A 57,671-nucleotide genomic window follows, 5' to 3' on the forward strand; every position below is an offset into this window, starting at 1 on the left:
GAACATCAACCTGCCCTTTAATCGCGGAAATATCAGACAATCCTTGGCATCTAATGCCAACAGCACCACCTTCTACAGCAGCCATTGCCATTTGTGCCATTGTTTCTGGGTGTCTTAGCGGCTCTCCAGGATAAGCTTGGCAGCTAACAACTAAGCCACCTTTAATTTTTTCAATTACAGGATTCATATAGATTCCTCCTTTTTAAAATGATTAAAAATGGTTCAAAAATAACTTAAAAATGGTTCAAACTTAAATGAACAGCCCAAGCAGCACCAATCAAAGGAGCAGATCCTCCAAGTTGACCCTTTAAAATTGGGGTGTTCTTAATCAATGTCAAAGCAGAATCTTCAAATCCACTTCGCATAGCATTCCACCAAATATCACCAGCTTCTACAACAGACCCAGAAAGCACAATCACATCTGGATCTATAAGATTAGCCATTCCAGCTACGCACTCACCCAAAGCCTTACCGCTTCTAGCAAGAATTTCTTTTGCATATTCTTCACCAGAATTTGCTCTTACGCAAACATCATAACCATTTTGTGCTTCTTGAGTACCAGCTGGAAGATTTCGATTGTAAAGAGTCGCAAGACCTGTTCCAGAAGCAACTGGCTCAATATGTCCAGCATTTGCTCCGCAAGAACAATCAAAACCTACTCCCAAATCACTAACAACGTGACCAGCATGACCAGCAACTCCGTGCGCTCCTGTAAACAGCTTGCCGTTTATAATAATCGCACCACCAATTCCAGTGCCTATTCCAACAGAAAATACAATTGATTTTCCGCGACCTGCGCCGTAAATGGCTTCGCCTAAACCATGTCCACCAACATCGCCAATCATATAAACTGGCAAGTCAGTTACGTTCTTAAATGCGTCATAAATTCGCTGTCCTCGCCAACCTGGCAGAATGTCTGTAGCAGCTACAATTTCGCCAGTTTTGCTATTTGGCACTCCTGCAGCTGCTATTCCAATTCCGCTAATAGTTTTGCCATTTTTCTGCGCTTCTTCTATGATTTGCGACGCTTTTTCTACTAAGCGATTCTTTATACTTTCTCCACCTTTTGCAGCTTCTGTTGGCATTGAACCATGCTCTTGCACTGTTGGAGATACGTAATCTGCATTTTCTTGGCGAATATTAGAATCTGGCAAAGTCACCAATCCATAGGCGATTTTTGTTCCGCCTATGTCAAAAGCAAGATATGTAGGGCGAGAATCTTTTGTTTCATTCATAAGTAGTTTCCGTTTTCTTTCTTGCGTTTGCGACTTTGCCTATTTACTCGCCCTGCGCAGCGCTCACAGCGTCATGAATACGCGATAAGTACCCCAAGCGCTCTTCAACGCTCGCGTCTTGCGGAACGCACACTTTTGCACCCAAATAGTCGATTGCATAATCGTCTTTTAGCGCCTCTAGAGTAGTTTCTTGAATTTCTTTAGACGTCATTAATGACGTTGGTTCATCTGGGTTCATTGGCAAATGACCATCAATCCACTCATATCCGTATTGCGTTGCTTCTGGTCCAGCTCCCGAAAACATTAAACCTTGTAATACTCCTGCGCGTCTTGCTTCGTGCACATGTCCTATAGCAGCTTGAGCCTTTCGCTCTTCTACAACGCTTCTTCCCCAGTTGATTGTGATTCCAATACCAGAATTTTTAGCAATTTGAATCTCTTCTTCTAGAGGTAGGAATCCTTTTTCTGGATTCTGTCCTTCGATATATCTGTCGCAGTGTTCTATAACCAGTTTTGCTCCACACCAATCTAATTGTGCTAGTTCTTCCAACGACTTTTTCATTGCGTCTGCTTGTGCTATTCGAGTTGGCGCTGTGTGTATTTCCACGTGCGATATATCACAACTGTCTCGTTTATCTGCAACATCAGCTATGGCTTCGCGAATATCCTTAAAGAATGCGAGCGCACGATGTCTGCCATCTTCGCTTGGGCTTGCAAGTCCAAATTCTGGATCTGGGTCAAAGTTTATGTGCCTCATTGTCCCAGGTATTGCGGTTATGGTGTTAGCATGCCAATGTGCTGGTATTGCAGATGCTAGCCACGTGCGATTTTGTGGATCTGCTAAATCTCCTGGGTACGGAATCTCCGTTCCAGCAATCCAGTTTTGCTTGCCTAACAAATCGTAGTATTTTTCTTGATCTTCGCGAGTTTTTGGCAACGATGCATATGCACCTACAACAAACTTAGCTTTCAGCATGATATCCTCCTTGAAATCGTAGCTGATTTGTCTTTTGACTTATCTTTAGACTTGTATTTCGACTCGTCTTTTGATTCGTCTTTTGATTTGTAGATTACACCAATATCACTACAATTCGTCAGACGTCTGATAAATCTTTGTACTTGCGACTAAATTGTTTTCAAACTAAAGCAGCTTAATGTCATAAAGTCATAATGTCATTAACGCAACAATTTTCACTTATTTTATGCTAATTAATAATGTATTTAATTGATTAATGCTGTAGCATGGTCATAGAATCTACACCAATACAAGCGTAGATTTGTGCACATCAAGTGCGGACTTGAGCATATAAGAATACTTGGAAGAATCTAGGATTTTCTTAATCAAACTCATATCGTCAAAGTTGATTGCAGAGAGTTATTGAAGAAAATTAAGCATTACTGTAATTGTAATTAAGCGAAGGTGCAGTTTACATAACTTGCTATTTGTAGCTTTTAAGCGTAAAACGCGCTAACAAGATAGTAAAAAAAAAACAAAAGATTAATTCCGGATTAATTCCCAAAACGAGTTAATTCGTGTTAATTCCCAAAATAAATGACAAAAGTAGGAGGAATCATGAAGAAAAGCTTCAAACTAATAGGCTTATCTGCAAGCCTGTGTCTTATGCTAAGCATGTTAAGTATCACTACACCAGCGATGGCATATACTCAAAACGAGCAGCTTACAGAAAGACACACTCCTCTTACAGAAAAAACAGCTAAACAGATTTCAAATGGAGATATAAAGCTGGAGCTTCCCGGAGCTTTAGACATGGCTTTGTATCACAAAAAGCCTCTAGACCCAAATGCTGATTTAGATGGCGACGGCTTAACTAATAGACAAGAAATTTACACTTATGCTAAAAACGGTAAAACTTATTATGGGTACAATTCTCACCCTATGATGAATGACACCGATGGCGATGGTATTCCAGATAATCAAGACAGCAATCCTCGCAGATGGGATATAAGCCCACGAGATATGACGCTATTTTCTGAACTTTCTTATCGCGATGATAGTTATATAAACAAGGTTCTTGATTACACTAAACCACTTCATGACATTTATAAGAACCGCAATGAATATCGTCTTATGCACAATGAGATAGCCCCGTTCTGGAAAGTTAAAGAAACCTACCACAATAGGGGTGGTTTTGACGCTGTCTTGTTTGAAAATGTAAGTCCTTATCCGTTCTTAGAGCAAGGAACTGTTCAAGTTCTTGCAATTCGTGGAACTTCTCAATTCAACGATTATGACGATGATCTCGCAATAGCTGTAGGTCGCAATCCAGATCAGGCTTACGATGTTGAACAACTTATTGAGCGTTATGGCAGAGAACATACTGTAAATAATCTATATATTACTGGTCATTCTCTTGGAGGATATTTGGCACAACGAGCTTTGATTCGCGCAGACGGTAAAGGATATTCTTGGCTTAAGAAAATCTACACTTTCAATGCTCCTCAAATTTGGGGAAATATCTTCAACCGTTGGCTTCGCACTGCAGCAAATGCAGGGAATCGTCTGACTCGCGAAGGTTATGCTGTTCATTACAAAGTAGACAACGACAGAGTTATTCGTTCTGTCGGTAATTTCGCAGGAGCTATAAGTGTTGGCAATTCTGCAGAAGGGCATGGCTCTCGAAGCTACTTTGAACCACGAATGAACAATTTCCCAGGGTTTACCGTAGGAACTAGAGGAGATATATCAGGTACCGGACGTTGGATGGAAGAGCTTAATAATTTCTACAATGTTCGCACGTTCTAATTTATCGACTATTGTTAATTAGCAACTTGTAATTAGCAATAGGCAACTAGTTCATGTAATTTACTAACAATAAACTAAGCGCTGACTTACTGTATTAATGCATAAATAAGTTAGCGCTTTTTATATTGATTAATCCAACTATCCTCTATTAGTGGTGCACTCCTAAAGATTTTATCTAACACGAGAACATCCTAGTGAAGAAAGAAGATCAGCCCACACCGAGAAGACTCGGGCGAGCTGAACTATTGTCTAGTATTCCAGCATCCAGATAAGACCAGACTAAAACATTCTCCAAATGAAACTTATGCAATATTCACTCAAACGCATTGCGTTACAACCGCGTGCTTATGAGAACTTGTATACACAAAAACGTATTTTTTGTACATTCAATGTACAATTTTTTATACACCCAATGTACAAAAAATACGATTTATGCATCTTTTGTCTAAATATCACACACAAAATTCAGACTGAAATCAACAAATCACAATCAAACCAAACACAACATATGACAAACATAGCCTTCTGAATCTTAATTAAATTCAGAAGGCTATTATTATTGGGTAAACTGTTTAATCTAGTTATTTTACATAGCTATTTTTTTACTCTTAAAAAGAGTTATAGCAGCAATACTTACAACAAGAACAGCAAGAACAATCAATGGCGCTGTGAAATAATTTGTGTAGAACTCACGCACATCAATGTCTACAGAATTGATAGTCGCAGCATAAGATATATACGACAATACGCCTAATACAACATCAATAATTGCATATGCATATGCGTTTTTATACAATTCTTTAACTGACTTGCTGCTTTTAACCCAAAGCATTACAGACAAAACCAAGCCTATTAGCATTGATATAACAGCAACAAGTGCAAACAACATATCTAACATAAAACCCTCCTGACCAATTAAATCCTCTACCATAGCGGATTCAATACAATTTTAATTTAACTAAGATTTTCGCGTCAAGATTAAAAAAAAAACCCACAGAATTTTACACATTATTTTCACATTTAGCGTACTTCTAAGCCATAATAACAAGCGAAAAACGTTGATATATCAACATTTTCTACATGGAGCGGACAACGGGAATCGAACCCGCCTCTGAAGCTTGGGAAGCTTCCATTCTACCGATGAACTATGTCCGCATGTTCGGTTGCTGGCGACTAATCCTCTCAAATAATTTGCCTATAAACTAGCAAACAAACTTGACGAATCAATCTAGACAACAAACCATATAAGGATATCATGCTCCGCTTACGGCTACAACTCCACCAGGAAATCTTCTTCCATATCGGATGTTGAATACAGATTCAGACTTATCAAATTCATCTGATCTTGCAGCAGCTTCATTTTCATGAGACATTTCAGCATACCCAGAATACTCAGCATTATCCTCTTGCGACTTAGCCATTAGTCTCAGGAAGTTAACTCGCTCTTTGATAGCTGACTGATGAGAAAACATCTTCAATAATTTTGACTTATCTTCTTCAAATGGATTTACAATCATCAGCGAAGACATTGCCTGCAATCCAGCGACTCTACTAATCTCATGTATTTTTGCACCGTAAGAAATTTTATTTAGGGCAGAAGCCAAAGCTGCAGGATCTCCCGTAAGCATTCCAGCGCTTTTATCTGCGTCAAATTCGCGGCTTCTAGAAACCACAAGCTTAATTATTAATGATCCAACTGGCACAAAAATCACATTTAAAACTTGACCAATAATTCTTAACGCTGGGCAACGGCTTTTAGAAGATTCGGATCTAACAGCAAACTCACTATCAGAAGCATGCTTCTTCTTGGAATACGTAAGAACATAGCCGGCATAAGTCATAATTGTCGCAATAGCTGAAGCAATCGTGGAATTCAAAATGTCATGATTATAAATATGAATTAGCTCATGACTTACAACACCACGCAACTCACGCTCGTTCAAAATGTTTAAGAGTCCACGCGTACAACAAATAACAGAATGTCTTTCACTGCGACCAATTGCAAAAACATTAGGACTATCCATTGGAGCAACGTAAAGATGCGGCATCGGTCTTTCGATTCTCGCAGAAATCTCACGAACAATACCATACAAGATTGGCTCTTCATCTTCGCTTACTTCTATAGCATTCACCATGCGAATTGCAAGCTTGTCAGAAAGCCAATACACGCACACACTGAGAATTATTCCTAAAATTACAAACCAAATCAGCATAGACAAGCGCAATCCACAGGCAGCCCAAATTAAGGCAAGAATCAACCAGATTACTGAGAACAGTGCTGCTGTTTTCAGATAATTGCGGCATCGCATTCCTATATTGCTGAACATGTTTACGATTCTAATAATCGGAACTGTAATTTTGCTGAATGAAAACTGTATATTTATAATTAATATGTTTAAGATTAATGCTAGTTAATGTATTTACTAGTTAGTGTATTTAAGATTTATAATCTGTTAACAAGTGGTCGCTTACGTTTTGCAAATATGCAGAACATAAGCGACCACTAAAAAATTAACAAACTATTGTTGATGATTTGCTATATCTATAAGCATTTGTTTAGATACAACCTTTTTGCGAGCGCGATTTTCTGCCATACCAGATTCGACTTCGAATGCATCAACTCTTTTCCAACCATCAAAATCAACTACATCCACACCTCTGGAAGCGAGAAGCTTTTCGATAGATTTAGGCTCTCTATCTTCAGCAAATCTTCCTCTCAGAGAATTGGATTTAGAATTATCACCATCGGAATTATCACCATCGCCTGCAGCTAAATCTTCCAACATATTTGCCACTATTTGCAAAGCGTCTGACTTTGTGGAACCAATTAATCCAACAGGTCCTCGCTTAGCCCAGCCAGTTGCATACAATCGTGGACGCACAACATCACCATCTGGATCAGTTACTATACGACCATCTTTATTGGCAAGAAGAGTTTTGCTCTCATCGTAAGCAACGCCAGAAACCTTAGCAGGCTTATATCCAATCGCGTGGTAAACCGCTTGAACAGGGTATTCTTCAAACTCTCCAGTACGAGTCATTTTTCCGTCCGCGCTTGTAACTGTGCGCTCTACTCGAATAGCACGCACTCGCCCATCTTCTCCCAGAATCTCAACTGGATCAGAGTTAAAATGAATAATATAACGTCGATTTGCAGGATTCCCCTCAAAATCAACGTTTCCACCATCTTCCATATCTTCACTCAAATCGCGTATAGCAAAAAGCTCTTCTACCATTTGACGAGTCAATTTGTCTTTTCCAGCAACATCAATAGTTTCATCGTCCAAGTCAAAATCGTTTTCGTTTACAACTACTTGCACGCCAGAAAGCTTTTCCATCTCGCGCAATTCTTGCACAGAGAATTTAGCTTGAGCAACGCCTCGTCTAATAAACAAGTGCAATGTTTTAGCCTGGTTTTTAAGCAAACCATCGTAAACATCGTCAGAAATATCTGTGTGCTCGCGAAGATAATCCGCATCTCGCAAAAGCTCGCGCGCAACATCCATAGCAACGTTTCCACCGCCAATAACCGCCACTTGGCTGGCATCAAGCGGCCACGTACGGTCGCTTGTAGGATAACTATCGTACCATTCCACAAACTTTGCAGCACCATATACGCCACACAGTGAAGAGCCTGGAATATTAAGCGGCCTGTCTTCTACAGCGCCAGTAGCAAACAACACCGCATCATATCTTGGCAACAAGTCGTCTAGTGTAATATCCTTGCCAAATTCAACATTCGCATACAGGTGAATGTCTGGATTATCAAGTGTTTTAGCCAAAGCATCTGCAATGAATTTTATGCTCGGGTGGTCTGGCGCAACTCCATATCTAACTAATCCGAACGGGACTGGTAGTTTTTCGAATAAATCGATTCTAGCGCGCGTACCTAATCCCATTTCGTCGCCCAATTTTTTAAGTTGACGAAGGAAAATATCTGACGAGTAAATTCCAGCAGGACCTGCTCCAATAACTGCGATTCGCAATTCGCTTGCATCCGCATTGTAATTTGTTTCCATAAAATTTCCCCATATTGAGTATTTCAAGCATTCTTAAGCATTTTTGAACTCTTTTTGTAAACTATTTTATAAGTCGCTGTCTTGAATGCTTCAATAAATAGATTATCGCCTTGATTGGTTTGAGAAAAGACTCAAGTGAATATTGTCACTAAATAAAATATTGTCACTAAAGCTGCTAATACGCTCACTAACGCAGACTATTAAGGTTTTACTAGAATTATTTAGAATTATCTAACATTATCTAGCATTGGCTCAAATCATCTCGCATTAATTTTAGCTATTACCAAACTAGCTTGTTTACTTAGATCTCAATGCAGTAAGCGCCCATAAAATAGACACAACATCAATCATCTCTTGCATCATAGCCCCAAGAACCGCAGGAATTAGACCAAAAGCCGCCGCAATCATGCTTATAACAGCTAAACCGATTCCCAACATAACAGCCTGAACCATAACACGCTTTGTGCGTTTGGCTACACTCACTGCGTTTGCTACAGCATAAATATTGTTGTTCATAATCACAACTTGCGCACATTCTGATGCAGCCGTGTCTGTACCATCTGTCAAAGCCACTCCGATGCTTGCTGCAGCCAAAACTGGTGCATCGTTTACTCCATCTCCAACCATCATCGTTATGCTACGTTTTTGTGTTTTTCCGCCAGAAAAGTCGAAAGCTTCCGCACCTAGCAACCCTGTGCTATCTTCCGAATACTTATTATCCGCATTAACACTATCCGTATTCTTATAGTGCTGTTTTACGCACTCAAGCTTGTCTTCTGGAAGCAAATTCGCTTTCACATTCTCAATTCCAACGCTTTTTGCTATTGTTTGAGCCGCTTGCAGACCATCTCCAGTAAGCATGCTTATTGAACGAACACCAAGTTCTCTGAGTTTTTGAATCGTAGATTTTGCATTTTCTCGCGGAACGTCTTTTAGAACAATTCGCCCAACAAGTTTGCCATTAAAAGAAACGTATGTCGCCATTTCGTCGGCAGAAAGCTCTTCAAAATTGTTTTCTATATTTTCTATATTTGTACGTTTTACTTTATCTTCGGTTGCTGGCGACTTATCCTCGGGATTGCCAGCTGACGCCTGCAAAACGTATTTTTTGCGACCTACTCTAACGTTTATTCCATCCACAACTCCGCGTATGCCCTGACCTGCTGTTTCTTTGACATTCTGCACAACAGGATATTCTCTCACGCTTGGAAGCTGCGGAACGGCAGATGGATGCGTGTTTTTCCAAAGATCCGATCCTGCTTTTGCAATTCCTCCTGCAAGAATGTGTTGTGAGTATGTTTCTAGAACACCAGCAAACATTAGTATTCTATTTTGCAACCCACCATTTTCATGATTTTCATGATTTTCGCTATCTTGATGATTCGCTAAATCCACTCTAACAACCTGAGGTTGCTTTATTGTAAGCGTACCCGTTTTGTCAAAGAACACATCTGTTACTCGGCTTAGCTGCTCTAAAACATCTTGGCTTTTTACCACAATACCAAGTTTTGCGAGTCTTCCTGTTCCTGCCATAAACGCCACTGGAACAGCGATCAAGAGCGGGCAAGGAGTAGCCAATACCAAAACTTGCGCAAATCTTAAAGCTTGCCCAGACACTGCCCAGGCAACGCCTGCAATCACAAATGAAAGCACAGTAAAAGGCACAGAAAGCATATCCGCAAATCGCACTACTGCAGCTTTAGAAGATCTTGCAGATTCCACCAGCTTCATGATTTTTTGGTATTGTGAATTTTCTGACAATTTAGTTACGCGCATAATCAGCACAACACCGCCATTTACACAGCCAGATAATATATGTGCTCCTGCAAAAACTTCTCGCGGAAGAGACTCTCCGTTTATTGCGCTTGTGTCAAGAACAGCAGAACCGCTTAAAAGTTGTCCGTCTACTGGAACTGTTTCTCCTGGAAGAACAAGTATTACGTTTCCTATTTTTAAATCCTCAACTGGAACTGTTTTAAATCTTTGTAATTGTTCAGAGGATTTGGTTGATTGCAATATTGGGCACTTTTGAGAATGATTATGACATTTTTCACATAATTCATGATTGTTGGAATCTAATTCAATCTCTGGTGCAGAATCCTCGCTTACTCTTCTAAAATGGTTATGTTCAAGTAGAGCACACTCATTGCAGGATTCGCATCCCGATTCTTCGCTCAATTCTTCGCTCAATCCACAGCATCCAATTCCAGGAAGCGTCATTAAATGTGCTGTTTGAGGTGATGCGCTCACTAAAAGAGACAGATTTTTTTGCGCCGCATTTTGTGCAAAGTCTTCTATTGCCTCACCCGTAAACACCATTACAACAATCAAATAACTTGCCCAAAATTCGCCTATGCAAAGCGTGGAAAGCAATGCAACAAACGCCAGCAGGTCAATTCCAAGCGTGCCATGCGTTAAGTCATCAACCATACTTAAAAGCGACTTAACACATGTGTATAGAACTAAACATGTTATTATACTTTGCCCAACTGTAAGGCTTATTTGCGCATTAAAATCAACTTTTATTAACGAAAGCAGGCAATTTAACGCTTTGCTTATAACTTTGCAAAAATCGAGTATAAAAGTCAGATTACTAGAATAAAACACTGCAATAAACGGTAATGAAACTAAAGCAGCTACTAATTGCGGAGCACGACGGCAATACGATAAAAATCTACGCATACACTTTCCTTACGCTGATCAGGTTAACCGCGTATAAACGTTGTTAACACACGATTTCACGCCTTGTTAACCCATTGAGCATCCACTTAAGCATGCGCAATACACGGCGTAAAGATATCTATATTCACTTATTGGTGTTCAGTTTAGCAAAACACCTTGATGAGAAACATTCTCATATAACAATATGCGCGCAAGAACAAGGAACACACGCGAGAAAACAGCAGTGCGAACGCATGAAAAAAGGGCTTCTAGCGATTGGCTAGAAACCCTATTTGTGGAGCTAAGGAGACTCGAACTCCTGACCCTCTGCTTGCAAAGCAGATGCGCTACCAGCTGCGCCATAGCCCCATTGAAAGAATGATGTTCATTCTATCGTGGGCCCGGGAGGACTTGAACCTCCGACCTCATCCTTATCAGGGATGCGCTCTAACCACCTGAGCTACGGGCCCAACTTGTATGTTGAAAACATACAAGTAGTTAGATTAGCACATGAAATAAAAATGTCAAATAGCAAATCTAAGCGTGTCGCAAAATTATTCTAAATGACTGCGCATAAACCACTGGAACTTTTCAAGCTGCTGAACATGATCTTGAATAATATTAGAGCTAACAATATCAAGATCATCAAGCTGAGAAATCGCCTTACGATCATCTGCAATCATATCGTTGTAATACTCAATTAATGCTTGCAAATACTCTTTGGTAGACTTTCTACCACTAAGAGCAAAACGCTTCCAAGTGCGCGAAGCTACAACATCGTCTGCACGACCAAGTGGGGATCCACCAAGCGTTGCAATTCGCTCAGCTGTTTCATCTGCTTGAGCTAAAACTTCTGCAACCTGAGGATCAAGCATTTCATGAACTGCAATAAAGTCTGGACCCGTAACATTCCAATGTGCATGCTTTAAAATTAAAGCAGCTTCCTGCTCGTGACTTAAGCGATTCTGCAAAATATCGATTGCTTTCTCGCTAGACGATTCATCAAGACCTGGCACAATATGAGTTAAAGCCATATTGATATCCTCCATTTTTTGTTTATTTTTGTTTAATTTATTCAAATATTTAATTTACTTCGGTTTTTCTGACTTCAATCGTAGCTATTCTACGCCCATCAACCTCCGTAACTGTCATATCGTAGCCATCCGCATCGTGCAAAATAGCTCCAACTTTGCCCATTGAGCCAGTATGAGCAAGGAAATAGCCTGCAACCGTTTCATAAGGTCCATCCTCTAGCTCAATTCCAGTCACATCTGCAAAATCTTCTATAGTCATTCCACCGTCAACCGTAGCAACCCCGTTTACAAACACAGTAGCTTTACTATCACGCTTCAAATCTGACTCGTCTGGCAAATCGTATTCATCTCTAATATCTCCAACCAATTCCTCGGTCATGTCTTCAAGAGTTACGATGCCATCCGTTCCGCCATACTCGTCAATAACAACAGCAAGATGTATTCCACGTTTTCTGAGCAGCTCCAAGCTTGGAAGCAATTTAGACGTTCCAGGAAGACTTATTCCTTCTCGAGTTACATCTGCAACTGTTTTAGCATTAGGATCTCTAACATCTAACAAATCGCGTACATGCACAAATCCAATAACATCGTCAAAATCTTTGCCTGTTACAGGATATCTAGAATATGGCAATTCTCTAATTTTTGCAGCAGCTTCTTCAAGACTTAAAGATCCGTCCAAAAACTCAACGTCTGCACGAGGACGCATAACTTCGGCAACAATCGTTTCAGAAGCATCAAAAACATCGTCTAAAATTGTGCGCTCATCTTGGCTAAGCTTTTTATTCGAGTTAACTAAAACACGTAGCTCTTCGTCGGAAACTTCACTTTCCTTTTCGTTTGGATCGAATCCAAGAAGTCGCACAAAACCGTTGGTATTCTTAGCAATCAACCATATTAGCGGCTTGCATATTTTGGAGAATATATCTACTGCTGGAACAACTGCTCGAGCGATTTGCTCAGAGCGCTGCATTGCTATTCTCTTTGGCACAAGTTCAGAAATTACTATTGAAAAATACGATATTATAAGCGTTAAAACAAGAGTCGTTAATGGTCCTGCAATGTGATTTGGAACTCCCCAAGACTTTACAATTGGCACAATATGAGGTGCGATTGCAGATTCGCCAAAAGACGCCGAAAGAAATCCCGAAAGCGTAACACCAATTTGAAGAGTGGAAAGAAAAGTGTTTGGATCTCGGGCTATTTTTGCAACTCTTTTCCCACGAGCATCCTGCGTTTCCATACGGTCTAATTGCGATGTTCGCAAATTAACAAGCGCAAGTTCAGTGGCAGCAAAAATGGAGCCGAATAGCAGGAAAATCACAATAAGTGCAATGTTAAAACCCAACGACATACTTGCTATCTTAGTTGAATTTAACATATATAAAAAGCTTTGTGCTTAATATCGAAATAATATACACAATCAGGTTCTATAAAAATAACCGGATGGGGCTTTACTTATCTCTTTAATAGACTCAACTTTAAGAACCACACCTTTGTGCGAATATCCACTAACGCCAATATTACCTAGTGAAATATTAGCTTTTACAATCACCCATTGGTGATTTTTAAATCGTAAGTTTTTAGAAAAATCTGCAACAAACCCAAATGGAGACATATCTAGAATGCAGCAAGACATGAATTGTCTAGATATGCGAACCTGATTTTTAGAAAGCGTGTTTTCTCGACTTATAAAACCTTTTACCACAATTTCATATCCCTGATATTTTTCTAAATTATGGTCAATTTCATCATACCAATTTCCAAAATCATCGTCTGAAATAATAATTTTTTTATTATCTACATCTAATCCGCTTAAAGTTTTTTTATTATTTTTACGATTAGACGCGATTGCTATTGCGCGCCCAGAAGCGTACTCGTCAAAACCTGCAGACTTTGTAAAACCTTGATCTAATGCCGATTTTGACATTTGAAGTGGAATTAAAATCACGAGCATTGGAATTATTAGAGAAACAAGCAAGCGTTTGGAATCTTTTGCAAAAACTGGAATAATACCAAAAAGCGAGCAAATGCTTAAACAAACCATTAAAATCGCAGCAAAAATAAGGTATACGAATGCGCGCGGAGTGGTAAGAATTGTGTAGCATCCACTTAACGCGCTCCACATTAGTGTGGCTGAAAAGCAAAGAAAACACAACGATTGCACAATCTGAGCAAAAGTAATTTTATGCTTAGTTTTCTTACAATCCACATTATTACAATCAGCATTGCATACAACATTTACACTACTCATAGCATCACACCCCATGCAAGGTGCACAAGAAGCGCTGCGAGTAAGCAAATAACAGCAATAGTTGCTGTTAGACGTATCACAAATTTTCCTTTGCAATCCTCAACAAGCATAAGAGTATTTTTAATATCTAGCATTGGTCCAAAAAGTAGAAAAACGATTACTGAACTCATTGGAAGAGAAGCGGCCAAAGAGCGCGCAATTACTGCGTCGGAGCTTGAGCATAAGGAGCTTGCGTATGCTATTAGCATCATTGCTGGAATCGCCACAAAAACTGTTGTTGTGTTTATTTTTGATGCAGGATCTGATCCAAGCCAAACGCGAATAATCGAAGCTACAGTTGTTCCAAACAATATTATTGGCATTAATCGCATAAAATCCGAATAGATGTGATGAGCATAAACTTTTAAATGATCTTTAAAACTTATTAAAGGTCCATCATTATTGTCAGAATCACAAGAATCACAAGAATCACAAGTTGAGTCACATGATTTTATAAAAAATTTTTCTCTTAAAACAAGTGATTTTACTGGAAAAATCACAAAGCTAATCCCCACTAAAAGAGCCACACCAACACCCAAAGCCACTCGAGTTACAGCAACTGCTGGAACATCCGCAAATGCGTACCAAGTTGCCCAAATAGAAACAGGGTTCACTACTGGCACAGCGCACAAAAACGTTACAGCACAAGGCAATGGCAATTTTCGCGCCACAAGACGAGAAAACGTTGGAACAACAACACAATCACATACTGGCACACAGACTCCAGCAAGAATTGCTGCTAAAAACCCATTTGCAATAGACTTTGGAGCGTGTTTTTCAATAAAATCTGCTGTAATCCACGTTTCTACAGCAGCAGAAACAAGCACGCCAATTAGCGTAAAAGGAACAGCTTGCAAAAGCAGACCAGCAACACCTCTAATAATAGTGTTTACAGGCATCCAAGGGTAGCGCAATTGCAACGCAGGGACCATGGCAATAATAAGAGCTGCAAAAGGCACTCCTGCAATCAAAAAAAGATAGTTTGCAGAATTTGCTTGTTTTGCTTTACTTGCTTTACTTGCTTTTTCTACTTGGCTCGCTGTTTTTGCTTCGGTTTCTGTTTTTAGCATGACAACACTTCCACCAAGCCGTCACTCATTCGATACCTTGCTCCAACAAGCATCAAAGCGTCTTTGAAAACAGCTTCGCGAATTATTTGTGATTTTTCGCAAATTTCAGCCAAAATATTAGACACGTGAATACGTTCAATATCATCTGTATCTAAATTTTCCTCAACACCTGCGAGCGCAGCAGGCCCCAAAGAACGCAGCAATATTGACTCGCTCGACTCAATTATTTCGCTTGTTTTATCTTCGCCGTATTCAGAAACCAGCTTTTGCACGTTCGGCAAAACAGCCTTTACGGCGCCGCAATGCTCATGCCCAAGCACAACCAACACTTTTACTCCCAAATCACTTACAGCGTATTCTAGCGAAGCTATTACGGCATCATCCAACACTTCTCCAGCTGTGCGAACAGAAAAAATATCGCCCAAACCGGCATCGAATATAAATTCTGGAGCAACTCGCGAATCTGCGCACGAAAGCACAACAGCTCCCGGATGCTGACCGTCAATAAGTTTCATGCGCGACTCTGAATTTACGCCTGCATGCACTGAATTGCCGTCTGCAAATTTGCGATTCCCCGCAAGCATTGCGCTTAATACCGATGTAGCTAAAATTGACTCTTCATTAGCAAAATCTTCGCTGACTTCTTCTTGCATTATTACCTCCTACACTGGCATTGGCAATATTTTCAGTTGCTTAAAGTTTAAAATTTTTGACTTAGAATATATTGTATCTTTCGTAGTAAATAAGAATTTTGTTTAAGAATATAAGCCTATTATCAAAAAGCTCCCGTATTGCAATTCGCAAATACGAGAGCCTTCTTGATTCAGTAATTTATTAAAATCATCCAGTGTTTTGCAAGCCTGCAGCAACACCAGAAACAGTGCAGAGAATCAGGTAGATGAACTCTGCCTGCTGGCTTTCGCTCAATTCTTCCTTATCTACCTTGTTGCGAAGCTTATGCAGAGCAAGTGACTGAATTACAGACAGAGCATCAACATAAGGCGAGCGCACACGAATCGCTTGACCAAGCACATGGCGATGCTGCAACGGCCACTTGTCGTCAACAATTTGCAAAACCCACTTGCGCGTAAGCTGCATCTCCGAAAGCACCTTATTGCTCAAATCTTCACGATCTCCAAGGCTTAAATACATGCGAGCAATTCGCTCATCTGTTTTAGCCAAAGACATCTCAATATTGTCAATAAAAGTACTAAACAGCGGCCACTCTTCGTAAGCTCTGCGCAAAGTTTCCAAGTCGCCAAACTTTTCGCAAGCAGTACCCAAGCCATACCACGCTGCCAAGTTGATTCGAGCTTGTGCCCAAGAGAACACCCATGGAATCGTGCGCAAATCGTCCAAAGACTTTGCTCCTAAACCACGCTTTGCAGGGCGAGAGCCGATTGGAAGCAAACCAATCTCACTAAGCGGAGTAACAGTTGAGAACCAAGGCGTAAAGTCATCTGTTTGAAGCAAATCAATAAAACGATTATGCGCTGCAACATCAAGCTTTTGAGCCATATCCGCATACTTATGCGTCATCTCTGTATTTGTTTTCTCAACACTTGGAGCAGACTGAAGCAAAGTTGCTGCAGCCACTGATTCCAAGTGACGAATGGCAAGAATTGGGTTTCCGTAGCGAGCGAAAATAACCTCACCCTGTTCAGTAAGCTTAAATCGGCAATTTACTGATCCAACTGGCTGAGCCAAAACAGCACGGTTTGCAGGACCACCGCCTCGTCCAACAGCTCCTCCTCTACCGTGGAACAGTGTCAAATCAATGTCATTATCCTTAGCCCACTGTGCAATACGTTCTTGAGCAGAATGTAATGCAAGTGTTGCAGAAGTAGGGCCTGCGTCTTTGGAAGAATCGGAGTATCCGAGCATAACTTCCATCTTTCTGCCAGTAGCCTTTAAGCGAGCTTGGACTTCTGGAATCTTAATGATTTCTTCCAGAACATTAACCGAATTCTGCAAATCTTCTAGCTGCTCAAAAAGTGGTATTACGTCAATTGTTGGAGCATCCTGTGGATGCGCGAACGCAAGGCGATTAAGCTCAAATACATCGCGAACATGCTGAGCAGACTTTGCGAAGGAAATAATGTAACGGCGAGCCGCTCTCATTCCGTTTCGCTTTTGAATTGCTCCCAAAGCACGGAAAGTGTCAAGAACTTCACGAGTCATCGGTTGCAGAGGACCACGCTCCCCGTGTAAGCCGTGCTCACGAATATCTTCCAATGCGCGCGAATGTACGAGCGAATGCTGACGGAACTCCATCTCCACCATGTGGAATCCAAATGTTTGAGCCTGCCAAATCAGATCCTGCAATGGACCATATGCTGCTCTAGCATCTCCAGCTTCCGCAAGCGAACGTTGTACTATCTGCAAATCTTCAATGAACTCTTCGCAAGAATGATACATCAAGTCTGTATTGCGGCTAATCGTGTGGTGTAGTCGGTCTGCCATCACAAGCATAACAGCTCTATGCGGCTCGCTGTTAGATACGTCGGACGCGTTTTCAGTCAGCTGCTCGCTCATTTCCCTCTGGCGGTTCCAAAGCTCCAGCAGCTCAACGCTTGGAGGCGTTGTGCGTGTTTCCATAGTCAAGCATTTGCCCACTTCGCGCGTGCGTTCTTCCAGCGCTTTCAAAACGTGGTTGCTAAACTTGCTTGCAACCTGCCTACTTACCTTTGCTGTAACGTTTGGATTTCCGTCTCTATCGGATCCAATCCAGCTTCCTGGGTGGAAGAATGCTGGGCAACGCGGTGGCACTAATCCAGCTTTTTTGCCCAAAAGCCAATCGTCAAATCTGCGATAAACCAACGGAATTGTGTTGAATAAGGTTGCGTCGAATATATCGAGTATTGTGTCCGCTTCTTCAACTGGTGTTGGCTTTTTAAGAGCAATAGGCGAGGTGCGGAGCAATGCGTCTATCTCGTTGTATAGACGCCTGTAATTTTCGCGCTTGTCTGATCCTCCTAGCCTATTGTGTTTGCTCAGAAGCTTTGATATTCTGCGGATTTTACCAGCTACAGCTTTTCGTCTTGCTTCGGTTGGATGCGCTGTAAAAACTGGGTGGAATTCAAGCTTATTTAGCAGTTCCTTAGCTTGCGCAGGGCTCATTTCCGTAAGCAACTTGTGGTATGCGCATGTTAGCTCATTAACTGGGTCTACGGGATTAGATTCTTCTACTTCGCATTCGCGTTGGTGCAGCACGGAGACCCTGTAGTTTTCTTCGCACAGGTTTGCTAAGTGGAAGTATGTTGCGAATGCGCGTGCTAGAAGCTGCATGTCTGGAAGGTCCATGCCGTTGATTTTTTCTACAGCCTTGCTTAAGCCATCGTCTTCTGTTTCTTGCGCATCAAGCATTTGCGCAAAGTGAGCTGCGCTTGCGTCTACTGCGTTTAATCGCACTTCGTCGAATACGGTTAACAGTTTTTCATCAAATTCGCCTAATACATCGCGCAGAATATGTAAGCATAAATCCATGTCTTGCTTAAGCGATGCTGGCAGTTCGCGCTCTTCAGGTCCTTTTCGTCCTAGTCCAGACGTAACTATTGTTGCGTCTGCTGGAGTTACCTGTTGATTTTGAGTTGTCATCAGACCTCCTTGTGCTAGTCATAAGGTTGCTTGGTCGTTTGACTTCCACGGCTCCTCCGCGGTTATTTAGGTCAAAAGTTGCAAGCCCACAGCCTTTGTTTCCAGCGAGATTCCAAAATAATTGTGAACCGACCTTAGGACTGATTTTTTCTATAAATTTCTTATAGGCTACGCGCTGCGTATACTAAAAATTGTGAGCATAGAAGAGAACAACGCTGATAGTAATTCAAACAGTAGTAATTCAAACAGTAATGACAACACTCCACAAATACTTCCGACCGGTCATATAGTAGGAAAACCTTCTGGAAGATTCCAAACGCACGCGATTCCTTTGGATATGGATGATGTTGAGCGCGATTGGGATAAGCCAGTTACGGAAGCTGGGATAGCAGCGAAATCCAGTATTATTATTCGCGTTGGTGCTCTTGGTTTGGGCGCTGGTACTGGAAGCTACCGAGTCCGTGAGCTTATGCATAGGATTGGCGAACCTATGGGTGTTAATGTGCGCGCAGACGTTAATTTAACAGACATTGAGGCTACTTGCACAGATAAACATGAGCGCATTACAGAAGTTGTTGACCTTCCTACTACGGGCGTAAATACGGAAAGAATCTGGCTGCTCGAACATTTTGCAGACTGGTTTAACGTTAAACTTGGAAACGATTCCTTATACCATTCAAAGGCAGCTGTTTCTAAGGAGTTGGTGGACACTCTTCAGGCTGGTAGCAACGAGAACGCTATTGTTCAAACCGCTAAACAGTCGGAGGCGCATGCTGCAAAAGTCGAAGAGAAAATTGCTCTTCAAGAGGCGATTCGCAAAGAAAAACCTCGCGGGATTTTTGCGCTTCAGCCAGAAAAAACTTATGCAGAACATTTTGCTCATGTTCAAAATGTTCAAAATGTTCAGAATAATTACAACAATCAAAATCAAAATAGTAAAAATGATTTAAATTCAGAGCTTAAAAACAATTCGCATAATTCTAATAATCCAAATAATGCTGGCGACTTTTCCGCGCCGCTAACTGTTCGTCAAGTTCACGACCGACTTGATTTAATTAAAAATCGTAAGCCTCTTTATAAGCCTTGGTTTGCGGGTCTTGCATCTGCTGTGGCGTGCGCGTCCTTCGCATTTTTGCTCGGCGGCGGCGCTTACGATATGCTTGGTGCTTTTATTGGAGCTGGCATTGGCCATTATGTTAGAAGACGCATGTTTATGCATCATCTAAACCAATTTGTTGTAACGTTTATTGCTGTTGCTGTTGGCGCTTTAAGTTGTATTGCTTCTCTTCGTCTTGTTGGATGTTTTGATCCTGCTGCTTTGCATCACAATACGGCTTATATTGGTTCTGTTTTGTTTGTAATTCCAGGTTTTCCTCTTATTACAGGCGGATTAGATATTGCTAAGATTGATTTTCCTTCTGGCATTCAACGACTTTGCTACACGATGGCGATTATTCTAATGGGCACTCTTGCAGGCTGGATGGTAGCAAGCCTTGTTCAACTTAATCCTCAAGGCTTTACTCCACTGGGCTTAAATCCTTGGCTTAATGCTGTTCTTAGAATGATTACAGCGTTTGCAGGCGTGTGGGGATTCTCTGTTTTGTTTAATTCTCCTCAAAGAATGTGTTTTGTTGCCGGAATAATTGGCGCAATTACCGATACTTTGCGCTTGACTATGGCTGATTTTGGTGTTGCTGCAGAAATCGCAGCGTTTACTGGCGCTTTACTTGCTGGTCTTTTGGCTTCTGCTTGGAGAGCTGTGGTTCATAGGGGTTGGGCGCCTCAATATTTGGGTTATCCGCGTATTGGTCTTACTGTTCCATCTATTGTGATTATGGTTCCTGGACTTTATATGTATCGTGCAATGTTTTATCTTGGGCAGTTTAATACTCTTCCTGCTTTAGATTGGACTTTCCGCGCTTTTATGGTGATTATTTGCTTGCCATTAGGTCTTGCTGTTGCGCGAGTTATAACAGATAGAAGCTGGCGATACGACATTTAGCCATATCGCTAATAAACATAAGCAAAATAGTGTAGACCTAAACAAAAACGCCCAGTAATCGCTGGGCGTTTTATTTATGCGCATTTTATTTATATGCAATCAAAAAAGAATTAATCAGTACTTCATGTTCATTGCTTCGCGTACTTGCTCAAGTGTTTCTTGTGCAATCGCAGCAGCTCTTGCATTTCCATCGTGCAAAATATCTCGCACAGAATCCATATCTTTTGCTAATTCCGCACGACGCTCGCGGTGTGGAGCAAGGAAGTTGTTTACAGATTCAATAACATACGCTTTTAGTGCTCCTGCACCTGCGTCACCAATTTCTTGCGCAATATCTTTTGGATCTCTGCCAGTAACCAATCCAGCGGTAGTCAAAAGAGCAGAAACCTGTGGGCGAGCTACTGGGTCGAATGTAATTCTACGCTCAGAATCAGTCGGGCTTTTCTTAATCAGCTTCGCTGTTTCTTCTGCTGTTGCGCCCAACATAATCGAGTTTCCGTAAGACTTACTCATTTTGCGTCCGTCTAATCCTGGGATTTCTGGAGTATCCGAAAGAATCGCAGCTGGCTCTGGGAAAACAGGATTCTTTTTTGCATATCGCTCATTAAATCTGCGTGCAATTGTGCGAGTAATTTCAATGTGTGGCAAATTATCTTTTCCAATTGGCACAACATTTGCTTTGCAGAACAAAATGTCGCAAGCCTGATGCACTGGGTATGTAAGCAAAAGTCCTGTTAAAGCGTGACCCGAAGCCTCCATTTCGGCTTTGACAGTAGGATTTCTATGCAATTCGGCTTCTGTAACTAAAGACAAGAATGGCAGCATAAGCTGATTTTCTGCAGGAACAGCGGAGTGTGTAAAAATCATGGTTTTCTTAGGATCAATTCCAGCAGCCATATAATCAAGAACAAGATTTAGTACATTATCTTCTACGTGTTCAACAGTGTCTCTATCTGTAATCACCTGATAATCTGCAATAATCACGTTTGTGTTTACGCCAAGATTTTGCATTGCGACACGCTCACGTATCGAACCGAAGTAGTGTCCTAAATGAAGTCTTCCTGTTGGCCTGTCTCCTGTGAGCATAGTAAAGGAGCTAGGATTTGCTTTTAGCTTCTCAAGCGTTGCGTCTGAACGTTTTTGGGCTGCTACAAAGCTTGCACTTATTTCATTTCCAGCCGCCGTAACTTGTGCTTCTTCTGACATTTCTAACTCCTTATGCATGCGATTTTTCTTGCGATTTTTAAGCCTAAAAATATGGCTTATATCGTAAAAGTCCACTCAGACAATATACTCGGTTGCGGCACAGTGGTACGCTCTTGTGTGATGAATTGATTGTTTCGGTAAATTAGAGGGGGTCAGATGGGCCGCGGACGACAGAAGGCAAAGCAACAGAAAATTGCCCGTAAGCTCAAATACCTGACGACCGATACGGATTATGACGAGCTTGCTAAGGAGCTTAATACTCACGAGCCTGGTCAAGGATCCTTCGATCCGTTTGAATCTGATAGTTATGATGAATCTGAAGATTATCTTGATAAGGAAGAAGATTCGTCTGATTTTGCTGATGATAGCGATTCTAAAAACGCTAATGAAGAGCAAGACTCGGGCGATTCTGTTCCTTGCAACGATGACGATTTAGACGATTATGCTAAGTGGGCTGCTGAAGCAGCTGCGTCTGCAGCCAATAAAGATAAATCGTCTGGCAATTCTGGCACGGTTCACCACCATATTCCTATGCCTATGCCGAATTTCATGCATAAGAAGTAATTTAAAAAAATAATAAACAAGTAAAACAAGTAATTGTTGAATTAAATTATTGAATTAAATTATTCTCATGCAAGAGATTTTGTGAGTTCGGGCAGCAGATTGCTTAGGTTATCTCGCTCTCCAATTGCACTTATATTGCCAATTTGCTGCTCGTAATCCCATTTTGTTATTCCGCATGAAAGCCGCAACCAAACATCTGGGTCTAGTTCTATAACATCAGGCGGCGTTAGATTGTGTGGATCTGATTGTGGACCTTCTAGTATTTTTACAGCTCCCCAGGGTGCTACTCTTACTTCTACAGCAAATCCAGGCGCTATTGATTCCAAGACATAAAGAGAATATCTAACAGCCATTGCTTCATCATCTTTACTAACTTCAAGAGTTTTGCTGTTAATACACGTGAAATTTTCCTTATTTTGCAAAGATTTCACATACACCTTAGCCTTATTTTCCCATAATTTAAATGATTCTTTAGCGCGATTTATATCTTTTTCTCTTATAACCGTCATATTTGAATTATCTCATGAATTACATGACTATTATCTGTATTTTTAGTAGCGTTTTATCAAAGTCTGATAAAAGTTTAGTAAAAGTCATATTGTGAATAATTCTTAATAAGTGTTTGGGGTTGTGATATCATCAACAATGAAAACGTGTGCATTGTCACGAACCTTCTTGTGCACAACACAATTTGGCGTGACTCCAACCAAAACAATCAAGGGTTGAGATTCGCACATTTCAGTAAATATAACAAACGGCACAAGGAGTCAAATATGACTAAACACGTCGCGCCGAAAGCCAAGACAACTGCGGCGACATTTGCCAAAGAACTTCAAGAACATCTGAAGTACACTCAAGGTGTCACGCCAGAACAGGCCACTACGGCTGATGTGTATGTTGCCGCTGCTACCGCTGTCCGTCGCCACTTGATGGACTCTTGGATGCAGACCCAGCATGACATGATTAACGGCAACACCAAGGCTGTGGGCTATTTGAGCGCAGAGTTCTTGATGGGCAAGCAGCTTGAGAACGCTTTGCTTAACGCTGGTCTTACCGACCAGTTCAACAAGGCTGTAACTAAGCTTGGTTTCGATCCAAAAGCTGTTATCGATGCTGAGTATGAGCCAGGTTTAGGTAACGGCGGTTTGGGTCGTCTCGCAGCCTGCTTCATCGATTCGCTCGCCTCTATCGGCGTGCCAGCATTTGGCTACGGCATCCAGTATCGTTACGGAATTTTTAAGCAGCGCTTCGACGAAGATGGTAAGCAGGTAGAAACCCCTGATTACTGGCTTAGCAACGAAGAGCCATGGGGTCACATCGATTACGGTCGAGATCAGCGCGTTAACTTCGGCGGCGAAGTTGTTGAAGAAAACGGTAAGCGCGTTTGGAAACCAGCTTGGTCTGTTCGCGCTGTACCAGTTGACTACATGGTTCCAGGCTACAACTCTGGTCGCGTAAACACTCTTCGCTTGTGGACTTCTAAGTCTTACGACGAATTTGATTTGATCACATTCAACAAGTCTGAGTACTTGGATGCTGTGAAGCCACAGGTTGCTGCAGAAAACATTTCTAAGATTCTTTACCCAGAAGATTCCACTCCAGAAGGTAAGGCTTTGCGTCTTGAGCAGCAGTACTTCTTCGTAGCTGCTTCTATTCATGATGCTATCCGCGTGTTCTATCCAGGTCAGGATAAGCCGGATCTCACCACCTTCCCAAGCAAGATCAACTTCCAGTTGAACGATACTCACCCAGTTATCGGTATTCCAGAGCTTATGCGCGTTCTTATGGACGAGTACGGCTACGATTGGAACACCGCTTGGGGTATCACCACCAAGACCTTCAACTACACTTGCCACACCTTGCTTCCAGAAGCTTTGGAAGTTTGGCCAGCAAAGCTTATCGGCGAACTTTTGCCACGCCACCTTGAGATTATTCAGGGTATCAGCGAGCAGTTCCGCAATGAGCTTCGCGGTAAGGGCGTTGCTGAAGATCAGGTTGAGCGCATGCGTATCGCTACCGACGCTGACAAAAATGGCGAAGGTGCTGTAGTTCGCATGGCTTACTTGGCTACCTACGGTGGTTCCTACGTTAACGGTGTTGCTGAGCTTCACTCTGAGTTGTTGAAGGATGTCACTTTGAAGGACTTCTCCAGCGTTTACCCAGATAAGTTCAAGAACGTCACCAACGGCGTAACTCCTCGTCGATTCGTGCGCTTAAGCAACCCACGCATGTCTGCTCTTATTACTGAGGGCTTGGGTACTGACGCATGGCAGGGTGATTTGGAGCTTCTTGAAGGTTTGAAGCCATTGGCTGACGACAAGGCATTCGTTAAGAAGTTTGCTGAAGTTAAGAAGCAGAACAAGCTTGCCTTTGTTGATTTTGCAAAGCAGAAGTATGGCTTTGAAATCAACCCAGACACTATGTTCAACACCATTGTTAAGCGTTTGCACGAGTACAAGCGCCAGTCCATGAAGATCCTCCAGGTTATCTCCACATACGCTGGAATCAAGAATGGCACAATCGACGTTGACAAGATGCTTCCACGCACCGTGTTCTTCGGCGCTAAGTCCGCTCCAGGCTATGCTATGGCAAAGCTTACGATTCAGCTCATCAACAATGTTGCTCGCGTTGTGAACAACGATCCAGCATGCAAGGGCAAGCTCGCAGTATTCTTCCCAGAGAACTACAACATTGAACTTGCTATGAACTTGATTCCTGCCACCGATTTGGATGAGCAGATTTCTCAAGCCGGTAAGGAAGCGTCTGGCACTGGTAACATGAAGTTCGCTTTGAACGGTGCTTTGACTGTTGGTACTCTCGATGGTGCAAACGTTGAGATTCGCGAGCGCGTTGGCGCTGAGAACTTCTTCCTCTTCGGCATGACTGTTGACGAGGTTGAGAAGCTCTACGCTGAAGGCTACGATCACGGCGGCTCCTACAAGTACTACGAGTCTGATCCTCGCTTGAAGACCGCTGTGGATATGGTTGCTGACGGCACCTTCTCCAATGGCGACAAGAGCGTGTATGAGCCACTCGTTAACGATTGGCTTACTCACGATTACTTCATGGCAATGGCTGACTTCGGCTCTTACATGGATATTCAGGCTCAGATTGAGGAAACTTACCGCGATCCAATGAAGTGGGCACGTATGGCTGTGTTGAACGTAGCCAACTCCGGTTACTTCTCTTCCGATCGTTCTATTCAGGACTACCTCGATCGCATTTGGCACACTGGCGCTCTTCCAACTGCTGAATAAGCAAAAGGCGCTAATGACTGTAATAGCCATTAAATAGATAAAAAGAGCAGTGGAAACATTTTTCCGCTGCTCTTTTTATATGTTTTATGCGTTTTTATGCGTTCTTCAATATTTTATAAAACGTGTTACTTGTAATCTTAAAGTCATACAATATAACGCGGTAAATATACGTTTTAATTAATCTAAGATTAAGGAAAAAATATGTCTGTAGAAGAAAATATGCAGCATAATTTACTCCCAGAAGGTGCAGAATTATTAAACGGATTATATTCTGTAAGGGATTATATACAAAAGTTTAATGAAAAACTTAGCTTGTTTATGCAAGCAGAAAAAGAAAAACGACAATTACTATCTGAACAGCAACTTATTCTTAAAAAACTTATCAAAACAGACAGTACTAAAGAAAAATCTGATTATGGTCTTTTTATGGCTGGTATAGCCTTTAGCATCGTATTCGGAGTTATTACTGCACTAAGCGGCAATATTAACGGACTTATTTTTTGCGTAGTTATAACAGCTGTATTTGCTGTTGGAAAAGCAAAAAATAGCAAAACAATGTTAAATATAGGAAGAGTCTTACTTATTCTGCTTATATTAGCTTGGCTTAATGGATTGTGGAATACTTATACTTTTTCGGTTAAATACAACAATATTGGATCGTTTGTAATTTATGCTGCTATTAATGTTATTGCATTTATTGTTGCAGCTATTGTGGCTGCGATTATTGTTAAAAAATATAATAAAAAAATTAATCGCGATAACAATAAAGAAGAAAAACGTGTTTCTGCATTAAATGCACAAATTAAAGAAAAGAATGATCAGATTGTTCAACACAATAACATGGTTGACGAACGTCGTAGTGCATTATACAAAGAAATGAATGACATTAAAGAGCATATGCTTGCAGAAACTTCTTCGTGGTATCCAAATGATTACTATGTTTTAGATTCTGTTGAATATTTTATTTCTCTAGTTAAGAATCACGAGGCAGATACAATCAAAGAGATGATTACTGCATACAAGCGAGATCAATATCATAACCAAGTTCTTAATAATCAAATGGATATGAGGCAAAAGCTAAATGCTATGGTCGATAATCAGAAGACAATGCTTGAGAATCAAGAAGAGATGATTAAGCTACAGAAGATTTCTAACGTTCTTCAAACTATACAATGTGTTAATGGCTTTATTATTGCAGGCAACACAAGCGCAATTGCTAACAATACAAGCGCAATTGCTAACAACACTAGAGAGATTGCAGACAATACAAGAGGAATCGAACAGAACACTCGTCCTCGTTCTTCGTGGTTCTAAAAAATATTTAGATAAAACACAAAATAAAACACGAGTGGCGGCAGGTTCTCAGAGAAATCTACCGCCACTCGTTTTTATAAACAGTTAAACTATTAAGCTTCTACTGGATTAGATACTTCAGATTCTTCCTTATCTGTCTTTTCAGCACCTAAATCGATTGGTGAAGAGCTGTTCTCCCATGGCTGCTCCCATGGATCATAATCAGGATTATGCTGCTTGTATACATACAATGCTGCAATACCTGCGAGCAGTGCTCCAAAGAGCAGTGCAAAGAACTTCCAACCGCCAGAGGACCTGTTCTCCATGATGGCTCCTTTCGTCAAGCTGACCTGCTCGTCCAAGTCAACAATTTATATCGAGTTTTACTCGCGTACTCACTATCATAGTGATTTTTTTCAATACTCGCATCTTTTTTATCATATAGATTGGTTACAAATATTTAAACTTTGTGTATGCGATTAGATAATGTTATTTTATGAACAATTTTGATGTAAAAAATATTATTAGGCGTTTTAAGATTAATTGCAAAAGCGCTACATATTCACTCATTTATATTTGTGTGTTTGTTTGGCTTGTTGAAATTATTCTTCATACTTTTTCGCCAAACTTGTATCAAGTACTTATTGAGAATACAGCATTTTCTCCATTTTTGATTAAAAAATCTATTTGGACTTGGTTTACATCTATGTTTGTTCATTCTCCTGGATTTAGCCACATATTTTTCAACATGCTCTGCTTATATTCTCTCGGAATAGAATTAGAGAAATTCTTTGGCAGGTGGAAGTTCTTCTTCCTATATGCCATTTCAGGACTAGGAGGATGCGTTGCTACCCTACTTTACTGCAGAATTACAGGAAACTGGTTCTTGTCAGCTTATGGCGCATCAGGTGCAATTATGGGGCTTATAGGGGCACTTCTTGTAGCTCAATGGAGACTCGGTGAAAATACTCGAGGAACTTTGATATGGATTGCTTTAACTCTAGCTATGCCTATTATTATTCCAAATATCGCTTGGCAGGCTCATGTTGGTGGTCTTATCACTGGAACAATTTTGGCTACTTTGCTTGGAGTAAATAATCCTATTCTTAAAAAAGCATCTTTTAATGAACGTTTTGCTATATATTCTTTACTGATTCTTATTGTGCTCCTAGCTATTTGCATGTTCTGCATATGCTAATCAACTTTAAATTACACATATGTAGTTCTCCACAATTGTGGACACACAAGTGGATAACTTGGGTATAACATGGGAATATCTACTCAAGTTATCCACAATGTTGTACACAAACGTTGATAACTCAGTCTTTTAAAACCTGTTAACAAGTGCATAAAAGTTATCCACATTTTTTGTAAATTGTGATTTTCTCCAATCTTAATAAGAAATAAAATTATGCAATCTAAATTCAATAATTCAAAACATCTAGATCCCCAAAACCAAGAAACACTTGATTTTATTAAGGAAAATCAAGATGTCAATCCTAAAGATGCTGCTTTAAAAGCATCTAATAATCCAAAAATCAATGTTTTATTTGCCGTTAATCAAATAAGCGGAAAACAGATTGCAAAAACAAAACTGCCTAATTGGTATATGAATAAACAAGTAATATACCCAGCTCACATTTCGATGGAACAATGTTCATCGCAAGCAACCGCACAATATAAAGCGCAGATAGTTCATAATCTTATAAAAGACAATAACTTAAACAAGTCTAAAACTACACTAATTGATTTAACCGGCGGATTTGGCGTAGATTGCGCAATAATGAGCAAAGAATTCAATGAATCTATTTGCGTAGAAAAACAAGAAGAATTATCTGCTATCAGCCAGCACAATATGATTGTAATGGGATTAAAAAATGTTCATTGCGTAAATTGCACAAGCTCTGAAGTATTAAATAACATAAACTCATCTACACTTATTTACATTGATCCTGCAAGACGTGACCAAAAAGGATCTAGAACATACGCCATAGAAGATTGCACTCCGAATGTTATAAACCTAAAATCACAAATGCTAGATGTTTCAAAATTTGTGATTATAAAACTATCCCCAATGCTTGATTGGAGAAAAGCTGTCTGTGATTTTAACGGAAACGTTAGTCAGGTACACATAATTTCTCACAACAATGAATGCAAAGAATTACTTTTAGTACTGGACGCAAATTTACATAACATTGTTGAGATTCATTGCGTTAATAATGAAAATATTACTGTTTTTTGCGCAAAATATGATTCGTCTTTACACAAGGTTGAAGAATCTTACGAGATTTTAAATAATGCCACAAATGTTATGGAAAATTGGAAAAATTTAGCTAAATATGTTTATGAGCCAAACGCATCTATTATGAAAGCAGGATGCTTCAATCTTTTAATACAAAAATATGATGTTTATCAAATCGCAAGCAACAGCCACATTTTTATTTCAGAAAATTGTAACTCTGATTTTCCTGGAAAAATTTGGAAAATAGAAGGAGTCTGCAGTATGAATAAAAAAGAAATCAAGCAAATTATTTCAGACTTAGAGTACGCGAATATAGCCACGTACAATTTTCCAATGAGTGTTAATGATTTGAAGAAAAAACTTAAATTAAAAGATGGTGGTACAACTAGGATTTTGGCTACTACGGATAGTAAAAACCAGCACGTAATTATTAGAGCAAGTCAAGTAACAGATAAACAGATAATATGCAATAAATAAATTAATGGCTGCGCACTCATGTACACAGCCATTAATCAAAATTTAAAAAGTTCTATTAACTTTTTATCTCCAGCACATTGTCATTAAGAATCCAGCCATAACCAAGCATGCTGCAATCAAAAGGTTAAATGCTCCAATTCCAGGAATTGGTAGAGAAGGATTCAGGTAGTAAACAACCGCCCAGAACAAACCAACAATCATAAGCGTGCAGAAAAGCGGAACAAACCAACCAGCATTAGCCTTTGTTCCTTTAATTGACTCTTCAACTCGACGAGTATTTTCTTCTTGACGCTTCATCATTCGCTGTATCTGCGGAGACAAAGAATCTTTGTCCGCAGTCGCATTCAGAACAGCTTCAACCTGCTCCATAGGCACGCCATACAAATCTTCTTTAGAAGATTCTTTTGCTTCGCCAGCATCGGCAGATGAAGCAGCATTCAATGTGTTTAATTCTTCGTCAGCCATAACAGTAACTCTCCAATCAATCGGCTACACGCTATAATAATAGTTACACTCGAACGCAATAAGAAGACTGGATGCTATGGCTAGACAAACAGGTAAACACAGCGCTAAAAAATCGCTGTTGGGAAGCATTGCTGTGGCATTAGCTATCTCTTTTACAGGATATTTATTTATTACCAACTTGCGTATTAATCGTACAGCGTTTGTTACATCAGACACTGGTCAGATGGTAGAAAGAAATTCTCAAAGAGCAAAAAGTTTAAGAGAAGATGTTAAAGAATTAGATTCACAAGTAAATCTTCTAAACAAAACTTTAACAAATAATACAAATGATGCAGATTCTTCCGACGATACTGGCGCTAGCACAATACTCCCAGCAATACAGGGACCTGGAATTAGTGTTACACTGAACGATTCACCACTGTGGAAAACGGCCGTAAACGGGTCTGGAAGCTCAGCAAACATAAATGACTATGTAATTCACCAACAAGACATAGAAGCGGTGGTAAATGCCCTTTGGAGAGGCGGAGCAGAGGCAATAACAATCCAAGACCAACGCATACTATTCAATTCTGCTGTTGTTTGCATCGGAAATGTGCTTATGTTACAAGGTCATCAGTACTCGCCACCGTATAGAATATCTGCTATTGGCTCAATCGAAGACATGGTAGATGCGCTGGATGATTCTCCAGCAATTCGAACATATAAAGACTATGTCAGCGGTTTTGGGTTGGGATGGAAAGTGGAAAAAAAGACTAATCTAAAATTCGCAGAATCTTCTGCACTTTTACAGCCACTACGATATGCTTCGGTTCCAAAAGATGCCGATTTTATTAGTAGTAGCATTTCGCCACAACACCATTCCAACAGGCAATAAAGGAGTAACATGAAGCGTTCTAACAATATGCACGAACGTAGCGAAACCAAACACGGCAAAACCAGTATTATCTGGCAAGCAGTTGGTGTTGTAGGAGAACTTCTTATTTCTTTCGCTGTTATTTGTGCACTGTATATTGTCTGGCAAATGTGGTGGACGGGCGCACAAGCTGAACATATACAAGTTGAAACACGTCAATCTGTTTCTTGGACAAACCCTGCTGCTGGTCCTAAAACAAAAATTGCTCTTCCTCAAGTAGACAATCCTCCTAAATTACAGGGCGTCAAACACGGAGATCTTCTAGCGCGAATCTATATTCCGCGCTTCGGTGATCAATGGGAGCGTAATGTTATTGAAGGCGTAGATATGGAGATACTTAATCGTAGAGGATTAGGTCATTATCCTAAAACTGAGTTGCCTGGAGAAATTGGAAACATTACAATTATTGGCCACCGCAATGGTTATGGTCAACCTCTTGCAGATGTTGATAGGTTCCAAAAGGGAGATCCTATTATTCTTCGAACTAAAGATTATTGGTTCGTTTACAAATACATTACTCACAAGATTGTCAGACCAGAACAGGTTGAAGTTCTTGACCCAGATCCAATAAACCATAGTAAAGAGCCAAAGAAACGCATGATTACGATTATTACATGCGAGCCTAAGTTCTCTACGCCTAAGTTCCGCTTTGTTAGCTTTGGAGAGCTTGACTATTGGGCTAAAGTTTCTGACGGTATTCCAAAAGAGCTTTCTACTTTAGACGAAAACGGAAAAGTTAAGTTTGTTAATAACGAGAAACAATCTTTGATTTCTCACCTCGATTCACTTGTTCCGCTTATGATCGGTGCACTGGTAGTATATCTGATTATTTTTGCTGCTGGAGCTATTGCATGGCAGTGGCCTTTAAGACGCGAGATTAAAGCAGGTCTAAAGCCAAAGCCTGAATTCAGCATCTTTGGCGGACTTATGAGGCTACAGCCTGGAATTCTTCCAGTGAGATTAATTCTCTCCTTGATTATCTACCTAATATTAATGATGATACTTATGCAATGGGTATACCCGTTTGTTTCGGCAAATATACCATTCTTAAGAGAGATGTCAGCATATACGGCAACGCCTTACTAAAGGTTAAGTAGATAAGAAATAAGTAGATAAGATTAATAGATAATAAAAATCAGGGTTAGGATAATTTCTTAACCCTGATTTTTGTTGTATAAGATTAAACAATTTGTATAAGATTAAACAATCTACTCTTGGTTTATATGTAGTTTATATGCAAACTAACTAAAACACGTAGATACTAAACATGCACTTAATTAATATAAAAAAGAATATAAAAAAGAATATAAAAAAGAATATAAAAAAGAATATAAAAAAGCCAGTAAGCTTATTAAACTTACTGGCTTTATGTTTTTTACAAACCTGTATCTGTTGTTGTAGTAGATGTAGACGGGTCTTCAGTAGAAGGTTTATTCAAGTCTAATCCAGTACCTGGCTTTGTAGTATCTGACGGAGGAGTAGCAGATTTCACGGTCAAAGTGATTGTTGAACCTTTGTCAATCTTTGATCCTTCTTTTTCAGACATTCCAGTAACTATGTCATCATCTTTAGCTGATGCATCAGATGCGACAACCTTAAAACCTTTTGCTTCCAATACTTGTTTAGCCTGCTTGAAGGTTACAGTACCAACAGACAAACGAGGAACTTCAACCTTAGGCTTTCCTTTAGAAACATATACTGTTACAGAGCTATGAGGCTTTACTGCAGCTCCAGAAGACGGGTTCATCTTAGTCACAGTTCCTTCAGATGCAGTATCAGATTCTTCCTCAACAACATTTACAGTAAAACCAAGATTTTGCAATTCGCTTGTTACAACATCCTTAGATTGTCCAACTAAACCATCAGGAATCTTTGTAAGACCAGAAGAAATGTATAAGGTAACCATAGATCCCTTATCTGCAAACGAATCTGCAGAAGGATCTGTACGAGTAACGTGATTCTTCTTAACTTCCGTACTATCTTCTACACGAACATTAGATATCTTAAATCCAGCACGTTCAAGAGCTTTACGTGCTACATCTTGCGATTTACCAGTAACATCTGGAACCTTAGTAGACTGTGGACCTACAGAGAACCATACGCTTACTCTAGATCCTGAAGAAACCTTAGCTCCACCTTTAGGAAGCTGCTTGGTAAAAGTTCCTTCTGGTTGAGAAGATTTATCATCTTCCAAAATATCTGGGATAAGACCAAGAGCTCGCAACTTTTCGCGAGCAGCATCCTGCGTTGTTGTTTCTGTAAATGTAGGAACTACAACTTCTCCAGCAAGTTTACTGCGATTCAAAACCAATAAAATTCCAGCAACAACAATTGCACAAACTACAGCAGATATAACGGAAGTAATAACAATTCTCTTACTTCTTTTTGCTCTATTAGCTGCAAGCTGCGCTGCTCTAGTGTTATAACCAGTATTTTGAGTATAAGGCTCAAATTGACCTGTAATAGCACCAAAGCTTTGTGTTGATGCAGTATCAGCATTGTTCATTGCTTGTGTTGCAGCATTCTGCTCAGCCTGCTTTCTAGCACGCATATTAGCCAAATCCGTCAGAGGATTAAATGCTGCAGCAACAGGAACACCACCATTCATAAAAGCCAATATGTCATTTTTAAATTCTGCGGCAGTTGCATACCTATTCTGACGGTCCTTCGCCATTGCTTTGGCACAAATTTTATCCCACATAACAGGAAGACCAGGAACAAGCGTACTTAATGGCGTTGCAACCTCAGACACATGCTGATACGCAATTGCAACAGCTGAATCACCTGTAAAAGGAGGTCTACCAGTTAGCATCTCATATAAAACACAGCCAGCAGAATATAAGTCAGATCTCATATCTACTTGTTCTCCACGAGCCTGTTCAGGAGACAAGTATTGAGCAGTTCCAACCACACCCTGTGATTGTGTCATTGTTGTTGCAGAATCGTCCAATGCCCTAGCGATTCCAAAATCCATAACTTTGACAATGCCCTGCTCGGAAATCATAATATTTCCAGGCTTAATATCCCTATGAATTACACCCATTCTGTGCGAATACTCAAGAGCATTAAGAACTCCGAGCATAACCTGCTCAGAGTCTCTTTGACTCAAAGCACCATTCATTTTAAGAATATCGCGTAAAGTTTTACCCTTAACATATTCCATAACAAGATATGGCAGATGCTCTTCTACACCATTGTCATCTTCTACAGATTCTTCTCCAGAATCATAAATATTAACTATGTTAGGATTGTTCATCTGAGCAATTGAATGTGCTTCTCTGCGGAATCTCGATAAGAAAATCTCATCATTTGCCAGATCAGAACGCATAATTTTAACCGCAACAGTACGACCAAGACGTTTATCTTCTGCGATTCTCACCTCGGCCATTCCGCCACGACCAATTAATTCACCTAATTGGTACCGTCCATTCGCTAATGAGGTAGGCATTGTGTTACTCATTGCTGCTCCTTGCGGTTGTTATTGTTTAAAATGTTAATAATATTCACTTGAGTTTTTGGAACACTTCTCACGCTACGAGCAGGACGCTGAACAGCGGAAGAAGGTATTGAGTTTTTATTATTAAATTCTGTTTGCTGATCTAAAAGTCTTCTTTCTATTTTTGAAAGAACTTTTGACACTACTAGAGCATCTTTAGGTCTGTCTTTTGGATTCTTAGAAAGCATTGACATTACAAATTGTCTTAATTGGATATCAACACTATCTGGAAGAGGTGGAACAGGATCGTTAACATGAGCTGCTGCAATATCTACAGGCGTAGCTCCAGTAAATGGTCTGTGTCCACAAAGTCCTTCGTAAGCAACGACTCCGAGAGAATATATGTCAGATTGAGCAGTAGCTTGTTCTCCTTGAGCTTGTTCTGGAGAAATATATTGAGCCGTTCCTACTACCATTCCATCTTGGGTTATTTGTTCTTGATCACTAGAATAAGAAACACCAAAATCTGTTATTTTTACACTTCCAGTGTCAGAAACCATAATGTTTGCTGGTTTAACGTCTCTGTGTATAACACCATGAGAATGAGCTACAAAAAGACCTCTAGCTGTTTGAATAAGAATAGGAAGCAAACGAGTTGGTTCCACAGTTTTTTCTTTATGATACAAGTCTGCTAAAGATTTACTAGGCACATACTCCATAATCAGGAAGCCAATACCATCATGCTCATAATAATCAAATAATGCCGCAATATTAGGATGCGCTAAATTGGCTGAATTATGTGCTTCTGCACGAAGTCTACGCAATTTAGCTTCAACGTTGTTGGTATCTGTTCTAAGAGCTTTAATTGCTACAATCCTGCCGAGCTGTATGTCAAAACCTTTCCATACCTCGCCCATACCGCCTTGTGCAAGACGTCTATCTAACCTATATCGATGATGAACTAATTGTCCTTCAACAAGTTTCATTGCTTAAGAGCCTCCTTCATCACCTGTTTCATAATAGGTCCTGCAGTATAAGTTCCATATGTGTTCGCATTATGAACTACTACTGCTATAGCTATTTTAGGGTCTTCTGCTGGGGCAAATCCAATTACCCACCCATTTGCAGACTGATTTTTTACACCAATCTGCGCTGTTCCAGTTTTTGCTGCAACATGAATATTTGGTAGAGAAAGATTTGAATTTTCTTTAACTACTACACTTTGCATCATACTATTAAGTTTTGCAGCTGTCTGTGCACTAATAGCTTGGCTCATAACAGTAGGATTTGTTTGCGATATAACAGACAAATCACTAGATCTTACGCAATCAACCAAAGTTGGTTTCATAAGAGTTCCGTTATTAGCTATAGCCGACGCAATCATAGCATTTTGAAGCGTAGTAATCTTTGCATCTCCTTGACCTATAGATTCTAGAGCTAATTTATCTTGAGATGGTTTAGTAGAAAGTAATGATGTTACTACTCTCATAGGGAAACCAGTTGAATCTGATCCATCTAAAGTAAATGAGCTAAAGAATCCAAATTTCTTAGCTTGCTTTATTATTGCGTCAGACCCTAACGATATTCCTAACTGTGCAAAAGCAGTATTTGAAGAATAAGCTAAAGCATCTTCAAATGATATTTGTCCGTTAACTCCATTTGCGGGAACAACAACATTTGTTAAATGTGTTCTAGTTCCGGGAAGAGTGTAGCTTGAACCAGCCGGAATCTGAGTATTTAAATCATATTTTCCAGATTCTAACGCTGCAGCAGCAATAAGTGTTTTTAAAGTAGATCCTGGTGCATACAGTTCAGAAATGGAACGATTAAGCATCGGATTATAAATATTAGATATAAGATCCTTGTAAGACCTATTTACAGAAGAAACATTGTGAGAAGCAAGAAGTGAAGGATTGTAACTTGGAGTGCTAACCATTGCTAGTATTCGTCCAGTTTTTGGCTCTATAGCAACTAAAGCACCTTCTTTATTTTTTAGTAAATTATATGCAAGAGTCTGAAGCTTAGTGTTAATAGATGTTTCTATTGAAGCACCCCTATTTTCTGCTCCAGTAAACAATGACTTAAACTTTTGAAGGAATAAAGCATCTGACTGTCCACTTAAAAGCTCATTCCTTGACGCTTCTATTCCTCTATCAGCTCTTTGACTTATTGAATAATATCCTGTAATCGGAGCATAAACTTCACCATTGAAATATGAGCGCTGATAAACAAAAGCATCTTTAGATGGATCAGATTTCGCTAATACTGTTCCATCAGACGCAAGTATTGCTCCTCTAGGAGACCCAAATTCATGGTATAGTGCTCGTCTATTTCTAGGATCTGAATTTAACTCGTTTGCTTTTATAGAAGTTATGTAGGTACTAGAAACACAAAGTATTACGAATAATATTATTACTGCAGTAAAAAGCTCTTTTAAACATTTATTCATAACTTTCACCTCCATCTTCTTTAAGATCAGAGGCTTTATTTTCTCTCTCCCTAAGTTCTCGTTCTCTTAAGGCAGCTAAAGCTTCGTATTGGAAAGTATCAGACATAACAGCAGTTTCAGGCTTATTTGCAGCATTAGAGATAACAATCAAAATAGCAGCAAGCAAATAATTTGCCACTAATGAGGATCCTCCAGCAGCCATATATGGCATTGTTAAACCAGTTAAAGGAATTACAAGAGTAATACCTCCAACAACAGTAAAAACTTGGAAAGCCATTGTAAAAACTAAACCAGATGCAAGGAGTTTTCCAAAACCATCCTTGATTTTCATTGCCGTTATCATACCCGAAGCAATAATAATCAAGTAAAGCATTAATACTATGAACAAACCCGTCAATCCTAATTCTTCACCAACTGAAGCGTAAATAAAATCAGAATTAGCAAGAGGTGTCAAAGATGGGTGACCTTGCCCTAATCCGGTTCCTGTAACACCACCAGCTGCCAATCCAAATAATCCTGTAACAATCTGAGCAGAACCACCTGGGAATCTATTGTAAACAACTGGGTCATACGGGTTAAGCCAAGCATCTACTCTATATTGCACGTGAGCAAATAATTTAACAGCTACAAAGCATCCAATCATGAATGCTATAAATCCAATTGCAAGCCAACCTTTTCTGCCTGTAGCAACATACAACATGGAAACAAACATTGCGAAGAACATTAAAGATGTTCCTAAATCATGTTGTACAACAAGAACGCACATTGATGCAGCCCAAACAAGTGCAATAGGACCCATGTCTTTAAATCGCGGAAGATGCACGCCTAAAATCTTTTTTCCGCCAACAGCAAGCCTGTCTCTATGGTCAAACAAATATGCTGCAAAGAAGAATGCTAAGAATAACTTTGCAAATTCTCCAGGTTGAAGAGTGTGGTTACCAAAACCAATCCATATTCTTGCTCCGCCAATTTCCTTACCAACTATAGGAAGCATTGGAGATAGTAACAATATAAGACCTATTATCATGCTTACGTACGAGAAGCGTCTAAGTATTCTGTAATCTTCAAGAACAAGCACAAAAATTATTGACAAAACAAGAGCAACACAAACCCATATAAGCTGTTTCATAGCAATATCTGTATTGTGCTGTTTATCTATCCTAGCAATCAGTACTGTTCCGATAGTTGTAAGCAGAAGCATACATGGCAATATAACTTGACTGCAATAAGGTTTTTTTACTATTAAAACTCCCCATAGAACCAAGTATAAGGCTGTTGTAAAAGTAAGCATTCCAATATAATCTGCTGGAATATATCCGTTAATCCTCAAAAACATCTGCAAAAATGCTAATGAAGATATAATTATGGAAAACAGAAGTAGAGAAATTTGTTTAATCCTAATACTCAACATATTCATGAGGTTTTACCCCCTGAATCAGAGTCTGAATTTACAACTCCACTATTATTGCCATCTTTATCGTCTAAACTAGATTTAGCACTTTTTTGTTTATTAGTGCGTTTTTCAATCTCTCTGGCACGCATTTCACGTCTTATTAATTTTGCGTGTCCTCTAGCTTCTTTAAGACTGCTAAAACTTATTCCTTCATCGAGCTGATCTTGCCAAGATTTATCTAGGTTTTTTACTCTTATATCTGTTTCTTCGATCTGATGCGAAAGTTCTAAACCAAAAATATTTGTAGGAACACCCTGGTAAATAACTACTCTATCGTTACCTTTACCAATGTAATACTGCTTTTGAGTCCACGAATATACAAGATATGCTCCAGAAGCAACAATAGCGCATACTACAAGTATTGCGAAAGCAACTCCTATTCTCATCCATCTTTTTCTAATCTTATTTGCTTTGTGTGCTTCAGCTTGTTCTCTTTTTACAGCTCTAGCAACATCTGGGTCTCTAGGATCAGTTGAGATTCTTCCATTCTTCTTTTTTACAATAGGAATCTCATTTGTATCTGTAGACCTAAGTTCTTCTTCATTTCTTAAGTGAGAAGGCTGAACTAAACGAGTTGTCTCAACTTTTTCAACATCTTTTTCACTCGACTTTTCACCATCTTGTATAAGAGCAGCGGCTCTTTGAGCAGGCGAATTTTTACCTTCTCGCAACACTGGTGTGGAAGATACTGCCTTATTAACAATATCTGCTATCGATTCTAAATCCTTACTTGCAGCACCGCCAATCAATGGTGTTTGGTGAGGCAAATCAAACGCATCTGCGTCTAGTGCCAAAGTCGCATCCGCAATAACAGCTGTGGCATTATCGGTACTTCCAGCTTTAAGAGCCATTGAAACAAGTTTTTGAGCACATTCTTCTTGATTAGATACGCTGCTCATAACTTCTTGAATAGTGGAATCTTCTAATACTCCACATACTCCATCTGAACAAAGCAACCAGCGATCTGAAGGATGAGCTAATCGAATTGCCATATCTGGGCGTGGATCAATATCAAAATCACCTAATACTCGCATAACAACATTGCGCTGTGGATGATTTCTTGCTTCTTCTGGAGTAATATGACCAGTATCAATTAAATGTTGAACATAACTATGGTCACAAGTCATTCTTATAAGATGATTATCTCGCAACAAGTATGCTCTAGAATCACCTAAATGTGCAAGAACCCAGTATCCGTTTACTAAAGAAACAGCTGTTACTGTCGTTCCCATGCCAGCAAGTCGTCTTTCACGCTTTGCTTTTCCAACAATCGCGTCGTGAGCTGCCATAATTGATGTTTCCATCATAGAAGAAACAGCTTTTACATCATTTGGTCTTGAATCCTGCTCAATATGAGCTAAAGATCTTATTGCAATAGTAGACGCTGTATCTCCACCAGCATGACCACCCATACCGTCACATATAGATGCTAAACGCTCTCCTGCGAACGCTGAATCTTGATTATTACTACGAACTGTACCAACATCACTAACAGCCGTAGAATACATAAACAACGCTTTATCAATAAATGAAGCTTTATTAAAATTATTTTCTTCATCTCGATTAGTGTTTTTATTATTTAAAGAATTATTTATAATATCGGAATTTCTACTATCAATGTCTGAATTTAATTGTGTCATATAATCACCTCAATTCAAACATTGTTGCGCCAATTCGCACAGAAGTGCGTGGTTGCAAAACGACTGGCTCATTAACTCTATTATGGCCAATCATAGTTCCATTAGTACTGCCCAAATCTTCGAGTACCCAAGATTTTACAGATTGGTTAAAATAAACGCGAGCATGATGAGACGATACAAATTCGTCATTTAAAACTACAGTATTGTTTGCCGATCTTCCAAGAGTTACACCAGATGGTTCAAGAGGGAAGGATGAACCAGCCAAAGGACCATCAATAATAACAAGTAAAGTAGGATTTTCTGAAAGTTTATTAGATTCTTCATTCCTAGAAACTATATTATTTTGATTATTTTCACTACTTGAATTACTTGGCTTACGACGATACTTATTCTTAAAAGAACGAGACTTTTTAGGACTAAAAATCTCAATATCTCTACGAAGAGAACGAACAGCAAACCACACGAATACCCACAAAAGTACTAAGAAACTGTACTTAAGTATAGCAAAAGTTAACTCGGTTAATATCATGCGCGTACTCGTATCTCTTTATGTATTCGTCTATTACTCCTGATCCTGCGATGAAGCCCAATAGAAAATACGAGTACGTCCGATAGTTATAGTATTTCCATCTAAAAGTGTTGCTGCTGGAGTTTGATGTCCTTCAACATAAGTTCCATTAGTAGAACCAAGATCTCTAGCAATAACACCATCAGGCGTAATATCTATTCCAAGATGACGACGAGAAATACCAGGATCGTCAATAACAATATCGCAGCCAGATCCTCTGCCTAATATCGTGCGATCTTTTGTTAACAAATATCTATTTCCATTAATTTCAAGCATTGGATGATTTTCTGACTGCTCTTGAGTTGTTACAGGAACAGCATTTCCTGGAACAGAGTCAGAAATCAAATTGAAATTACCTTTAGCAAGATCTGTGTCTTCTTCAAAAATAACTGCAACAGGTCCAACAAATGCATAATGCTGGCTTTTTGCATATTGTGTAAGATTATCTGCAAGCTCGTTAGCTAACGCTTCACTACCAAGCTGATCAAAATCTGGCGTACTCAGTTTAAAGTGATATTCATTCGGAGCAACTGTACGATCGCGATCAATTGGCATAGATTGATTATCAATCTCTCGCTCTAATGCACTGGAAAGATCAACAGGCTGCAAGTCTTTAGAGCCGAATTTTGCGAAGACCCCGTTCATTGCACCTTCAACGCTCTTCTCAAGTCGGTCAAGCATGCTCATTGTAAACCCTTTCTATCTTTTCCTCATACTACTCGTCACCTCGTACGGTGTTCAACTTATTACATTCGTATATTAATACTTGTTTAATCAATATTCTTTTATATTACAAAATCATCCATCAAATCATCCATTTAAATGAATTAACACATACACTCATAATACATATTTATCATATATATTTCTAAGTGTAATCTTTAACTATGAATCAAAAAAATCAATTTTATGACTTTTGGCAAAAAATAGTAAACAATAAGAAGTCTTCTATTGTTTTACTTCTTGCCATTCTAATCCCTTGCATTGGTAAAGGGCTGCTTGTTATGAGTGAGGAAAGATCTTTAGAAACAGGCATCGTTGCATTTTTCCATAATTATTCCCCATCTTTCATAATGTCTATTTCAAAGATTCTTGCAATAATTTTTTCTACAAAATGTTGCATAGTCATACTTCTTGTTTTATCTATTATTTCTTACTTTATTAAAAGAAATTGGCGTATAACTCTTACACAACTTGTTATTTCTCTTTTGCCTATGGTTTATATTTTTGCAATTAAATTCATAGTTCATAGACCTAGGCCTTTTATTGGAGTAAAGGTTAAACTTCCACCAGATCCAAGTTTCCCAAGTGGTCATACTGCAGCAGCTGTTGCGATTTGCGCTATGATTCTTATGATTCTTTATGTATCTAATAAATCATTGTTAAAACTTGGCTTGATAATAAGCATTGTTGTTGTTGTAATAGTGGCTCTTTCTAGGCTTGTTGTTGCAGCTCACTTCCCTACTGACGTTATAACTTCTGCAATAATGTATCCAATATTAGTTATGTATAATCTTGATTTCTTTAAAAACAGTAGTTTTATTAATAGAAAAATATTAAAAAGATAAAGGTAAATAAACAATGTTTAATGGTTTTAAAAAATTTATTTCTCGTGGCAGCGTTATCGACATGGCAGTCGGTGTTGTTATGGGCGGTGCTGTTACAGCAGTTGTTAATTCAATAGTTAAAAATATTATTAATCCTCTTATAGCAATAATTTGTGGAAAACCAGATTTAGATGGTGTTCTAACAATAACAATAAATGGTGCAACTATTTCGTTTGGTGCTGTTATTGGATCTGTATTAAATTTCCTTATTATTGCTGTAGCTGTTTACTTTTTCATTGTTTTGCCTATTAACAAATTGAGAGAAATGGGTGTTAATTTCTTAAATATTGAAAAAGAAAAAACAGATGAAGAAAAACGCAAAGAACGTGAAGAAAAAATGATTAAAGTATTGGAAGATATTAGAGATTCTGTTTCTAAGTAAAAATGCTTTGATTTTAATTTAAAAATTCCCCTGCTAGTCTAAATAAGATTAGCGGGGGAATTTTTGATTATTTTATTTTAAATCACTTATTTTAATCATCGCCAAGCGTTAGATGGATTCCACCAACTAATGAACCAACAACGTTATATAGCAAAGCACCAATTGCAGAAAGTAGTGTTAAAATAACTATTTCCACAACAGAAAGAATTGTTACAGCACTTAAAATTGTTGGAAGAGAGAATACGTCAGCAAGATTAAAACCGTTGCTATCCAAACCTGTTGATGAAACAATCTGAGTTACTTGATCAAAGACACCAACCATGTTTAGAAATAGCCAAACTAATCCTGCTGCAATTACTTGAATTATTCCTCCAGCTACGCTAAGAAGAAAAGTAACTTTTGCAACAGACCACGCATCTACCCTAACTAAGGAAAGACTCATTCTTCTAGCACGCGGCTGACTAGTTTTTCTCTTGGCATAACCATTAGATTCAAAACTAGCTGTTCCACCAATTGTTCTTGGAGAATTAGTGTTAGATTCGCCATTAACTTTGCTATTGGATGTTTCAAAATCCTCACTCATCTAAGTTCCTTCTGCTAGTATTTTCTTCTACTTCTTCATTCTTATTTTCACTTTCATCATCTCTTTCCTCATTACGAGCTATAGAGATGATTTCGTCACCCTTATCTGGCTTAGCTAAAGTCACGCCTTGAGTTGTTCTACCAGTACGCTTAACCTCGTTAACATCAGAGCGAATTACCTTACCAGACTTCATAATTGCCATTACTTGATCTGTTTCCTCAACAATCAAGGCACCAACCAAAGACCCGCGACCTTCTGCAAGTTGAACAGCTTTAACACCGTATCCGTTTCTTCCTTGCAAACGATACTCTTCAATAGCAGTTCGCTTAGCAAATCCTTCGTTTGTAACAACGAGAAGATCTTTACTTGTTTCTACAGATACAACATCCATATCAAGTAATTCATCGCCTTCTCTAAATCGCATGCCTTGAACGCCTGCAGTTTGGCGACCCATTGGTCGAAGTTGCTCATCATCTGCCCTAAATTTAAGGCTCATTCCAAGCTTAGAAACAAGAATAATGTCGTCTTCTGGATTGCACAAAGCTGCACCAATCAACTCATCAGCAGGTTCGCCTGTTTCTTCGTTTGTCATTAGTCGAACAGCAATCAAACCACCTTGACGTGGAGAATCATATTCTTGTAAAGCAGTTTTCTTAACTTTTCCAGAACGAGTTGCCAAAACCAAATACTTCGCTACATCATAATTTGGAATTGATAACACTGCTTGAATTGTTTCTCCAGGAGTAAATTGAAGCAAATTAGCAACATGCTGTCCTTTAGAATCTCTTGATCCTTCTGGAAGCTCATATGCTTTAATGCGATAAACGCGTCCGCGATTAGTAAAGAACAACAACCAATTGTGTGTAGAAGTTAAGAAGAAGTGATCTACAACATCATCTTCACGAAGCTTTGCACCCTTAATGCCTTTGCCTCCGCGGTGCTGAGCACGATACTCGTCTGCTTTTGTGCGCTTAATATAGCCTGCACGAGTTACTGTAACAACAACGTTTTCTTCTGCAATAAGATCTTCAACATTCATTTCTCCCGAGAATGGAAGAATCTTAGTTCTGCGCTCATCACCATACTTAGCAACAATTTCATCAAGCTCATCGCCAACAATTTTGCGCTGACGCTCTGGGCTTGCAAGAATATCGTTGTAATCTTCAATCTTGCGCATTAATTCTTCATGCTCGTCAAGAATCTTTTGACGTTCCAAAGCTGCAAGTCTACGAAGCTGCATTGCAAGAATAGCATCTGCTTGAACATCATCAACATCAAGCAAATTCATCAAACCAGTACGAGCAGAATCAACATCTTTAGAAGATCTGATTAAAGCCACAACTTCATCGATCATATCCAAAGCTTTCAAATAGCCTTGCAAAATATGATCTCGCTCTTCTGCCTCACGCTTTAAGTAGCGTGTACGCCTATCAATAACTTCAAGCTGATGACTTACCCAATGACGAATAAACGCGTCTAAACTCAAAGTGCGCGGCACACCATCAACCAAAGCAAGCATGTTAGCGCCGAAAGTTTGCTGAAGCTGCGAATGCTTATACAAGTTGTTCAAAACAACTTTTGGAACAGCATCTCTTTTAAGAACAAGCACTAAACGCTGACCAGTACGGCCAGACGTTTCATCGCGCATATCTGCAATGCCTTGAATCTTTCCATCTCGCACAGCTTCCCTAATAGAAGCAGCTAAGCGATCAGGATTAACTTGGTATGGAAGCTCGGTAACAACCAAGCACATACGTCCCTTAATTTCCTCGGTATTAACTACTGCTCGCATTGTAATTAATCCGCGGCCTGTACGGTAAGCTTGCTCGATTCCCTTGTGACCTAAGATCGTTGCTCCAGTAGGAAAATCAGGTCCTTTAATTCTCTGAATTAAAGCTTCAAGAAGCTCAGAATTACTAGCATCTGGGTGGTCCAAAGCCCAATGTACACCATCGGCAACCTCACGCATATTATGAGGTGGAATATTTGTTGCCATACCAACAGCAATACCAGCAGAACCATTAACTAAAAGATTCGGGAAACGAGCTGGCAAAACTGTTGGTTCTTGAGTTTTACCATCGTAGTTTGGTAAGAAATCAACAGTATCTTTGTCAATATCTCGAACCATTTCCATAGCAAGAGGCGCCATACGGCATTCCGTATAACGCATTGCTGCTGCAGGATCATCACCTGGGGAACCAAAGTTTCCTTGACCATCAACAAGCATGTATCTCATTGACCAAGACTGAGCCATACGAACCAAAGTGTCATAGATAGCAGAATCACCATGAGGGTGATACTTACCCATAACGTCGCCAACAACGCGAGAGCACTTGTTGTACCCTCTATCTGGCCTATAGCCGCCATCATACATAGCGTAAATAACACGACGATGCACTGGTTTTAAGCCATCTCGAACATCTGGTAAAGCGCGCTCAACAATAACAGAAAGTGCATAAGCAAGATATGATTCACGCATTTCCTGCTGCAAATCCATGTGCTTTACGCGAGCACCTTTCATTAAGCCATAATCAGTATTATCTGATTCTTGCGGACTTTGTGGTTCCATAGACCCATCAGGCAACTGATCTCTATATTCACCATCATTAGCGGCGTTTATTTCGTCTACCACTGCTATTCCTTCTTATTTATATTTTAAAGTTTATTTTGCTTTATTTTTACGTTGATTTATTAACTATTTTTAAGCATCAATAAATCTTGCATCATGAGCATTACGTTGAATAAAGAGCCTACGAGGTTCCACTTCGTCTCCCATAAGCATTGAGAATGTCTCATCAGCTCGAGCAGCATCTTCAATATGAATTTGCTTTAAGATTCTGTGTTCAGGGTCCATCGTTGTTTCCCACAGCTCCTGATAGCTCATCTCACCCAAGCCCTTGTATCGCTGAATACCTTCGCCTTTAGGAAGTTGTCTGCCTGCAGCTTTACCTTCTGCAAGAACTCGATCACGCTCAGCATCGGTATAAACAAAGTCATGTGCTCCCTTGCTCCACTTCAAACGGTAAAGAGGCGGCATAGCAACATAAACGTATCCTGCTGTAATCATTGGACGCATATAGCGGAAGAACAGTGTTAAATTCAATGTAGCAATATGAGCGCCGTCAACATCAGCATCAGCCATAATAATGACTTTGTGATATCGAACCTTACTTAAATCGAAGTCTTCACCATAACCGCCTCCAACAGCAGTTATTAAGGATTCAATAGTTTCCGACTTCATCATTCGATCAATTGAAGCGCGCTCAGTATTCAAAATCTTACCGCGCAAAGGCAAAATCGCTTGAGTAATAGGATCTCGTCCTTGAATTGCGGAGCCACCTGCGGAATCACCCTCCACTATAAACAGCTCGCATTCTTCTGGGTTATTAGACTGGCAATCCTTCAATTTATCTGGCATTCCAGCTGTTTCAAAGATTGACTTTCTACGAGTATTTTCGCGAGCTTTCTTAGCTGCAATACGCGCACGAGAAGCTTCAATTGCTTTTTGAATAATGTTCTTTGCTTCACTTGGATGAGCGTCAAACCAATCTCCAAGCTTTTCAGTCATTACTCGCTGAACAAAGGTTTTAGCCTCTGAATTACCAAGCTTGGTTTTAGTCTGACCTTCAAACTGTGGAGTTGTAAGCTTTACTGAAACAACCGCTGTTAATCCTTCGCGAACGTCATCACCAGAAAGATTAGTATCTTTTTCCTTTAAGATATTCTTTTCTCGAGCATAACGATTTACAAGAGATGTAAGCGCTGCACGGAAGCCTTCTTCGTGAGTACCACCTTCTGTAGTAGAAATTGTGTTTGCAAAAGTGTGAACCGCTTCCGAATAGGCAACAGTCCATTGCATAGCAATTTCTGCAGAAATACCAATCTCAAGGTCTTCAGCCTCAAAATCAATAACATCTGGCTCTACTGGAACAGCTTTTCGAGATTTAACCAAGTAGTCAACGTAATCTTTAATTCCGTGATCATACTTGTAGCTAACGCTTTGATGCTTCTCTTCGCTATCTGATTCATTTTCTCCTGTGACTTCGTCACCTGCTTCATCAGGTTTACGCAAATCAGTCAAAGAGATCTTCAATCCCTTGTTTAAGAAAGCCATCTGCTGGAATCTAGATCTTAATGTTTCAAAATCGTATGTAGTTGTTTCAAAAATAGCACCATCTGGCCAGAATGTTACGGATGTACCAGTAGATTCACCTTCTTCCATTGGCTTTCCTTTTTCCAATGGTGCTGTAGGATGCTGATCTACATAAGTTTGAGTCCAGTGGAATCCTTGACGACGAACTTCAATTTCTACGCGTGTAGAAAGTGCGTTAACAACAGAAATACCAACGCCATGCAAACCACCAGAAACGGCGTATCCGCCGCCTCCAAACTTTCCACCAGCATGAAGCTTAGTCATAACTGTTTCAACACCAGAAACGCCTTCTCCTGGTACTTCGTCAACTGGAATTCCTCTACCGTCATCCACAACTTTTATTGCATTGTCTGGCAATATTGTCACTTCAATGTGAGAAGCATAACCAGCCAAAGCCTCATCAACCGAATTATCTACAATCTCGTATACAAGGTGGTGTAAGCCTCTTGGACCAGTTGAACCAATGTACATACCTGGTCTGATTCGAACTGCTTCTAATCCTTCGAGAACGCGAAGATCGCTAGCATCATAATGTTCAGGAGAAAGTGAATCATCAAGCTGAGCGTCATCGAGTTTATGTTCTTCAACAGAATTTTCCATTGAATTATCTTCAGTGTTTAACACTTTAGATCCCTTCCCGCATTACCTCATGCCATGAGGCATTTACGAGGTCGATACACGCTAGAAAGCACAAAAAAGGGGTTTCTAGCGATTTAACTACATTACATGACATTCTACACACACATAATGACCGCTCTTTAGTAAGAGGCTTTATTAATGATTCTTAATAATAAACCTATTATTATTTGATTTTTTACTTAAATCAAATGATGTTGGACCTACTATTTTGACTTCTTTAATATTAATATTTTTTGAATATTCAAATATTTTTTTCTCAAGCATAGGCTTGCAATAGCTAAGTTGTGTATACCAAACGTTTGATTTTGTTCTAACTATTAAAATACCGTCTTTTATTTGATCTATATAACAATTTAAAGATGCACTTTTGCCAACTATTTTCCACCAATCTTCTCGCATTCTTGCTATAGCAAGCGGCTCATTCCAATGTTTTTGATTAGCAAAATTACCTAGCAACGAATACAGATTTTGTGGGTCCCTACCAGGTTTTCCAAAACTTTCCCAAGCTTTATAAGCATTTTGCTCGTTTATTGTTTTCTTTTCTCCCCTTTTTTCTATAGGAGAAAAAACAATCTCAGGAAGCTTTCTAGTGTCTAATTTTAATAATTTATTTACGGGAATTTTCATTATTTTCCCCTTAACTATTAGAATTATTTTCGATATTATTTTTTCGATTATTAATAATATCTTTTAATAGATCTTTGTGATTAGAGTCAAGATTATTATTAAAGAAATCTTCATCTTTATTATTATTTTTTTCTACTATTTTAGATATATCAATAAATGATTCTTCTGAAAGATTCTCATCTTTTGGTATATCACTTAAGGATGCAACTGTAATAAAAACTTGTTCTTGTTCTTTTGCAAACTCTAAAATCTGTTTTCTTCTAGATTCATCTAATTGTGAAAAAACATCATCCAAAATAACTATTGGTTTTTGATTAGTTTTTTCTTCTAAAGTCTTGAATAAAGCCATTTTTAAAGCTAATGCTAAAGTCCACGATTCACCATTAGAAGCAAATTCTTTTGCAGGATGATTATTTATTAATATTGTAAAATCATCTCTATGAGGACCTATTAGGTTGTAGCCTCTAGCAACTTCCCCAGCATAAATTCGTTGAAAATGCTCGCTTATAGCCTTTTGTGGAAAATAATCTTCTTTTGATTCAACTTCTAACTCTTCAAAAGACGGATTATATTGTATCGAAGCAAAATTAGAAGATTTAGAAAGTTTATCCACTATTTTAGGAAAAATTTCATTTAACAAATTTATTATTTTTTTTCGATTTTTTGTAAGAATTATTCCTGACTCAATAAATTTACCAGTCCATATTTCCAAATCAGATATAGGATTATATCCATTTGTTGAACTAGCTAAATTGTTATTAGATATACTTTTAAGAAGATACGACCGCTGTTTTGCAATGTGATTATATTCTTGTAGAACTTGTAAATAATTTGGTATTAATAACGCTCCAGCTTGATCTATAAAAGTCCTACGAATATTAGGATCTGAAAAAATCAAATTTTGATCTCTTGGAGTGAAAGAAATGGATTTAACTAATCCAACTATGTCCTTCATATATAATGATTTTCCACTATTAATTCTTGCTCTGTTAGCTCCTTTTGAATTAATCGTAAGCTCATATGTAGTTTCATCTAAATCATTATTATCAAAATATTTAGCATTAAGTCGTATAGTAGCACAACTGTTATTGCACTCTATCAGTGGCATCAAAGATGATATTCTATGACTTGTTCCAGTAGAAATAACTTCTATAGCTTCAACAATATTGGTTTTGCCTAAGCCATTTGAGCCAAATAGAACATTAATTTTTGGAGAAAAGTCTAATACACAATTACTCCAAGAACGAAAATGATCTAGTACAAGTCTTGAAACATACATTTATTTATCTTTAAGGATGCATTGGAACAACAAGATATCTGTAATTCATAGACTCATCGCCATCAGCTTCCTGCTGACCATTAAATTCAACAGGCTTAACTGCAGATGTGATTTTTGCATGAACAAATGGCTCACTTATAGCGCTCAAACCTTCAATTAAATAATTAGGATTAAAAGCAACTATAATATCTTGACCGTCCATGTCTACATCGATAAGTTCTTTTGCTTGAGATTCTGAATCATTTCCAGCACTTAAAGTTAACTCATCTCCAGAGAAAGACATGTAAATAGGAGCATCTTTTTCTGCAACAAGTGCAACTCGCTTAATAGCATTAATAAGCATTGTTCGATTAATAATTGCATGAATAGGATATTCATCAACAAAAAGTCGATCTACAGAAGGAAATTCTCCATCAATTAGTTGAGAAGTACTTACTCTACCAGAATTTTCAAAACCAAGAATAGATGGTTCTTTATCGTTTAGATTTACAATAACATTTTGATGTTCATCTATTGAGCGAGAAATATCTCTAAGAATGCTTCCTTTGATTAGAGTAGAAGTATTTATGTCAGAATGTTCTGGTGTCCACTTAAAAGTTGATCTTGCAAGGCGATATCTATCTGTAGCAGTGAAAGTAACAGAATCATCTTCAAAATGAGCATGAATTCCAGTCAAAACAGGTCTATCTTCTTCTCTTGAAACAGCCACAGAAGCTTGTACTACTGCCTGAACAAAAGTAGGAGCATCTACCTGACCAAGTTTTTCAGGAATTTGTGGTAAATCAGGATATTCTCCTTCAGGCATTAGTTGAAGTGTAAAAGTTGATTTTCCAGAAGAAATAGTAAGAGTAGTTTCATTAGAGGATAAATAGGTTTTTTCTGATGGCAAAGATTTAGTTATATCTGCCATCAATTTACCTAATACGAGTACACTACCCTGCTCATCTATTCCAGCTTCAACATGATGCCTGCTAGATAGTTGATAGTTAAAAGCAGAAAGTTGCAGAATTCCATCTTTTGCTTCTAGTTTTAATCCTGCAAGAATAGGATTAGCTGGTCTAGAATCTATGACTCTAGTTGTCCAAGCTACTGCATCAGCAAAAGAAGCGGAATTAACTTCAACTTTCATTTTTCCTCATTTCTGTTTAAATCTGTGTTTTATTCTATATCATGCTGCCAATTAAAAAATCATATTTTATGAAAGTTAGTTGAGTAAGTAATTAAGTATGAATATTAGATAAAAATAAAATAGTAAACGTAATAAAGGTTGTTAACATGTGGATAAAGTTGAAGGACTGCTGATTTAAAGCCGTTATCCACATTCCAAAAATGTTGATAACATAAATAGAAGTATGTGCATAAATGCTGGAGTTATCCACAGAATTTTCTAATTTTTGATTTATTAACATTTTTATTGCAGTTAAAAACAATTTACTCACTTTTTAAACGGCGTTTTCCACCAGCTATCCGCAGCTTTTACCCACATTTGTTACTAACTATGTGGATAACTTTATTTATTTTAATAAACAAATTATGAATAAAATTGTGTAAAAATCTATTTTTTAGAAGGATTTTGTTTCAAACGAACAGTCAATTCCATTACATAGTTATAAATTTCTTGCTTTTCCTGCATTTCGCCACTAATTCTGGTATAAGCATGCATTACTGTGGTATGATCTCTACCGCCAAAAACTTCTCCAATATCAACCAAGCTCATGCTAGTCATTTCTCTAGCTAAATACATTGCAATTTGACGAGCTAAAGCAACATTTTTAGTTCTTGATCTTCCAACCATCTCATCAAAAGTCATATGGAAATATTGAGCAACCTGACCAATGATATCTGTTGGTCTAACTTCAATATCGGATGCAAAAAAGTCTTGTAAGGCTTGCTCAGCTAAAGCCTTACTAACTGGTTGGTTACTAAGAGAAGCAACAGCCGTAACGCGAGTTAAAGCACCTTCAAGTTCGCGAATATTTTCAGTAAAACGTTCCGCAATAAGATCCAAAACATCACTAGGAACATTGGACCCATTCATAGAAGCCATCATTCTTAAAATAGCAATACGAGTTTCTAAATCAGGAGGTTTAATATCTACTGTTAAACCAGATTCAAACCTAGAGATAAGCCTAGATTCAAATCCCCTAAGATTTTTAGGAGCAACATCAGAAGCTATTACTATTCTTTTATTAGCCTGATATAAAGCGTTAAAAGTGTGGAAGAATTGTTCAAGAGTTGCTTCTTTACCACCTAAAAATTGAATATCATCAATTAGTAGAACGTCAACTTCGCGGTATTTTCTATTAAAGTTAGCAATCTGACCTTGATTTTGACTTGTATTTTGTAAAGCCTCAATAAATTCATTAGTAAACTCTTCGCTTGTAATATATCGAACTTTAAGTGAAGAATCTTTAACAAGGGCATAATTTCCAATTGCATTAAGCAAATGGGTTTTACCAAGACCAGATCCACCGTAAATACACAAAGGATTAAAATCACGTCCTGATCCTTCTGCAACTGCTAATGCTACTGTGCGAGCAAAACGATTGGAATCGCCAGGAACAAATGTGTCAAAAGTGGCATAAGTATTCAAATGAGTTGTTGGATCTCTATTAACTGATGCAGGTATATTTGTCTGCTTTTGATTAATAGATTGCACATTGAGATTTGTATTTTGCATGGTTTTCAAACCAGTTGCGTAATCAAAATCTTTCTGCACAGGAATTGAATCATAAGAATCGTCCAAAAAAGATTCAACTTTTTTAGAATCAGAAGAATCATTAGAATCTGACGAATCAGAATTATTATTTGTAGTATTATCTAGCGATTGAGAAGTTTTTGAAGTATTACTTACATTTTGTAAAGTATTGTTATTTTCTTTTTCACTATTTTGGATAATTTTAAATGCTGGAAACATGTCTTTTCCAGTACAAATTTTCAAAGAAGTTAGCAAAGCAGAACTAAGCTCGTTTTGCAGAGCTTGCTGAGTTTCAATATTAGAAACGCATAAAACAATTGTTGTTCCAAAAATAGCTTCAGGTTTTACACTCTCAAACCAACTTTTATCCCGATTGCTTAGAAGTGCATTATGGCGCAACACGGCGAGAGTATTAGACCATACTATGGCAGCTTGAGCACTAGGATCCTCAAAGGCTTCAGACATGTTACACCCCCAATCAAAAGTAATTTTCTTTTCGCATTAGCAACTCAGTGTATTTTTTAATACACGTTTATGTGTGAAAAGAGTGCTAGTAGAATATGTTTACTCCGACCCTAAGAAGTTATCCACAGCCTAGCGTGTTGAAAATACTTGTATGTTAATAACATGTGTGTAATTTGTGGATAATGTAAAACTTAGTAATCCACATTTTCCAACGATTTTAAGACGAATTATTTACGTTTTTTAATAGATTTATAAAGTTATTTAGAGAATAAGAATTATTCTAAAAGACTTATTTAAAACACGATAATTAATAAAATTTTAGCTCTTGGTGAGGGGTGATAGTAATTTGGTATAGCTTGACTCATACGGAGCCATGCTTTTGCATGGCTAAATACAGGAGCGTTAGTTATGAAGAGGACATTCCAGCCTAACAACCGTCGTCGTCACATGAAGCACGGCTTCCGCGTTCGCATGCGTACGCGTGCTGGTCGCGCAGTGATTAACCGTCGTCGTGCCAAGGGCCGCAAGACACTTTCTGCCTGAGCTGGGACGCGTCGTAAAGCATGGATAGGCTGAAAAGCCATCGCGATTTTGTTGCGGTGCTCAAAAAACGACGCAAAGTGTGTTCACGGGATATCGTTGCGCATTATGATATGCGTGGATGCGTGACCGTGTTAGACGCGCTTAACGAAGACAGGAAAGTAAGTCCAGATGATATTGCCACGGGTTTTGAAAACACTCCCGCGGCATTTTGTGATACCTTAAAGCAACCTCAAAAAAATGATGTTGCTTTAAGGTTGGGTCTTGCTGTATCTAAATCAGTTGGAAAAGCTGTTATTCGAAATAAGGTAAAACGACGTTTTAGGGTAATAGCAAAAGAGCACGAGTCGTTGCTTCCATATGGTTGCGATGTAGTATTGCGTGCAAAACCTACTGCTGCACAATCTTCGTTTGATTCGTTGAATGAGCAAATCAAAAAGATTTTCGGCAAAATAGCCAAAAATCTTCAAGATCAAAATCAATTCATGCAAACTATGTGCCTAAAAACTAGCGAAGATAGTGATAGTAAAGCAGGCTCGCAGGATCAGTGATAAGTCATGAGCGGTAGAAATAGTGTTGTAGCGAATTTGATTATAAAAGCGATTCGCTGGTACCAACGAGTGATTTCTGCCAAAAGACCTGCTTGCTGTCGTTATTATCCAACGTGCTCAAGATACGCTATAGAAGCCGTTAGCCGCTATGGGGCGTTTAAGGGTGGTATTCTAGCCGTTTTACGTCTGTTGCGCTGTAGACCATGGACTAGCTGCAGTATTGACGACGTACCACGAAAATATTCAATTTTTTATCGTTGCGCATGGTCTAAAGCGCATGAAGAGCCACGGTTAACTCCCTTGGCTGAAGAAGACAAGGATAACTAATGTTTAATCAAGATCATTTCTTACTTGATAACGGAATTTGGGGATGGTTTTATAAAATCCTTACGCCAGTTGAATGGCTGATGACTCAAGTAATGTCACTTTTTCACAAGTTATTCGTTCTTATTGGGATGAATGAAATTGGGTTCTCTTGGGTTCTTTCAATAGTCTTTCTTGTGCTTGTTGTGCATGCGTGCATATTTCCTGCCTTTATAAAAAGCATTAAAGGTATGCGCAATATGCAAGCAATCGCTCCTAAAATGAAGAAAATTCAGCAAAAGTATAAGGGTAAAAACGATCCTGCTAGCAAAGAAGCCATGCAGCGAGAAATGATGAAGCTGTATCAAGAAAACAACGCAAATCCTGCAGGAAGCTGCCTGCCAATGATGATTCAAGGTCCAGCGTTTATGAGTATTTGGTACACGCTTTCCGTTATACCATTTATTGCTAGAGGCAAGCATGCTCCTCTTGGCGCTTTTGATATTGCTACAGCACAGCAATTTGTTAAAACTCATGTGTTTGGCGTTGGTGTTTCCGACACGTTTATGACGGTTCAAGCGGGCGGAAAAGTTGTTATTGTAATCTTTGTTATATTGATGTGTGCTGCAATGTGGTACATGCAATTTAACAATATTCGTAAGAATCTTCCGCCAGAATCGAAGCAGGGTCCCCAGTATACTATGCAAAAACTTATGATGTGGGGATTCCCATTAATCTACGTTTTCTCTGCATTTGCTCTTCCATTTGCAATGCTTGTTTATTGGCTTGTAAACAACATTATGAATATGCTTCGCTCTATTTGGCAGGTGTACGCCTTCCCAACTCCTGGCTCTCCTGCAGCTGAGGAAAAAGAAAAGCGAGATTATAAGAATGAATCCGAACGCCGTAAACGTGAAGGATTGCCATCTATTGAAGAAGAAAAGCTTCAACAAGCTCGTGAAGAGGCTAAGCGCAGAGAAGCCGAAGGGTTCCAGCGCAAGCAGCCTACACGTAAGCGAAAAAATAAATAGATAAAAATATGTGAATAAGCAAGTATGTAATTTTGGATTTATCTTCAGTTACACTTGTAGACAGAATTGTGATTCTTGACATTTATTGCAATTAAGGAGTATGTAAATGGCGCAAGACGAAACTAGAAGCATTGACCAGCTCAATGAGGAAGCTGATATAGCTGCCGATTACTTAGAAGGACTTCTAGATATTGCTGATTACGAGGGCGATATTGAAATGGGTGTTCGTAACAATAGACCGATGATTCAGATTGTTGCGGATGATGATTCCGATATTAAGCATTTGATTGGTAGGGATGGAGAAGTTGTTGACGCATTGCAGCAGCTTAGCCGATTAGCTATTCAACAAAAAACTGGTGAGAGATCTCATTTAATTGTTGATGTTGATGGATTCCTTAAGCGTAAGCGTCAGCATTTGCGTGATATTGCTTTGGATGCTGTTGATGAGGTTCGTGAGACTGGGGATCCAGTTGAATTGAAGCCGATGAATTCATTTGAGCGTAAAGTCATTCATGACACTGTGCGAGACGAGGGCCTGCGTTCTAGGTCTCATGGAGAAGAACCACATCGTTATGTAACTGTTTATATGCCTGTAAGTGCAGTTGAAGATGAAGATCTTGATGATATAGCTGCTGATGTTGATGAAGAGTATATAGAAGACTGATTTAAGGTTTTGCAATTTTTATGATTGCATGAGGCTGTTGAAACACTATAAAAGTAACACAATAAAACAAAAAATGTTTTATTGTGTTACTTTTTATTTGATAAGTGCGGGGAAGTATGGAAGAAAATTTAAATATAGATAATAAAGATAATACTCAAGAAACAATTGATGAATTAGAAAATTCGCCATTGCTAAGCGAAGTTCTAGGTGATGCTCTAGATAAATGTAAGATGTTTCACGTGAAACTTCAAAAAGAGGGCTTGCTGAGAGGATTAGTTGGACCTAGAGATATGAGTATTCTCTGGGAAAGGCATATACTAAATTCCGCAGCTGTTGTCCCTTTTATTAAGGATGCTATTAAAAATTCTAAGAAAAAATCTATAGCAGATGTAGGAAGTGGTGGCGGATTTCCTGGTATTGTTATAGCAGCATGTTTGCCTGATTGTGATGTAACATTAATTGAACCTATGGAAAGACGCGTTCTTTGGTTGAAAGAATGTGTAGAACTCATGGGATTAGACAATGTCACTATTTTTCACGGAAGATCAGATGAAATTATTGAAAAAATAAAATCTCATGATATATCACCGTTTGACGTTGTAACTTGTAGAGCTGTAGCGCCTATGACAAAACTAGCAGGGTGGACTATCCCTCTATTAAATACACATGGTCAACTGATTGCGTTAAAGGGGAAATCTGCACAGGCTGAAATTGAGAAAGCCGCAAAAATGATCAAAAAGGCTAAGGGTGTAAATCCTAGGGTTGTTGATGCTCCTGTTGTAAATGGTCTTCAATCTACAACCGTTGTATTAGTTGACAAAGCATAATTCATATTATTAATTACATATAAAATAATTCGTTTCACGTGAAACTTTAATCTTCAAATGTTTTACGTGAAACAAATATTTTTATGTAAAAATATTTGTATAAAATACATATAAAATCGTTTACTTTATTTTCTATTTTTCGTTATTTTCTTTTATATTTAGCACGTGTTTCACGTGAAACTTGTGCTCTTTTTGCTGTGTTTTATGTCCATAGAAGAAACGAAACTTGAAAATACTAAGGTTTAAATTAGTTGAATTATGGTAATTTTCCCATAGGTGGTCGGGGGTGGATGAAGTTATGGTGGAGTCAGCTGAAGATACAATTAAGCGTATTTTTGGAGATTCTGGATCTTCCTTAGGTAGTGAATTGGCTAATATATCAAGCCGATTTCATGCCATTGATGGGGTAGTTTTTCCTAAGCCTAAAGAAACGAGATTTATCGCTGTTGCTAATCAAAAGGGTGGTGTTGGCAAAACCAGTTCGGCTGTAAATTTATCTGCAGCTATGGCTATTGGTGGTTCAAAAGTTTTGTTGATTGACATGGACCCTCAAGGTAATGCTTCCACAGCTATGAATATACCTCATTCATCAGCAGATCCTTCTGTTTATGATGTTATCGAGGGAAGAAAAACTATTTCTGAAGTAAAGAAAACTTGCCCAGATATTGAAGGACTTGATGTTGTTCC

General features: G+C 38.9%; 49 protein-coding genes and 3 tRNA genes (2 of these 52 only partly in view). 18 read left to right on the plus strand and 34 right to left on the minus strand.

The window, feature by feature from the left end:
- The 3 genes in view from ABVC65_RS01835 to ABVC65_RS01845 are tightly spaced (at most 46 nt apart) and all read right to left on the minus strand, a layout consistent with a single transcriptional unit that may run on beyond the window.
- A protein-coding gene (locus tag ABVC65_RS01835; RefSeq protein ID WP_004113937.1) for an N-acetylmannosamine-6-phosphate 2-epimerase crosses the window boundary here: on the minus strand, positions 1-187 show its 5' portion. It extends 482 nt beyond the left edge of the window; only the first 187 of its 669 coding nucleotides appear in the window; it begins with the start codon at positions 185-187; its stop codon lies off the left edge, out of view.
- A gap of 46 nt (positions 188-233) precedes the next feature.
- Complete coding sequence (locus ABVC65_RS01840; RefSeq protein ID WP_353582469.1) at positions 234-1,235, minus strand: ROK family protein; 1,002 nt, start codon at positions 1,233-1,235, stop codon at positions 234-236.
- A gap of 43 nt (positions 1,236-1,278) precedes the next feature.
- Positions 1,279-2,211 carry a DUF4862 family protein gene (locus ABVC65_RS01845; RefSeq protein WP_353582470.1) on the minus strand — a complete coding sequence of 311 codons (933 nt, stop codon included), beginning with the start codon at positions 2,209-2,211 and terminating at the stop codon, positions 1,279-1,281.
- 597 nt (positions 2,212-2,808) lie between these two features.
- Between ABVC65_RS01845 and ABVC65_RS01850 the strand changes: the two genes are divergently transcribed.
- Positions 2,809-3,999, plus strand: coding sequence for a lipase family protein (locus ABVC65_RS01850; RefSeq protein ID WP_019261489.1), 1,191 nt, complete (start codon positions 2,809-2,811; stop codon positions 3,997-3,999).
- 586 nt (positions 4,000-4,585) lie between these two features.
- Here ABVC65_RS01850 and ABVC65_RS01855 read toward each other — a convergent pair.
- The 13 genes from ABVC65_RS01855 to ABVC65_RS01915 all read right to left on the minus strand — a co-directional run bounded on the left by ABVC65_RS01855 (position 4,586) and on the right by ABVC65_RS01915 (position 18,670).
- A complete protein-coding gene (locus tag ABVC65_RS01855) occupies positions 4,586-4,897 on the minus strand; it encodes a hypothetical protein (protein ID WP_004120120.1) in 312 nt (103 codons plus the stop codon).
- A gap of 183 nt (positions 4,898-5,080) precedes the next feature.
- Positions 5,081-5,154 (minus strand) — tRNA-Gly (locus ABVC65_RS01860).
- A gap of 98 nt (positions 5,155-5,252) precedes the next feature.
- A complete protein-coding gene (locus ABVC65_RS01865) occupies positions 5,253-6,326 on the minus strand; it encodes a M48 family metalloprotease (RefSeq protein ID WP_353582471.1) in 1,074 nt (357 codons plus the stop codon).
- Positions 6,327-6,518: 192 nt separating this feature from the next.
- Positions 6,519-8,018 carry an FAD-dependent oxidoreductase gene (locus ABVC65_RS01870; protein ID WP_353582472.1) on the minus strand — a complete coding sequence of 500 codons (1,500 nt, stop codon included), beginning with the start codon at positions 8,016-8,018 and terminating at the stop codon, positions 6,519-6,521.
- Between the two features lie 297 nt (positions 8,019-8,315).
- Positions 8,316-10,700 carry a heavy metal translocating P-type ATPase gene (locus ABVC65_RS01875; protein WP_353582473.1) on the minus strand — a complete coding sequence of 795 codons (2,385 nt, stop codon included), beginning with the start codon at positions 10,698-10,700 and terminating at the stop codon, positions 8,316-8,318.
- Between the two features lie 275 nt (positions 10,701-10,975).
- Positions 10,976-11,048: transfer RNA gene (locus tag ABVC65_RS01880), tRNA-Ala, on the minus strand.
- 27 nt (positions 11,049-11,075) lie between these two features.
- Positions 11,076-11,149 (minus strand) — tRNA-Ile (locus ABVC65_RS01885).
- 84 nt (positions 11,150-11,233) lie between these two features.
- The gene (locus tag ABVC65_RS01890) at positions 11,234-11,713 is read right to left on the minus strand and encodes a Dps family protein (protein WP_004123987.1); all 480 of its coding nucleotides are present in this window, start codon (positions 11,711-11,713) and stop codon (positions 11,234-11,236) included.
- Between the two features lie 49 nt (positions 11,714-11,762).
- Positions 11,763-13,064 carry a hemolysin family protein gene (locus tag ABVC65_RS01895; protein WP_004120126.1) on the minus strand — a complete coding sequence of 434 codons (1,302 nt, stop codon included), beginning with the start codon at positions 13,062-13,064 and terminating at the stop codon, positions 11,763-11,765.
- Positions 13,065-13,133: 69 nt separating this feature from the next.
- A complete protein-coding gene (locus ABVC65_RS01900; RefSeq protein WP_353582474.1) occupies positions 13,134-13,964 on the minus strand; it encodes a TIGR03943 family putative permease subunit in 831 nt (276 codons plus the stop codon).
- Complete coding sequence (locus tag ABVC65_RS01905; protein WP_353582475.1) at positions 13,961-15,073, minus strand: permease; 1,113 nt, start codon at positions 15,071-15,073, stop codon at positions 13,961-13,963. The genes ABVC65_RS01900 and ABVC65_RS01905 overlap by 4 nt, the downstream gene beginning before the upstream one ends.
- Entirely contained in the window at positions 15,067-15,726 is a 660-nt protein-coding gene (locus ABVC65_RS01910) for a carbonic anhydrase (RefSeq protein WP_353582476.1), read from the minus strand. The genes ABVC65_RS01905 and ABVC65_RS01910 overlap by 7 nt, the downstream gene beginning before the upstream one ends.
- Positions 15,727-15,913: 187 nt before the next feature.
- Positions 15,914-18,670, minus strand: a complete 2,757-nt coding sequence (locus ABVC65_RS01915) for a phosphoenolpyruvate carboxylase (RefSeq protein ID WP_353582477.1) — start codon at positions 18,668-18,670, stop codon at positions 15,914-15,916.
- Between the two features lie 193 nt (positions 18,671-18,863).
- Between ABVC65_RS01915 and ABVC65_RS01920 the strand changes: the two genes are divergently transcribed.
- Complete coding sequence (locus ABVC65_RS01920) at positions 18,864-20,672, plus strand: threonine/serine ThrE exporter family protein (protein ID WP_353582478.1); 1,809 nt, start codon at positions 18,864-18,866, stop codon at positions 20,670-20,672.
- A gap of 114 nt (positions 20,673-20,786) precedes the next feature.
- On the opposite strand, the gene trpS is transcribed toward ABVC65_RS01920, so the two are convergent.
- A complete protein-coding gene (trpS, locus tag ABVC65_RS01925) occupies positions 20,787-21,878 on the minus strand; it encodes a tryptophan--tRNA ligase (RefSeq protein WP_004574390.1) in 1,092 nt (363 codons plus the stop codon).
- Positions 21,879-22,034: 156 nt separating this feature from the next.
- On the opposite strand from trpS, the gene ABVC65_RS01930 reads away from it, so the two are divergent.
- Positions 22,035-22,442: a DUF3073 domain-containing protein gene (locus ABVC65_RS01930; RefSeq protein ID WP_004574391.1), complete on the plus strand. Its 408-nt coding sequence runs from the start codon at positions 22,035-22,037 to the stop codon at positions 22,440-22,442.
- 65 nt (positions 22,443-22,507) lie between these two features.
- Here the strand turns inward: ABVC65_RS01930 and ABVC65_RS01935 are convergent, their stop codons facing one another.
- Positions 22,508-22,951, minus strand: coding sequence for a sterol carrier family protein (locus ABVC65_RS01935; RefSeq protein WP_353582479.1), 444 nt, complete (start codon positions 22,949-22,951; stop codon positions 22,508-22,510).
- A gap of 264 nt (positions 22,952-23,215) precedes the next feature.
- On the opposite strand from ABVC65_RS01935, the gene ABVC65_RS01940 reads away from it, so the two are divergent.
- Positions 23,216-25,699 (plus strand): glycogen/starch/alpha-glucan phosphorylase, encoded by a 2,484-nt coding sequence (locus ABVC65_RS01940; protein WP_353582480.1) that lies wholly within the window; start codon positions 23,216-23,218, stop codon positions 25,697-25,699.
- 201 nt (positions 25,700-25,900) lie between these two features.
- Complete coding sequence (locus ABVC65_RS01945; protein ID WP_353582481.1) at positions 25,901-27,013, plus strand: hypothetical protein; 1,113 nt, start codon at positions 25,901-25,903, stop codon at positions 27,011-27,013.
- A gap of 92 nt (positions 27,014-27,105) precedes the next feature.
- Here the strand turns inward: ABVC65_RS01945 and ABVC65_RS01950 are convergent, their stop codons facing one another.
- On the minus strand, positions 27,106-27,318 hold the full coding sequence (locus ABVC65_RS01950) for a hypothetical protein (RefSeq protein WP_004120159.1): 213 nt from the start codon (positions 27,316-27,318) through the stop codon (positions 27,106-27,108).
- Between the two features lie 170 nt (positions 27,319-27,488).
- On the opposite strand from ABVC65_RS01950, the gene ABVC65_RS01955 reads away from it, so the two are divergent.
- Together ABVC65_RS01955 and ABVC65_RS01960 are read left to right on the plus strand one after the other, a co-directional pair.
- Complete coding sequence (locus ABVC65_RS01955; RefSeq protein ID WP_004120162.1) at positions 27,489-28,190, plus strand: rhomboid family intramembrane serine protease; 702 nt, start codon at positions 27,489-27,491, stop codon at positions 28,188-28,190.
- Positions 28,191-28,403: 213 nt separating this feature from the next.
- The gene (locus tag ABVC65_RS01960) at positions 28,404-29,711 is read left to right on the plus strand and encodes a THUMP-like domain-containing protein (RefSeq protein ID WP_353582482.1); all 1,308 of its coding nucleotides are present in this window, start codon (positions 28,404-28,406) and stop codon (positions 29,709-29,711) included.
- 63 nt (positions 29,712-29,774) lie between these two features.
- Here ABVC65_RS01960 and crgA read toward each other — a convergent pair whose 3' ends face one another.
- Positions 29,775-30,176: a cell division protein CrgA gene (crgA, locus tag ABVC65_RS01965; protein ID WP_004113997.1), complete on the minus strand. Its 402-nt coding sequence runs from the start codon at positions 30,174-30,176 to the stop codon at positions 29,775-29,777.
- Between the two features lie 76 nt (positions 30,177-30,252).
- Between crgA and ABVC65_RS01970 the strand changes: the two genes are divergently transcribed.
- Both ABVC65_RS01970 and ABVC65_RS01975 read left to right on the plus strand, forming a co-directional pair.
- Positions 30,253-31,050, plus strand: coding sequence for a DUF881 domain-containing protein (locus ABVC65_RS01970; protein ID WP_116692408.1), 798 nt, complete (start codon positions 30,253-30,255; stop codon positions 31,048-31,050).
- Between the two features lie 9 nt (positions 31,051-31,059).
- Positions 31,060-32,175, plus strand: coding sequence for a class E sortase (locus ABVC65_RS01975; RefSeq protein ID WP_116692407.1), 1,116 nt, complete (start codon positions 31,060-31,062; stop codon positions 32,173-32,175).
- A 289-nt stretch (positions 32,176-32,464) separates the two neighbouring features.
- Here the strand turns inward: ABVC65_RS01975 and pknB are convergent, their stop codons facing one another.
- The 7 genes from pknB to ABVC65_RS02010 are packed head-to-tail and all read right to left on the minus strand — an operon-like array spanning position 32,465 to position 41,322.
- On the minus strand, positions 32,465-34,549 hold the full coding sequence (gene pknB, locus ABVC65_RS01980; RefSeq protein ID WP_353582483.1) for a Stk1 family PASTA domain-containing Ser/Thr kinase: 2,085 nt from the start codon (positions 34,547-34,549) through the stop codon (positions 32,465-32,467).
- Positions 34,546-35,511: a serine/threonine-protein kinase gene (locus ABVC65_RS01985; protein WP_004574398.1), complete on the minus strand. Its 966-nt coding sequence runs from the start codon at positions 35,509-35,511 to the stop codon at positions 34,546-34,548. Before ABVC65_RS01985 ends, pknB begins: the two co-directional genes overlap by 4 nt.
- The gene (locus ABVC65_RS01990; protein WP_004120177.1) at positions 35,508-36,974 is read right to left on the minus strand and encodes a peptidoglycan D,D-transpeptidase FtsI family protein; all 1,467 of its coding nucleotides are present in this window, start codon (positions 36,972-36,974) and stop codon (positions 35,508-35,510) included. Before ABVC65_RS01990 ends, ABVC65_RS01985 begins: the two co-directional genes overlap by 4 nt.
- Positions 36,967-38,391 carry an FtsW/RodA/SpoVE family cell cycle protein gene (locus tag ABVC65_RS01995; protein WP_004120179.1) on the minus strand — a complete coding sequence of 475 codons (1,425 nt, stop codon included), beginning with the start codon at positions 38,389-38,391 and terminating at the stop codon, positions 36,967-36,969. The genes ABVC65_RS01990 and ABVC65_RS01995 overlap by 8 nt, the downstream gene beginning before the upstream one ends.
- On the minus strand, positions 38,388-40,067 hold the full coding sequence (locus ABVC65_RS02000) for a PP2C family protein-serine/threonine phosphatase (protein WP_004120182.1): 1,680 nt from the start codon (positions 40,065-40,067) through the stop codon (positions 38,388-38,390). Before ABVC65_RS02000 ends, ABVC65_RS01995 begins: the two co-directional genes overlap by 4 nt.
- Before the next feature lie 4 nt (positions 40,068-40,071).
- The gene (locus ABVC65_RS02005; protein ID WP_004114013.1) at positions 40,072-40,596 is read right to left on the minus strand and encodes an FHA domain-containing protein FhaB/FipA; all 525 of its coding nucleotides are present in this window, start codon (positions 40,594-40,596) and stop codon (positions 40,072-40,074) included.
- 33 nt (positions 40,597-40,629) lie between these two features.
- Positions 40,630-41,322 (minus strand): FhaA domain-containing protein, encoded by a 693-nt coding sequence (locus tag ABVC65_RS02010; RefSeq protein ID WP_004114015.1) that lies wholly within the window; start codon positions 41,320-41,322, stop codon positions 40,630-40,632.
- Between the two features lie 200 nt (positions 41,323-41,522).
- On the opposite strand from ABVC65_RS02010, the gene ABVC65_RS02015 reads away from it, so the two are divergent.
- Together ABVC65_RS02015 and mscL are read left to right on the plus strand one after the other, a co-directional pair.
- Positions 41,523-42,203, plus strand: a complete 681-nt coding sequence (locus ABVC65_RS02015) for a phosphatase PAP2 family protein (RefSeq protein ID WP_004120184.1) — start codon at positions 41,523-41,525, stop codon at positions 42,201-42,203.
- A gap of 13 nt (positions 42,204-42,216) precedes the next feature.
- Entirely contained in the window at positions 42,217-42,624 is a 408-nt protein-coding gene (gene mscL, locus ABVC65_RS02020; RefSeq protein ID WP_004120188.1) for a large conductance mechanosensitive channel protein MscL, read from the plus strand.
- Between the two features lie 91 nt (positions 42,625-42,715).
- On the opposite strand, the gene ABVC65_RS02025 is transcribed toward mscL, so the two are convergent.
- From ABVC65_RS02025 to dnaA, 7 genes are all read right to left on the minus strand, one after another.
- On the minus strand, positions 42,716-43,207 hold the full coding sequence (locus tag ABVC65_RS02025) for a DUF3566 domain-containing protein (RefSeq protein WP_004120190.1): 492 nt from the start codon (positions 43,205-43,207) through the stop codon (positions 42,716-42,718).
- Entirely contained in the window at positions 43,200-45,839 is a 2,640-nt protein-coding gene (gyrA, locus tag ABVC65_RS02030; protein ID WP_353582484.1) for a DNA gyrase subunit A, read from the minus strand. Before gyrA ends, ABVC65_RS02025 begins: the two co-directional genes overlap by 8 nt.
- A 69-nt stretch (positions 45,840-45,908) precedes the next feature.
- Positions 45,909-47,984: a DNA topoisomerase (ATP-hydrolyzing) subunit B gene (gene gyrB / locus ABVC65_RS02035; protein ID WP_004120195.1), complete on the minus strand. Its 2,076-nt coding sequence runs from the start codon at positions 47,982-47,984 to the stop codon at positions 45,909-45,911.
- A 150-nt stretch (positions 47,985-48,134) separates the two neighbouring features.
- On the minus strand, positions 48,135-48,626 hold the full coding sequence (locus ABVC65_RS02040) for a DUF721 domain-containing protein (protein ID WP_353582485.1): 492 nt from the start codon (positions 48,624-48,626) through the stop codon (positions 48,135-48,137).
- A 10-nt stretch (positions 48,627-48,636) separates the two neighbouring features.
- Entirely contained in the window at positions 48,637-49,905 is a 1,269-nt protein-coding gene (recF, locus tag ABVC65_RS02045) for a DNA replication/repair protein RecF (protein ID WP_353582486.1), read from the minus strand.
- Between the two features lie 10 nt (positions 49,906-49,915).
- The gene (gene dnaN / locus ABVC65_RS02050) at positions 49,916-51,034 is read right to left on the minus strand and encodes a DNA polymerase III subunit beta (protein ID WP_004574408.1); all 1,119 of its coding nucleotides are present in this window, start codon (positions 51,032-51,034) and stop codon (positions 49,916-49,918) included.
- A gap of 426 nt (positions 51,035-51,460) precedes the next feature.
- The gene (dnaA, locus tag ABVC65_RS02055; protein ID WP_353582487.1) at positions 51,461-53,068 is read right to left on the minus strand and encodes a chromosomal replication initiator protein DnaA; all 1,608 of its coding nucleotides are present in this window, start codon (positions 53,066-53,068) and stop codon (positions 51,461-51,463) included.
- Positions 53,069-53,476: 408 nt separating this feature from the next.
- Between dnaA and rpmH the strand changes: the two genes are divergently transcribed.
- From rpmH to ABVC65_RS02090, 7 genes are all read left to right on the plus strand, one after another.
- A complete protein-coding gene (gene rpmH / locus ABVC65_RS02060; RefSeq protein ID WP_004114029.1) occupies positions 53,477-53,611 on the plus strand; it encodes a 50S ribosomal protein L34 in 135 nt (44 codons plus the stop codon).
- Positions 53,612-53,631: 20 nt separating this feature from the next.
- Positions 53,632-54,159 (plus strand): ribonuclease P protein component, encoded by a 528-nt coding sequence (rnpA, locus tag ABVC65_RS02065; protein ID WP_020761195.1) that lies wholly within the window; start codon positions 53,632-53,634, stop codon positions 54,157-54,159.
- A 6-nt stretch (positions 54,160-54,165) separates the two neighbouring features.
- Positions 54,166-54,486 (plus strand): membrane protein insertion efficiency factor YidD, encoded by a 321-nt coding sequence (gene yidD, locus ABVC65_RS02070; protein WP_080562116.1) that lies wholly within the window; start codon positions 54,166-54,168, stop codon positions 54,484-54,486.
- Complete coding sequence (gene yidC, locus ABVC65_RS02075; RefSeq protein ID WP_353582488.1) at positions 54,486-55,493, plus strand: membrane protein insertase YidC; 1,008 nt, start codon at positions 54,486-54,488, stop codon at positions 55,491-55,493. The genes yidD and yidC overlap by 1 nt, the downstream gene beginning before the upstream one ends.
- A gap of 106 nt (positions 55,494-55,599) precedes the next feature.
- Positions 55,600-56,157, plus strand: a complete 558-nt coding sequence (locus ABVC65_RS02080) for a protein jag (RefSeq protein WP_004574412.1) — start codon at positions 55,600-55,602, stop codon at positions 56,155-56,157.
- 116 nt (positions 56,158-56,273) lie between these two features.
- Positions 56,274-56,984, plus strand: coding sequence for a 16S rRNA (guanine(527)-N(7))-methyltransferase RsmG (rsmG, locus tag ABVC65_RS02085; RefSeq protein ID WP_353582489.1), 711 nt, complete (start codon positions 56,274-56,276; stop codon positions 56,982-56,984).
- Between the two features lie 298 nt (positions 56,985-57,282).
- Positions 57,283-57,671, plus strand: the beginning of a protein-coding gene (locus ABVC65_RS02090; protein WP_353582490.1) for a ParA family protein. Its footprint extends 565 nt past the window's final position; the window shows 389 of its 954 coding nt (coding positions 1-389); it begins with the start codon at positions 57,283-57,285; its stop codon lies off the right edge, out of view.

Source organism: Gardnerella vaginalis, from assembly GCF_040427915.1.
Taxonomy (GTDB): domain Bacteria; phylum Actinomycetota; class Actinomycetes; order Actinomycetales; family Bifidobacteriaceae; genus Bifidobacterium; species Bifidobacterium vaginale_C.

Coding starts and splice junctions, on each gene's coding strand:
- ABVC65_RS01840 (WP_353582469.1), bottom strand. CDS start 1,235: ATGAATGAAACAAAAGATTCTCGCCCTACATATCTTGCTTTTGACATA.
- ABVC65_RS01845 (WP_353582470.1), bottom strand. CDS start 2,211: ATGCTGAAAGCTAAGTTTGTTGTAGGTGCATATGCATCGTTGCCAAAA.
- ABVC65_RS01850 (WP_019261489.1), top strand. CDS start 2,809: ATGAAGAAAAGCTTCAAACTAATAGGCTTATCTGCAAGCCTGTGTCTT.
- ABVC65_RS01855 (WP_004120120.1), bottom strand. CDS start 4,897: ATGTTAGATATGTTGTTTGCACTTGTTGCTGTTATATCAATGCTAATA.
- ABVC65_RS01865 (WP_353582471.1), bottom strand. CDS start 6,326: ATGTTCAGCAATATAGGAATGCGATGCCGCAATTATCTGAAAACAGCA.
- ABVC65_RS01870 (WP_353582472.1), bottom strand. CDS start 8,018: ATGGAAACAAATTACAATGCGGATGCAAGCGAATTGCGAATCGCAGTT.
- ABVC65_RS01875 (WP_353582473.1), bottom strand. CDS start 10,700: ATGCGTAGATTTTTATCGTATTGCCGTCGTGCTCCGCAATTAGTAGCT.
- ABVC65_RS01890 (WP_004123987.1), bottom strand. CDS start 11,713: ATGGCTTTAACTCATATTGTGCCAGGTCTTGATGAATCGTCTAGCGAG.
- ABVC65_RS01895 (WP_004120126.1), bottom strand. CDS start 13,064: ATGTCGTTGGGTTTTAACATTGCACTTATTGTGATTTTCCTGCTATTC.
- ABVC65_RS01900 (WP_353582474.1), bottom strand. CDS start 13,964: ATGAGTAGTGTAAATGTTGTATGCAATGCTGATTGTAATAATGTGGAT.
- ABVC65_RS01905 (WP_353582475.1), bottom strand. CDS start 15,073: ATGCTAAAAACAGAAACCGAAGCAAAAACAGCGAGCCAAGTAGAAAAA.
- ABVC65_RS01910 (WP_353582476.1), bottom strand. CDS start 15,726: ATGCAAGAAGAAGTCAGCGAAGATTTTGCTAATGAAGAGTCAATTTTA.
- ABVC65_RS01915 (WP_353582477.1), bottom strand. CDS start 18,670: ATGACAACTCAAAATCAACAGGTAACTCCAGCAGACGCAACAATAGTT.
- trpS (WP_004574390.1), bottom strand. CDS start 21,878: ATGTCAGAAGAAGCACAAGTTACGGCGGCTGGAAATGAAATAAGTGCA.
- ABVC65_RS01930 (WP_004574391.1), top strand. CDS start 22,035: ATGGGCCGCGGACGACAGAAGGCAAAGCAACAGAAAATTGCCCGTAAG.
- ABVC65_RS01935 (WP_353582479.1), bottom strand. CDS start 22,951: ATGACGGTTATAAGAGAAAAAGATATAAATCGCGCTAAAGAATCATTT.
- ABVC65_RS01940 (WP_353582480.1), top strand. CDS start 23,216: ATGACTAAACACGTCGCGCCGAAAGCCAAGACAACTGCGGCGACATTT.
- ABVC65_RS01945 (WP_353582481.1), top strand. CDS start 25,901: ATGTCTGTAGAAGAAAATATGCAGCATAATTTACTCCCAGAAGGTGCA.
- ABVC65_RS01950 (WP_004120159.1), bottom strand. CDS start 27,318: ATGGAGAACAGGTCCTCTGGCGGTTGGAAGTTCTTTGCACTGCTCTTT.
- ABVC65_RS01955 (WP_004120162.1), top strand. CDS start 27,489: ATGAACAATTTTGATGTAAAAAATATTATTAGGCGTTTTAAGATTAAT.
- ABVC65_RS01960 (WP_353582482.1), top strand. CDS start 28,404: ATGCAATCTAAATTCAATAATTCAAAACATCTAGATCCCCAAAACCAA.
- crgA (WP_004113997.1), bottom strand. CDS start 30,176: ATGGCTGACGAAGAATTAAACACATTGAATGCTGCTTCATCTGCCGAT.
- ABVC65_RS01970 (WP_116692408.1), top strand. CDS start 30,253: ATGGCTAGACAAACAGGTAAACACAGCGCTAAAAAATCGCTGTTGGGA.
- ABVC65_RS01975 (WP_116692407.1), top strand. CDS start 31,060: ATGAAGCGTTCTAACAATATGCACGAACGTAGCGAAACCAAACACGGC.
- pknB (WP_353582483.1), bottom strand. CDS start 34,549: ATGAGTAACACAATGCCTACCTCATTAGCGAATGGACGGTACCAATTA.
- ABVC65_RS01985 (WP_004574398.1), bottom strand. CDS start 35,511: ATGAAACTTGTTGAAGGACAATTAGTTCATCATCGATATAGGTTAGAT.
- ABVC65_RS01990 (WP_004120177.1), bottom strand. CDS start 36,974: ATGAATAAATGTTTAAAAGAGCTTTTTACTGCAGTAATAATATTATTC.
- ABVC65_RS01995 (WP_004120179.1), bottom strand. CDS start 38,391: ATGAATATGTTGAGTATTAGGATTAAACAAATTTCTCTACTTCTGTTT.
- ABVC65_RS02000 (WP_004120182.1), bottom strand. CDS start 40,067: ATGACACAATTAAATTCAGACATTGATAGTAGAAATTCCGATATTATA.
- ABVC65_RS02005 (WP_004114013.1), bottom strand. CDS start 40,596: ATGATATTAACCGAGTTAACTTTTGCTATACTTAAGTACAGTTTCTTA.
- ABVC65_RS02010 (WP_004114015.1), bottom strand. CDS start 41,322: ATGAGCATGCTTGACCGACTTGAGAAGAGCGTTGAAGGTGCAATGAAC.
- ABVC65_RS02015 (WP_004120184.1), top strand. CDS start 41,523: ATGAATCAAAAAAATCAATTTTATGACTTTTGGCAAAAAATAGTAAAC.
- mscL (WP_004120188.1), top strand. CDS start 42,217: ATGTTTAATGGTTTTAAAAAATTTATTTCTCGTGGCAGCGTTATCGAC.
- ABVC65_RS02025 (WP_004120190.1), bottom strand. CDS start 43,207: ATGAGTGAGGATTTTGAAACATCCAATAGCAAAGTTAATGGCGAATCT.
- ABVC65_RS02040 (WP_353582485.1), bottom strand. CDS start 48,626: ATGAAAATTCCCGTAAATAAATTATTAAAATTAGACACTAGAAAGCTT.
- recF (WP_353582486.1), bottom strand. CDS start 49,905: ATGTATGTTTCAAGACTTGTACTAGATCATTTTCGTTCTTGGAGTAAT.
- dnaN (WP_004574408.1), bottom strand. CDS start 51,034: ATGAAAGTTGAAGTTAATTCCGCTTCTTTTGCTGATGCAGTAGCTTGG.
- dnaA (WP_353582487.1), bottom strand. CDS start 53,068: ATGTCTGAAGCCTTTGAGGATCCTAGTGCTCAAGCTGCCATAGTATGG.
- rpmH (WP_004114029.1), top strand. CDS start 53,477: ATGAAGAGGACATTCCAGCCTAACAACCGTCGTCGTCACATGAAGCAC.
- rnpA (WP_020761195.1), top strand. CDS start 53,632: ATGGATAGGCTGAAAAGCCATCGCGATTTTGTTGCGGTGCTCAAAAAA.
- yidD (WP_080562116.1), top strand. CDS start 54,166: ATGAGCGGTAGAAATAGTGTTGTAGCGAATTTGATTATAAAAGCGATT.
- yidC (WP_353582488.1), top strand. CDS start 54,486: ATGTTTAATCAAGATCATTTCTTACTTGATAACGGAATTTGGGGATGG.
- ABVC65_RS02080 (WP_004574412.1), top strand. CDS start 55,600: ATGGCGCAAGACGAAACTAGAAGCATTGACCAGCTCAATGAGGAAGCT.
- rsmG (WP_353582489.1), top strand. CDS start 56,274: ATGGAAGAAAATTTAAATATAGATAATAAAGATAATACTCAAGAAACA.